Annotated in this window: 55 protein-coding genes and 1 pseudogene (2 of these 56 running past the window's edge); 29 read left to right on the top strand and 27 right to left on the bottom strand. The window is 67.8% G+C overall.

Annotated elements, in window-relative coordinates; all coding sequences use genetic code 11:
* The 3 genes in view from Q0632_RS05220 to Q0632_RS05210 are tightly spaced (at most 32 nt apart) and all read left to right on the top strand, a layout consistent with a single transcriptional unit that may run on beyond the window.
* Nucleotides 1-467: the 3' portion of an LLM class flavin-dependent oxidoreductase gene (locus Q0632_RS05220; protein WP_298925187.1), read on the top strand. Its footprint begins 901 nt before the window's first position; only the last 467 of its 1,368 coding nucleotides appear in the window; its start codon lies beyond the left edge, outside the window; it ends in the stop codon at nucleotides 465-467.
* Nucleotides 468-499: 32 nt separating this feature from the next.
* Nucleotides 500-1,000, top strand: coding sequence for a flavin reductase (locus Q0632_RS05215; protein WP_298925184.1), 501 nt, complete (start codon nucleotides 500-502; stop codon nucleotides 998-1,000).
* A gap of 20 nt (nucleotides 1,001-1,020) precedes the next feature.
* On the top strand, nucleotides 1,021-2,247 hold the full coding sequence (locus Q0632_RS05210) for a nitrate/nitrite transporter (RefSeq protein WP_298925181.1): 1,227 nt from the start codon (nucleotides 1,021-1,023) through the stop codon (nucleotides 2,245-2,247).
* 93 nt (nucleotides 2,248-2,340) lie between these two features.
* On the opposite strand, the gene Q0632_RS05205 is transcribed toward Q0632_RS05210, so the two are convergent.
* The 6 genes from Q0632_RS05205 to Q0632_RS05180 all read right to left on the bottom strand — a co-directional run bounded on the left by Q0632_RS05205 (nucleotide 2,341) and on the right by Q0632_RS05180 (nucleotide 10,477).
* Nucleotides 2,341-3,783, bottom strand: a complete 1,443-nt coding sequence (locus tag Q0632_RS05205) for an amidase (protein ID WP_298925178.1) — start codon at nucleotides 3,781-3,783, stop codon at nucleotides 2,341-2,343.
* Nucleotides 3,784-3,807: 24 nt separating this feature from the next.
* Entirely contained in the window at nucleotides 3,808-5,307 is a 1,500-nt protein-coding gene (locus Q0632_RS05200) for a M81 family metallopeptidase (protein WP_298925175.1), read from the bottom strand.
* Entirely contained in the window at nucleotides 5,304-6,968 is a 1,665-nt protein-coding gene (locus Q0632_RS05195; protein WP_298925171.1) for an ABC transporter ATP-binding protein, read from the bottom strand. The genes Q0632_RS05200 and Q0632_RS05195 overlap by 4 nt, the downstream gene beginning before the upstream one ends.
* Complete coding sequence (locus Q0632_RS05190; RefSeq protein ID WP_298925169.1) at nucleotides 6,965-7,852, bottom strand: ABC transporter permease; 888 nt, start codon at nucleotides 7,850-7,852, stop codon at nucleotides 6,965-6,967. The genes Q0632_RS05195 and Q0632_RS05190 overlap by 4 nt, the downstream gene beginning before the upstream one ends.
* A complete protein-coding gene (locus Q0632_RS05185; protein WP_298925166.1) occupies nucleotides 7,852-8,805 on the bottom strand; it encodes an ABC transporter permease in 954 nt (317 codons plus the stop codon). The genes Q0632_RS05190 and Q0632_RS05185 overlap by 1 nt, the downstream gene beginning before the upstream one ends.
* 88 nt (nucleotides 8,806-8,893) lie before the next feature.
* Entirely contained in the window at nucleotides 8,894-10,477 is a 1,584-nt protein-coding gene (locus Q0632_RS05180) for an ABC transporter substrate-binding protein (RefSeq protein ID WP_298925159.1), read from the bottom strand.
* 965 nt (nucleotides 10,478-11,442) lie between these two features.
* Between Q0632_RS05180 and Q0632_RS05175 the strand changes: the two genes are divergently transcribed.
* The 3 genes from Q0632_RS05175 (at nucleotide 11,443) to Q0632_RS05165 (ending at nucleotide 13,043) form a co-directional block, all read left to right on the top strand.
* Nucleotides 11,443-11,652 (top strand): hypothetical protein, encoded by a 210-nt coding sequence (locus Q0632_RS05175; protein WP_298925156.1) that lies wholly within the window; start codon nucleotides 11,443-11,445, stop codon nucleotides 11,650-11,652.
* Nucleotides 11,653-11,769: 117 nt separating this feature from the next.
* Complete coding sequence (locus Q0632_RS05170) at nucleotides 11,770-12,120, top strand: RNA-binding protein (RefSeq protein ID WP_298925153.1); 351 nt, start codon at nucleotides 11,770-11,772, stop codon at nucleotides 12,118-12,120.
* Nucleotides 12,121-12,482: 362 nt separating this feature from the next.
* Nucleotides 12,483-13,043, top strand: coding sequence for a YSC84-related protein (locus Q0632_RS05165; protein ID WP_298925151.1), 561 nt, complete (start codon nucleotides 12,483-12,485; stop codon nucleotides 13,041-13,043).
* 99 nt (nucleotides 13,044-13,142) lie between these two features.
* Here the strand turns inward: Q0632_RS05165 and Q0632_RS05160 are convergent.
* Nucleotides 13,143-13,439 (bottom strand): annotated as a pseudogene (locus tag Q0632_RS05160) (GNAT family N-acetyltransferase); the annotation flags it as partial.
* Nucleotides 13,440-13,880: 441 nt separating this feature from the next.
* A complete protein-coding gene (locus Q0632_RS05155) occupies nucleotides 13,881-16,430 on the bottom strand; it encodes an FtsX-like permease family protein (RefSeq protein ID WP_298925148.1) in 2,550 nt (849 codons plus the stop codon).
* A 24-nt stretch (nucleotides 16,431-16,454) separates the two neighbouring features.
* Here Q0632_RS05155 and Q0632_RS05150 point away from each other — a divergent pair, with 24 nt between their 5' ends.
* Nucleotides 16,455-17,207: a GNAT family N-acetyltransferase gene (locus tag Q0632_RS05150; protein ID WP_298925146.1), complete on the top strand. Its 753-nt coding sequence runs from the start codon at nucleotides 16,455-16,457 to the stop codon at nucleotides 17,205-17,207.
* A 9-nt stretch (nucleotides 17,208-17,216) separates the two neighbouring features.
* On the opposite strand, the gene Q0632_RS05145 is transcribed toward Q0632_RS05150, so the two are convergent.
* The 5 genes from Q0632_RS05145 to Q0632_RS05125 form a co-directional block, all read right to left on the bottom strand.
* Nucleotides 17,217-17,705, bottom strand: coding sequence for a hemerythrin domain-containing protein (locus tag Q0632_RS05145; protein ID WP_298925143.1), 489 nt, complete (start codon nucleotides 17,703-17,705; stop codon nucleotides 17,217-17,219).
* A gap of 102 nt (nucleotides 17,706-17,807) precedes the next feature.
* On the bottom strand, nucleotides 17,808-18,149 hold the full coding sequence (locus Q0632_RS05140; RefSeq protein WP_298925140.1) for a hypothetical protein: 342 nt from the start codon (nucleotides 18,147-18,149) through the stop codon (nucleotides 17,808-17,810).
* 194 nt (nucleotides 18,150-18,343) lie between these two features.
* Entirely contained in the window at nucleotides 18,344-18,994 is a 651-nt protein-coding gene (locus Q0632_RS05135) for an ABC transporter ATP-binding protein (RefSeq protein WP_298925137.1), read from the bottom strand.
* A complete protein-coding gene (gene miaA / locus Q0632_RS05130) occupies nucleotides 18,991-19,926 on the bottom strand; it encodes a tRNA (adenosine(37)-N6)-dimethylallyltransferase MiaA (protein ID WP_367181168.1) in 936 nt (311 codons plus the stop codon). Before miaA ends, Q0632_RS05135 begins: the two co-directional genes overlap by 4 nt.
* Before the next feature lie 76 nt (nucleotides 19,927-20,002).
* Nucleotides 20,003-21,193 carry a multidrug effflux MFS transporter gene (locus Q0632_RS05125; RefSeq protein ID WP_367181167.1) on the bottom strand — a complete coding sequence of 397 codons (1,191 nt, stop codon included), beginning with the start codon at nucleotides 21,191-21,193 and terminating at the stop codon, nucleotides 20,003-20,005.
* A gap of 167 nt (nucleotides 21,194-21,360) precedes the next feature.
* Here Q0632_RS05125 and Q0632_RS05120 point away from each other — a divergent pair, with 167 nt between their 5' ends.
* A complete protein-coding gene (locus Q0632_RS05120; protein WP_298925128.1) occupies nucleotides 21,361-21,744 on the top strand; it encodes a hypothetical protein in 384 nt (127 codons plus the stop codon).
* Here the strand turns inward: Q0632_RS05120 and Q0632_RS05115 are convergent.
* The gene (locus Q0632_RS05115; protein WP_298925125.1) at nucleotides 21,731-22,576 is read right to left on the bottom strand and encodes an alpha/beta fold hydrolase; all 846 of its coding nucleotides are present in this window, start codon (nucleotides 22,574-22,576) and stop codon (nucleotides 21,731-21,733) included. The genes Q0632_RS05120 and Q0632_RS05115 overlap by 14 nt on opposite strands.
* A gap of 121 nt (nucleotides 22,577-22,697) precedes the next feature.
* Between Q0632_RS05115 and Q0632_RS05110 the strand changes: the two genes are divergently transcribed.
* A complete protein-coding gene (locus Q0632_RS05110) occupies nucleotides 22,698-23,219 on the top strand; it encodes a GNAT family N-acetyltransferase (protein ID WP_298925122.1) in 522 nt (173 codons plus the stop codon).
* 70 nt (nucleotides 23,220-23,289) lie between these two features.
* Nucleotides 23,290-24,450 carry a glycerophosphodiester phosphodiesterase gene (locus tag Q0632_RS05105; protein WP_298925118.1) on the top strand — a complete coding sequence of 387 codons (1,161 nt, stop codon included), beginning with the start codon at nucleotides 23,290-23,292 and terminating at the stop codon, nucleotides 24,448-24,450.
* 1 nt (nucleotide 24,451) lies between these two features.
* On the opposite strand, the gene mutL is transcribed toward Q0632_RS05105, so the two are convergent.
* A complete protein-coding gene (mutL, locus tag Q0632_RS05100) occupies nucleotides 24,452-26,266 on the bottom strand; it encodes a DNA mismatch repair endonuclease MutL (protein ID WP_298925113.1) in 1,815 nt (604 codons plus the stop codon).
* 35 nt (nucleotides 26,267-26,301) lie between these two features.
* Between mutL and Q0632_RS05095 the strand changes: the two genes are divergently transcribed.
* Complete coding sequence (locus Q0632_RS05095; RefSeq protein WP_298925108.1) at nucleotides 26,302-26,949, top strand: DedA family protein; 648 nt, start codon at nucleotides 26,302-26,304, stop codon at nucleotides 26,947-26,949.
* Here the strand turns inward: Q0632_RS05095 and Q0632_RS05090 are convergent.
* The 3 genes from Q0632_RS05090 to Q0632_RS05080 form a co-directional block, all read right to left on the bottom strand.
* A complete protein-coding gene (locus tag Q0632_RS05090; RefSeq protein ID WP_298925106.1) occupies nucleotides 26,944-28,509 on the bottom strand; it encodes a phosphatidylserine/phosphatidylglycerophosphate/cardiolipin synthase family protein in 1,566 nt (521 codons plus the stop codon). The genes Q0632_RS05095 and Q0632_RS05090 overlap by 6 nt on opposite strands.
* A 110-nt stretch (nucleotides 28,510-28,619) precedes the next feature.
* Nucleotides 28,620-29,306, bottom strand: a complete 687-nt coding sequence (locus Q0632_RS05085; protein ID WP_298925103.1) for a response regulator transcription factor — start codon at nucleotides 29,304-29,306, stop codon at nucleotides 28,620-28,622.
* Nucleotides 29,303-29,977: a response regulator transcription factor gene (locus tag Q0632_RS05080; RefSeq protein ID WP_298925100.1), complete on the bottom strand. Its 675-nt coding sequence runs from the start codon at nucleotides 29,975-29,977 to the stop codon at nucleotides 29,303-29,305. The genes Q0632_RS05085 and Q0632_RS05080 overlap by 4 nt, the downstream gene beginning before the upstream one ends.
* A 115-nt stretch (nucleotides 29,978-30,092) precedes the next feature.
* Between Q0632_RS05080 and Q0632_RS05075 the strand changes: the two genes are divergently transcribed.
* Complete coding sequence (locus Q0632_RS05075) at nucleotides 30,093-30,566, top strand: Lrp/AsnC family transcriptional regulator (protein ID WP_298925098.1); 474 nt, start codon at nucleotides 30,093-30,095, stop codon at nucleotides 30,564-30,566.
* 107 nt (nucleotides 30,567-30,673) lie between these two features.
* Nucleotides 30,674-31,042, top strand: coding sequence for a response regulator (locus Q0632_RS05070; protein ID WP_298925096.1), 369 nt, complete (start codon nucleotides 30,674-30,676; stop codon nucleotides 31,040-31,042).
* A 4-nt stretch (nucleotides 31,043-31,046) separates the two neighbouring features.
* Here Q0632_RS05070 and Q0632_RS05065 read toward each other — a convergent pair whose 3' ends face one another.
* Entirely contained in the window at nucleotides 31,047-31,628 is a 582-nt protein-coding gene (locus tag Q0632_RS05065) for a response regulator transcription factor (protein WP_298925095.1), read from the bottom strand.
* Nucleotides 31,629-31,889: 261 nt separating this feature from the next.
* Nucleotides 31,890-32,873 carry an alpha/beta hydrolase gene (locus Q0632_RS05060; protein ID WP_298925093.1) on the bottom strand — a complete coding sequence of 328 codons (984 nt, stop codon included), beginning with the start codon at nucleotides 32,871-32,873 and terminating at the stop codon, nucleotides 31,890-31,892.
* Between the two features lie 166 nt (nucleotides 32,874-33,039).
* Between Q0632_RS05060 and Q0632_RS05055 the strand changes: the two genes are divergently transcribed.
* Together Q0632_RS05055 and Q0632_RS05050 are read left to right on the top strand one after the other, a co-directional pair.
* On the top strand, nucleotides 33,040-33,570 hold the full coding sequence (locus Q0632_RS05055; protein ID WP_298925090.1) for a TlpA disulfide reductase family protein: 531 nt from the start codon (nucleotides 33,040-33,042) through the stop codon (nucleotides 33,568-33,570).
* 34 nt (nucleotides 33,571-33,604) lie between these two features.
* Nucleotides 33,605-34,699 carry a transglutaminase-like domain-containing protein gene (locus Q0632_RS05050; protein ID WP_298925086.1) on the top strand — a complete coding sequence of 365 codons (1,095 nt, stop codon included), beginning with the start codon at nucleotides 33,605-33,607 and terminating at the stop codon, nucleotides 34,697-34,699.
* Between the two features lie 9 nt (nucleotides 34,700-34,708).
* Here the strand turns inward: Q0632_RS05050 and Q0632_RS05045 are convergent, their stop codons facing one another.
* Nucleotides 34,709-35,377 (bottom strand): XRE family transcriptional regulator, encoded by a 669-nt coding sequence (locus Q0632_RS05045; protein WP_298925083.1) that lies wholly within the window; start codon nucleotides 35,375-35,377, stop codon nucleotides 34,709-34,711.
* Between the two features lie 109 nt (nucleotides 35,378-35,486).
* On the opposite strand from Q0632_RS05045, the gene Q0632_RS05040 reads away from it, so the two are divergent.
* The 10 genes from Q0632_RS05040 to Q0632_RS04995 are packed head-to-tail and all read left to right on the top strand — an operon-like array spanning nucleotide 35,487 to nucleotide 45,925.
* On the top strand, nucleotides 35,487-36,647 hold the full coding sequence (locus tag Q0632_RS05040; RefSeq protein WP_298925080.1) for an FAD-binding oxidoreductase: 1,161 nt from the start codon (nucleotides 35,487-35,489) through the stop codon (nucleotides 36,645-36,647).
* Nucleotides 36,648-36,668: 21 nt separating this feature from the next.
* A complete protein-coding gene (locus tag Q0632_RS05035) occupies nucleotides 36,669-38,123 on the top strand; it encodes a M81 family metallopeptidase (RefSeq protein ID WP_298925078.1) in 1,455 nt (484 codons plus the stop codon).
* A 34-nt stretch (nucleotides 38,124-38,157) separates the two neighbouring features.
* A complete protein-coding gene (locus Q0632_RS05030) occupies nucleotides 38,158-39,744 on the top strand; it encodes an ABC transporter substrate-binding protein (protein ID WP_298925075.1) in 1,587 nt (528 codons plus the stop codon).
* A gap of 15 nt (nucleotides 39,745-39,759) precedes the next feature.
* Nucleotides 39,760-40,695, top strand: coding sequence for an ABC transporter permease (locus Q0632_RS05025; protein ID WP_298925072.1), 936 nt, complete (start codon nucleotides 39,760-39,762; stop codon nucleotides 40,693-40,695).
* Nucleotide 40,696: 1 nt separating this feature from the next.
* Nucleotides 40,697-41,584, top strand: coding sequence for an ABC transporter permease (locus tag Q0632_RS05020; protein WP_298925069.1), 888 nt, complete (start codon nucleotides 40,697-40,699; stop codon nucleotides 41,582-41,584).
* Nucleotides 41,581-42,603 (top strand): ABC transporter ATP-binding protein, encoded by a 1,023-nt coding sequence (locus tag Q0632_RS05015; protein WP_298925066.1) that lies wholly within the window; start codon nucleotides 41,581-41,583, stop codon nucleotides 42,601-42,603. Before Q0632_RS05020 ends, Q0632_RS05015 begins: the two co-directional genes overlap by 4 nt.
* On the top strand, nucleotides 42,600-43,574 hold the full coding sequence (locus Q0632_RS05010; protein WP_298925062.1) for an ABC transporter ATP-binding protein: 975 nt from the start codon (nucleotides 42,600-42,602) through the stop codon (nucleotides 43,572-43,574). The genes Q0632_RS05015 and Q0632_RS05010 overlap by 4 nt, the downstream gene beginning before the upstream one ends.
* Nucleotides 43,575-43,590: 16 nt before the next feature.
* Nucleotides 43,591-45,042 carry an amidohydrolase family protein gene (locus Q0632_RS05005; protein WP_298925059.1) on the top strand — a complete coding sequence of 484 codons (1,452 nt, stop codon included), beginning with the start codon at nucleotides 43,591-43,593 and terminating at the stop codon, nucleotides 45,040-45,042.
* An 8-nt stretch (nucleotides 45,043-45,050) separates the two neighbouring features.
* A complete protein-coding gene (locus tag Q0632_RS05000; protein WP_298925056.1) occupies nucleotides 45,051-45,422 on the top strand; it encodes a RidA family protein in 372 nt (123 codons plus the stop codon).
* Between the two features lie 56 nt (nucleotides 45,423-45,478).
* Nucleotides 45,479-45,925 (top strand): SRPBCC family protein, encoded by a 447-nt coding sequence (locus Q0632_RS04995; RefSeq protein WP_298925052.1) that lies wholly within the window; start codon nucleotides 45,479-45,481, stop codon nucleotides 45,923-45,925.
* 21 nt (nucleotides 45,926-45,946) lie between these two features.
* Here the strand turns inward: Q0632_RS04995 and Q0632_RS04990 are convergent, their stop codons facing one another.
* Nucleotides 45,947-47,323, bottom strand: a complete 1,377-nt coding sequence (locus Q0632_RS04990; protein ID WP_298925050.1) for a hypothetical protein — start codon at nucleotides 47,321-47,323, stop codon at nucleotides 45,947-45,949.
* A 136-nt stretch (nucleotides 47,324-47,459) separates the two neighbouring features.
* Between Q0632_RS04990 and Q0632_RS04985 the strand changes: the two genes are divergently transcribed.
* Together Q0632_RS04985 and Q0632_RS04980 are read left to right on the top strand one after the other, a co-directional pair.
* The gene (locus tag Q0632_RS04985) at nucleotides 47,460-48,785 is read left to right on the top strand and encodes an aromatic ring-hydroxylating dioxygenase subunit alpha (protein ID WP_298925047.1); all 1,326 of its coding nucleotides are present in this window, start codon (nucleotides 47,460-47,462) and stop codon (nucleotides 48,783-48,785) included.
* Nucleotides 48,782-49,261: an aromatic-ring-hydroxylating dioxygenase subunit beta gene (locus tag Q0632_RS04980; RefSeq protein WP_298925045.1), complete on the top strand. Its 480-nt coding sequence runs from the start codon at nucleotides 48,782-48,784 to the stop codon at nucleotides 49,259-49,261. The genes Q0632_RS04985 and Q0632_RS04980 overlap by 4 nt, the downstream gene beginning before the upstream one ends.
* A 14-nt stretch (nucleotides 49,262-49,275) precedes the next feature.
* On the opposite strand, the gene Q0632_RS04975 is transcribed toward Q0632_RS04980, so the two are convergent.
* The 3 genes from Q0632_RS04975 to tsaE all read right to left on the bottom strand — a co-directional run bounded on the left by Q0632_RS04975 (nucleotide 49,276) and on the right by tsaE (nucleotide 51,566).
* A complete protein-coding gene (locus Q0632_RS04975; protein WP_298925042.1) occupies nucleotides 49,276-49,479 on the bottom strand; it encodes an osmotically inducible lipoprotein OsmB in 204 nt (67 codons plus the stop codon).
* A 111-nt stretch (nucleotides 49,480-49,590) separates the two neighbouring features.
* On the bottom strand, nucleotides 49,591-51,075 hold the full coding sequence (locus tag Q0632_RS04970) for an N-acetylmuramoyl-L-alanine amidase (protein WP_298925039.1): 1,485 nt from the start codon (nucleotides 51,073-51,075) through the stop codon (nucleotides 49,591-49,593).
* Entirely contained in the window at nucleotides 51,072-51,566 is a 495-nt protein-coding gene (gene tsaE, locus Q0632_RS04965) for a tRNA (adenosine(37)-N6)-threonylcarbamoyltransferase complex ATPase subunit type 1 TsaE (protein WP_298925036.1), read from the bottom strand. The genes Q0632_RS04970 and tsaE overlap by 4 nt, the downstream gene beginning before the upstream one ends.
* 12 nt (nucleotides 51,567-51,578) lie before the next feature.
* Here tsaE and queG point away from each other — a divergent pair, with 12 nt between their 5' ends.
* Nucleotides 51,579-52,631: a tRNA epoxyqueuosine(34) reductase QueG gene (gene queG / locus Q0632_RS04960; RefSeq protein ID WP_298925280.1), complete on the top strand. Its 1,053-nt coding sequence runs from the start codon at nucleotides 51,579-51,581 to the stop codon at nucleotides 52,629-52,631.
* Nucleotides 52,632-52,840: 209 nt separating this feature from the next.
* Here queG and Q0632_RS04955 read toward each other — a convergent pair whose 3' ends face one another.
* Together Q0632_RS04955 and Q0632_RS04950 are read right to left on the bottom strand one after the other, a co-directional pair.
* Nucleotides 52,841-53,326, bottom strand: coding sequence for a GNAT family N-acetyltransferase (locus Q0632_RS04955; RefSeq protein WP_298925033.1), 486 nt, complete (start codon nucleotides 53,324-53,326; stop codon nucleotides 52,841-52,843).
* A gap of 18 nt (nucleotides 53,327-53,344) precedes the next feature.
* Nucleotides 53,345-54,250, bottom strand: coding sequence for an AEC family transporter (locus tag Q0632_RS04950; RefSeq protein ID WP_298925030.1), 906 nt, complete (start codon nucleotides 54,248-54,250; stop codon nucleotides 53,345-53,347).
* A 126-nt stretch (nucleotides 54,251-54,376) separates the two neighbouring features.
* Between Q0632_RS04950 and Q0632_RS04945 the strand changes: the two genes are divergently transcribed.
* A protein-coding gene (locus tag Q0632_RS04945) for a tripartite tricarboxylate transporter substrate binding protein BugE (RefSeq protein WP_298925027.1) crosses the window boundary here: on the top strand, nucleotides 54,377-55,027 show its 5' portion. The gene runs 321 nt beyond the window's last position; only the first 651 of its 972 coding nucleotides appear in the window; the start codon lies at nucleotides 54,377-54,379; its stop codon lies off the right edge, out of view.

The raw sequence follows: 55,027 nt of genomic DNA, 5'->3' as shown, positions 1-55,027 counted from the left end.
GCTACGTGAACTCCGAGGCGGCTTTGGTTCACGCGGCGGCCTCGATGGGCATCGACTTCGCGAAGTACGACATGGACGAGCCGATCGAGACGGGCAAGAGCCAGGCGATCGTGTCCAACGTCGATGCCATGACACGCAGCGCCGGGCCGCAGTGGACCAAGCGCAAGCTGCTCGAGCAGATGGTTCTGGGCAGCCGGCAGCAGCCGCTGGTGGGGTCGGCACAGAGCGTCGCGGACGCGCTGGTTGCCTGGACCACCGAGGCGGATGTCGACGGTTTCAACCTGTCGCGCACTGTGGTGCCGGAATGTTTCGACGATGTCATCTCTCTCGTCATCCCGCTGTTGCAGGAGCGCGGCGTCTACAAGACGCAATACGCGCCCGGCTCGCTGCGCGCCAAGCTGTTCGGCCGCGATCGGCTGCCGCAAAGCCACCCTGCGCAGCAGTACCGCAAGCTCGCCGGCGCGTGACTTCAGTGCGCATCGGCCAAGAGGAACGCAAGATGGTTGACAAGCAGAGCTACAGAGAGGCGATGGCCAAGCTTGGCGCCGCTGTGAACGTTGTCACCGGTAGCGGTCCTGATGGCCGGGTCGGCTGCACGGTCTGCGCCGTGTGCAGCGTCACCGACGAGCCGCCCACATTGCTTGTCTGCATCAACCGCAACAGCCAGAACAATGCGGCCTTCAAGGCGGCCGGCAGCCTGTGCGTCAATGTCCTGTCGGCCGAGCAACGCCTGATCGCGGAGCGCTTCGCAACGAAGAACATCAGCGCCGACGAGCGCTTTGGCCTGGCCCAGTGGGATGTCCTGGCCACCGGAGCGCCGGCGCTGCGCGACGCGCTGGTGTCGCTCGACTGCGAGATCATGTCGACCATGGAGGTCGGGACCCACACGGTGTTCTCGTGTGCGGTCAAGGCGGTGCGGTCCGGGGCGAGCGGCGATGGCCTTGTGTATTTTGGCCGCGGCTACCATCGCCTCAATCAGAGCACGTCCACCCTGGCCTGAAGCTCAAGCCAGCCCAAGCCATGAGTGTTCACGACCCAAGCCGCAAGCGCGCCAAGGCTTTCTCGCTCGCCATCCTGCTGCTGTGCGAAGTGGGCGCCATGACGGTCTGGTTCGCGTCGGCCTCGGTGGTCTCTGCCATTGGGCGCAGCCAATCGGTCAGCGAGCAGTCCGCGGCACTTCTGACGAGCGCGCTGCAAGCCGGCTTCGTGACCGGGACCATCCTGAGCGCCGTTCTCTGCCTGGCCGACCGGTTCGATCCCCGACGGCTTTTCATGGGCTCTGCGCTGGTCGCTGCGGCGGCCACGGCGTCGCTGGCGTTCCTGCCGCCGACCGGGCTGCTCGTCTACGCACTGCGCTTTTTGACCGGCATGTGCATGGCGGGCGTCTATCCGGTGGGGATGCGCCTGGCGGCAACGTGGGCGCATCGCGATATGGGGCTGTTGATCGGCTTGCTCGTGGGGGCATTGACCCTGGGATCCGCCAGCCCGCACCTGTTGGCGGCCAGTGGCGGCGTCGACTGGCGCCTGGTCTATGCGGTTGCCGCAAGCTGTGCGGCGCTATCGGGGCTGGGGGTGCTGCTGTGCGAGGTGGGACCGAACATCACGCGCGCTGTACGGCTCGATCTGTCGAACTTCGTGCAGGCCTGGCGCAATCCTGCCCTGCGGCTGGTCAACCTGGGTTATCTGGGCCACATGTGGGAGCTCTATGCGATGTGGGCTTGGCTGGCCGTGTTCCTGGAGGCCAGCTTCAACCGCAACGGACTCCCCGACGCCGCCCACAGCGCCAGCCTGTGGACCTTTGTGACGATTGCCGCCGGCGTGGTCGGTGCGTGGGGTGGCGGCCTGCTGGCTGATCGCTACGGTCGCACCGCAGTCACCATAGGCTCCATGGCCGTCAGCGCGGCCTGTGCACTGCTCATTGGCTGGATGCTCGGGGCGCCGCCCTGGGCCGTGATTGCCGTTGCTCTGGTCTGGGGTGTGACCGTGATCGCCGACTCTGCCCAGTTTTCCGCCAGCATCGCCGAGCTGGCCGAGCCGTCATCCGTGGGAACCTTGTTGACGGTGCAGACCTGTGCCGGCTTCCTGCTGACGCTGGTCAGCATCCATTTGGTGCCCAAGGTCGTCACAGCGGCCGGATGGCCCGGTGCCTTTGGCATGCTGGCCATCGGCCCGCTGCTGGGCTGCGTTGCGATGTACCGACTGCGTCAGAAGCCACAGGCCCGGCAGCTTGCAGGCGGCATGCGTTAGCGGGCTGCTGCTTTTCGCGGCGTTCGCTCTCGCGCAGAAGCAGACGTCACCCAATGGGAAGCGCTTGGGCAGGATATTTGATGGTTGCAAGGCCTACCGCAGCGGCACCGGCCTCATGAAATCCACGCTGCAGGTGCGCGCAGCCTCATAAGCCCGCGAGGCCCGCAGCACCAGCGCATCGCCGAACATCGGCCCGACGAACTGCACCCCAATGGGCAATCCCGCTTTGCTCAGGCCGCAGGGCACGGTGCTGGCCGGCTGCTGCGTGAGGTTGAAGGGGTAGGAAAACGGCGTCCAGCCGAGCATGGCTTGCGGATCCATGGGCGTGTGGCCGGCAGGCCTGGCATCGAACGCCGGCACGGCGACGCTGGGCGTGACCAGCAGGTCAAAGCGCTGCATGAACTGGCGCATGTGCGAGCCGAGCGCGCCGCGCCGCAGCTGCAGGCGCTGCAGGTCCAGCGCGCTGAATGATTCACCGATCAATGCCTCGGCGCGAAAGTCCGGGTCGGTCAGCGCCTGTTGCGCCGGACTGAGTGTGTTCCAGATGGTCCATGCCCCGGCAAACCACAGGCCGGTGCTGATCTCCAGCGGGTCGTCGAAACCCGGGTCGATCTGCTCCACATGGGCGCCCAGGTCGGCCAGTTGCTCCACCGCGGCCGCAACCGCTTGCGCGACCTCAGGGTCCACGCCCATGGCATAGCCCAGCGTCGGCGACCAGGCGATGCGCAAGCCCCGGATGCCGTCTTCCAGGCCATCGAGGTAATCCGTGGCATCGAAGGGCAGCGACGTCCAGTCGCGCGCGTCGGGCTGCTTGAGCACATTCATCAACACAGCCGCGTCGGCCACGCTGCGGCTGTGTGGCCCCAGGTGGGCGACCGAGCCGAACGGCGACAGCGGATAGGCCGGCACCCGGCCAAAGCTGGGCTTGAGGCCGACGTTGCCGCAAAACGCCGCCGGGATGCGCACCGACCCGGCGCCGTCCGTGCCGATGGCCAGCGGTCCCATGCCGCAGGCCACCGCGCCGGCCGCGCCGCCCGACGAGCCGCCGGGTGTCTTGCGCACGTCCCAGGGATTGCGGGTGATGCCCGTGCGGGGGGAATTGGTTTCGCCCTTGCAGCCGAATTCCGGCGTGCTGGTCTTGCCCAGAATCACCGCGCCGGCTTCCCGCAGACGCGCGGTGGCAGGGGCGTCCACATCCCAGGCCTGGTTCGCATCCACGGTATGGCTACCGCGCAGGGTGGGCATGCCCGCGGTCAGGATCAGGTCCTTGACCGAGACCGGCACGCCCTCGAGCGCACCACAGGCCTGGCCATGGGAGCGAAACTGCTGCCAGCGCGCTTCGCTCTGCTGTGCGGATTCCATCGCGCTTGCATGCGCCACCAGGCAGAAGGCGTTGAGCTGCGGGTTGTGCTTGTCGATGCGCGCCAGCACCGCGCGCGTGGCTTCCACCGGCGAGGCGGCGCCGCTTCGGTACAGCTGCAGCAGCTCGGTGGCCGTGCAATCGGCCAGGTCCTGGGGATGTTCTGCTTGCGCCATCGGGTCCTCCGTCCAGGGAACTGTTCAGGGCCTGCGCCGGGTGGACGCGGGCAAATGCTTCCACGGCAGATCGGCCGGGTCGGCGGCCATCGGCCCGGCTGCCTTGGCAACCAGGATGTCGGTGGCCGCATCGGCCACCAGCGGCGTGAAGTCGGCGCGGAAATGGTTGCTGCTTTTCACCACGATGAGTTTCATCGCCTCGGGCGTGATGCCCACCATGCGGAACAGCTCGCGGTCCAGCATCTGCTTCTTGCCACTGGCCACCGCAACCAGCACGCCATCGATTTCAAGGCAGGCGCAGGGCCCCAGGTGCACGGTGAGCCCGGTCATCATCGGGCCCTTGAGTGTGACCTTGCCGTCGTGCACTGCGCGCACCTTGAACTCGCCGCGCACCGGCGGGTCGCTCAGGTTTCCTGTGAAGGTCGGCACCGCCTTGCCCAGCGTGGTGGAGATGGTGGCGCCTACGCCTGCCGCGGCAGCCATGGCCGCAGCTTCGGAATCGAACAGCAGGCCGAGCGCGACCTGGCCGGGAAAGCGCCGGCCTGCCCCCTGTTGCAGCAGGGCGTGCAGCATGCCCGTGGTGTTGCTGTCGCCGCCCGCGCCCGGGTTGTCCTGGGTGTCCGCCAGCACCACCGGCTGGCTGCGGTTGGTGGCCAGCGCCAGTGCATGGACCACGGCATCGGCCGCGTCCAGCGTCGTCAGGCGCCACTGGGTGGGCTCGGTCACGCGTTCGGCCAGGCGCCGCACCGCTGCCTCGGCCTGCGCGCCATGGCCCCAGACCATGGGCGCGCATTCCGCGAAGTCTGCCGCCGGAAACGCCATGCAAAAACTCAGCACCGAATCGAAATCCCGGTCCAGTTCCAGCAGTTCTTCATAGACACCCTTGGCCGGCTCCATCCAGGTGCTCTGCGCGTTCAGCGGGATGAGGAAGGGCAGACGCTGAAAGTGCAGGGGCTCGCGCCGGCCCAGCTGGAAGCGGCGTGCCAGCAACTGCGCCGCCAGCTCGCCGGTGGCGGCCATGTCGACGTGGGGGTAACTGCGGTAGGCGACCAGCGCATCGGCCTCCTGCAACATGCGGTGGGTGACGTTGGCATGCAGGTCCAGGCTCGCCACGATGGGGATGGCGGCGCCGACGACGCGCCGGATGCGCGCGAGCAGTTCGCCCTCGGTGTCATCCACATGCTCGGCGACGGCCGCGCCGTGCAGGTCGAGGTAGACCGCGTCGAAGCCACCCTTGTGCACATCGGCCAGGATGGACGCGCTGATGCGCTCGAACGCGTCCTCGGTCACATACGACGAGGGGATCGCGCCGCACCAGCTGCTGGGAACCAGCTGCCAGCCCCTGGTGCGCGCGGCATCGATGAAACCGCCGATGGGGATGTTGATGCCCGACAACTTGTCCAGCATGGCCTGGCCGTGGATGAAGGCGGGAAACGAATCGCCCCGGTTGAAGGCCGCCCAGTCGGCCTTGGTCGGCGCGAACGTATTGGTTTCATGCTGGTAACCAGCCACGAGAATCTTCAAGCGATGCCTCCCGGCGCGGCTGCCAGCAGCCGGCGTGTGTAGTCGTGTTGCGGATCGGCGTACAGGCTGCCTGTCAGCCCTTCTTCCACGATCGCCCCATGGTGCATCACGATGACGCGGTCGCACAACTGGGCGGCGACGCGCAGGTCGTGCGTGATGAACAGCAGCCCCAGACCCAGCTCTGCCTGGATCTCGCGCAGCAGTTTCAGGATCTGCGCCTGCACGCTCACGTCCAGGGCGCTCACGGCCTCGTCGGCCACCAGCACGCGCGGCCGGCAAGCCAGAGCGCGCGCGATCGCGATGCGCTGGCGCTGCCCGCCGGAGAACTGGCTGGGGTAGCGCTGCAGCCCATCGACGGGCAGCCTCACTTTTTCCATCAGACTGGCTGCGAGTTCCAGGGCTTGCGCGTGGGTGGCGCCGAAATTGATGGCGCCTTCGATGATCGAATCACCCACCTTGCGGCGCGGGTTGAGCGAGCGATTGGGGTCCTGGAACACCACCTGCACCTGGTTGCGCAAAGGCCGCAGCTGGCCTTCGCTGAAGCGGGCCACGTCCAGCACTGCGCCCAGCGGGTCGTCTGCCTTGTCCTGCCCGGTCCGGCCCCAAAGCACCTCGCCCGCCGTCGGGTCGATCAGCCGGATCAGGCAGCGCGCCAGGGTCGATTTGCCCGAGCCGGATTCGCCGACGATGCCCACGGTCTCACCGCCATGCACCGCAACCGAGGCCGCCTGCAATGCGTTGGTCAGCCGGCTGCGGCCCAGCCAGTCGCGCGCGCGGTAGGTCTTGCCGACCTCCTTGCCGCGCAGCAGCGGCGGGCCCGCTGGGGCAGGGCGCGCCGGCGGCGGCGTCATGCTGGGCACGGCCGCCAGCAGCATCCGGGTGTAGTCGGCCTGGGGTCGCAGCAGCACCTCGTCGCGCGTGCCGTACTCAACGGCGTGACCCTGGTGCATCACCAGCACGTCGTCGGCGATCTCGGCCACCACACCCATGTCGTGTGTGATGAAGAGCACGGCGCAGGCCTGGCGCCGGCCACTGGACCGGTCTTCCTGCAGCTGCGCAATCAGTTTGAGGATCTCTTTCTGGGTGGTGACGTCCAGCGCGGTGGTCGGCTCGTCGCAGATCAGGAGGGCCGGTTCCAGGATCACCGCCATCGCAATCACGATGCGCTGGCGCTGGCCACCCGACAGCTGGTGCGGATAGCTGCGCAGCATGCGCTCGGGCTCGGGCAGCTTGACGCGCCGCAGGATGTCCAGCACCGCCTCGCCGCGGCGTTTCGCGCCCCAGTCGGTGTGCTGGCGCAGCAGTTCGTCGATCTGATCGCCGCAGCGCATCACGGGGTTCAACGCCGTCATCGGTTCTTGGAACACCATGCCCATCGCCTGGCCGCGCAAGGCGCGCAGGCGCTGCGCCGAAGCATCCAGCAGCGATTCGCCGCCCAGCACGATGCGGCCTGGCCCCGGCTTCAGTTCGCGCGCCAGCAAGCCCATGATGGCGGTGGCCATCACCGATTTGCCCGAGCCGGATTCGCCCACCACACACAGCGTCCGGCCTGGGTGGATGGTCAGGCTGACGCCCTGGACCGCAAAGGGGCGGTCGCTGCCCGGCGGCAGCGCCACATGCAGATCGTCCACGACCAGGACGGGTTCGGGCTGTCCGTTCATGGGCTGCGCCTGGCGAATTTCGGGTCCAGCACGTCGCGCAGCCCGTCGCCCAGGAGGTTGATCGCCAGCACCGTGGGCACCAGGAACAGGGCGGGGAACAGGACATTGCCCGGGTACTGGGTGAACTGCACCCGGCCCTCGGCCATGATGTTGCCCCAGGTCGGAATATCGGCCGGCAGGCCCAGGCCAAGGAAGCTCAGGATGGCTTCGGTCAGCACGGCGGACGCTGCGACGAAGGTGCCCTGCACGATCAGCGGCGCCATGGCATTGGGCAGGATGTGCCGCCACAGGATCACCGGCGTCGGCGTGGCCAGCGCCCGCGCTGCTTCGACGAAGGGCTCTTCACGCAGGCTAAGCACCATGGCACGCACCAGGCGCGTGACGCGCGGAATCTCCGGAATGGCGATGGCAACCACAACGGTCCACAGTTGCGCTCCCAGGGCAGCCACCAGCGCGATGGCCAGCAGGATTGCGGGGATGGCCATGAGTCCGTCCATGAAGCGCATCAGCACGGCATCCACCAGCCGGAAATAGCCGGCCAGCATGCCCAGGAGGGCGCCCACGCCGATCGCCAGCGTGGCAGTGAAGGCGGCCACCAGCAAGGAGGTGCGCGTGCCGTACAGCACCCGGCTGAAAATGTCGCGGCCGAAGTTGTCCGCGCCCATCCAGAACGTGTGGGCGACTGCGGTTCCGTCAAGTTGCGCGAACTGGCCGCGTGCACCTGCGGCGGTGTTGATGTGGGCCGAATCCATGGCCGCCGGGTCCACCGTGCCCAGCACCGGCGCCAGCGCGGCCAGCAGCAACAGCACGCCGAGCACCAGCACGCCGAACCGGAAGGCGCTGTTGCGCCAGAGCCGCTGCGTGAGAAGTTGCCTGCGCTGCATCAGTAGCGGATCCTCGGGTCCAGGAACAGGTAGCTCACGTCCACCAGCAGGTTGACCCCCACGTACAGCACGCTGAAGAACAGCACCAGGCCCTGGATCACCGGAAAGTCGCGGTTGAGCACCGCATCCACCGTCAGCGAGCCCAGGCCTGGAATGGCGTACACCGTCTCGGTGACGACCACGCCGCCGATCAGCAATGCGACGCCGATGCCCACCACGGTGACGATGGGCACGGCTGCATTGGCCAGCGCATGGCGCATCAGCACGGCCGATTCGGCCAGGCCCTTGGCCCGGGCGGTGCGGATGTAGTCCTCGGTCAGCGCCTCGGACACGCTGGCACGCGTCACCCGCGCGATCAGCGCCACATAAATCATCGCCAGCGTGATCCAGGGCAACACCAACTGGCGCATCCACGCCCACAGGCCCTGGCCGTCAGTTCCAAACAGGCGCCGGTACCCCTGCACCGGCAACCATTCGAGCTGCACCGCGAACACGTAGATCAGCAGGTAGCCGGTCACGAAGACCGGGATGGAGAACCCTGCCACCGAAAAGCCCGACAGCACGCGGTCGAGCCAGCCTCCCATGCGCCAGGCAGCGATGGTGCCCAGCGGCACCGCCACCAGCACAGCCAGCACCAGGGTACCGACCGCCAGGCTCAGGGTCGGCTCCAGCCGCTGGGCGATCAGCTGCGTGACGGGTTTGTTCAGGTAGAACGAATACCCCAGGTCGCCCTGCAGCACGTTGCCAAACCAGATCCAGAACTGGGCCAGCAGCGGCTTGCTCAGGCCCAGCGTGTCGCGAATCTTCTCGATGTCTTCGTTGGTCGAGTTGTTGCCGGCGATCACTGCCGCCGGGTCGCCCGGCGTGAGCCGCAGGATCAGGAACACGACGACGGCCACGACCAGCAGGACCGGAATGGTCGCCAGCAGCCTCTGCAGCAGGAATCTCAGCATCTGGAGTCAGGTCACGGACACGGCACCGGGCACCGGCGCCCGGGGCGCCGGCCTGGTAGCACAAGCACCGGGCCAATCGGTCAAAGGCCTAGTTTTTCTTGATGTTCCAGTACACCTGCGCGCCACCGGGCACCAGGCCCGAGATGTTGGTGCGCAGGGCCGCCGGGTTGTTGTACTGCCCCAGGTGCACATGCGTCGCGGTTTCGATGGCACGCAACTGCAGCTGTTCGGCGAGCTTCTTCTTCTCGGCCTCGGTGCCCGCCTGTGCGAACTTCACCTTGAGGTCTTCGATCACCTGGTCGTCCTGCCAGCCGAACCAGCCCTTGTCCCCCGTGGCGTTGAGCATGGCCATGGTCAAGGGATTCTGGATGTCGCCCGCGGTCCAGGCGGTCATGAAGGCATGCCAGCCGCCCTTGTCGGGTGCGTCCTTCTTGGCGCGGCGGGCCAGCAGGGTCGCCCAGTCGGACTGCTGCATGTCGACCTTGAAGCCGGCCGCCTCCAGCTGCTGCTTGGCCACCAGCGGCAGCTTGGCGATCGAGGCCAGGTCGGTCGGCCGCATCAGCACGATGGGCTCGCCCTTGTAGCCGGCGTCGGCCAGCATCTGCTTGGCCTTGGCAGGGTTGGCCATGCCGGTGTAGATGCCCGTGTTGTCGCTGGCGTAGGGCGTGCCGCAGGGGAAGATGCTCTTGCAGTACTTGAACATGCCGGGCGCGCCGACCTGCGTCTTCAGGAAGGCCTCCTGCCCCATGGCCACCATCGCGGCCTGCCGGATCTTCACGTTGTCGAACGGCGCATGCAGGTGGTTGAAGCGGAAGATGTACTGCAGGCCGGCGGGCTGGGCGTCGACGATCTGAACGTCCTTGGCCGCTTTCAGCGAGGCGTATTGCTCGAAGGCCGGCTGTTCGATGATGTCGACCTCACCCGCGATCAAGGCATTGAACTGCGTCTGCGGATCGCGGATGACGATCCACTCGACCCTGTCGGTGTAGACGACCTTGCCACCGGTGGTGCCGTTGGGTGCCTCGGTGCGCGGCTTGTATTTGTCGTTCTTGACGTAGACCAGCTTCTCGCCCGGCTTGTAGTCGGCCGTGACGAACTTGTAGGGGCCGGAGCCGATGTACTCCTTGATCTGCTCGCTGCCCGGCGTGGCCGCGATGCGGGCGGGCATGATGAAAGGCACGTTGGACGACGGCTTGCCCAGCGCCTCGAGCATCACGCCGAAGGGCTGCTTGAACTTGATGATGAAGGTCTTGGCGTTGGGCGTCTCGTAGCTGTCGAGGCTCTTGGCCATGACGCCGCCAAAACTGTCGCGACTGGACCAGCGCTTGAGCGATGCCACAACGTCCTCGCTGGTGACGGGCTTGCCGTCGTGGAACTCCAGGCCGTCGCGCAGGGTGAACGTCCAGACCTTGTTGTCCTTGGAGGCGCTGAAGGTCTCGACCATCTGCGGCTTGACGCGGCCTTCGAGATCGGTGCCGAACAGCGTGTCGTAGATCATGTACCCGTGGTTGCGGGTGACGAACGCCGTGGTCCAGACCGGATCGAGGATGGTGATGTTCGCATGCGGAACGACGCGCAGCGTCTTGGTCTGGGCCCAGGCCCCGGGGGTCAGCCCCAGGCCGAGAACAAGGGCAGCGCAGGCGGCCAGGGCAAAAAACGGGCGACGTTGCATTGCGAATTTCCTTTCAGGCGTGAGTGGATCTTCAGAAAGCAGTGACGCTGGGACTGTAATCCTGGCTGCCAATGCTGGCTGACTTTGATGCGCGAACGGATGCAGCCCCCGGTCTTTTGCGGGCCAGTCTGCGATGCTTTGCAAGATCCGGGCCGCCACTGGCCGCATGCGTATCCCGGCATGAGGCTGGCGAGTCGACCGGATGCGCACGCTGCCCACGGGTAAAACTGGTTCTCGAGTGCCACGCCCCAAAACCGCACGCTCCTGCACCATGGCGACGCGCTGCACGTCGAGCGCGTGGAACTCCGTGCCAAGCTGCTGCAGTGGAGCCCGCGCGCCGCTGACTGTCTGCTCGCTGAGCTGCGTGGTGGTCGTTGGACCTTGTGGGACGCAATCATGATGAACAGCAACTAAGTGATCGAATGTCCGCATTGGGGCGGTTGCCGCCGTCGCTCTGCGCGCCAGCTCGAAATTTCTTTTTATTGCGTCGACCGGCCGCCTAAGAAATAAGCAACAGCTGCAGAGCGAGCACCGGCGCGGCTCTCGAAAGAGCTCCACAGCGTTGTCCACAACCTTCTCCACGCCTCGCGTGGACAGCAACGCGAGGCAGGTGTGCTAGGGATGTCTCGCAGGGCGAGCTTCCGGCCAGTAGCGGACCTCACCCAGAGGAAAGCGCGTAGCCATGCGTGGATTGCGGTGGAAAAGATCGCATGCATTGAATGTTGAATGCGTTTTAAATAAGAATTTGTGATATCATTGAAGATGTTGCCGGTTGCTGTTTATTGGACGCGTCCGCAACGCCTGCTCAGGAGCAGTCATACGTTCCTTGCAGGTCGCGTTTTGCGACCCCAGTGTCGCCCTGTTGGTCTGTAGAGCTGCAGCCACCAGAGTTCCTAGATGCTCAGCGCAGGGTGATTCAAGCCCTGCGATCCTGAATGAATTTGATTCCAAACACTGCTATTTCCATGGGCAAGTACGTCGTTTCGCCCGCGACACACCAGACAGACTGTGGCCGCTTTCGCGCCTCCTTCTCGGTCCATCGTTCCCAGGGCAACGGCAGCTACTGCCGAGTATTCAGCTTCGACAAAGCCTTTGCCTCGCGAGAAGCCGCCCGACTCTTTGCAGTCACTCAAGGGTGGCTGCAAACGTGCATGCCGCACCCCCCGGTGTGCTGATGGCCGTAGCCGCCGGCTCTGTCCACCTTTGCCAGTTGCAGCGGACTTCCAATCCGCATGACCGCATTTCAACGGCGCAACATTCGTTGCCCACCTTCTTTTCGAAAGCCCCTCTCTATGAGCACCAAAATCTACGTGGGCAACCTGCCCTATTCCGTGACCGATTCCACTATGGAAAGCAACTTTTCCGAGTTTGGCGCCGTGTCTTCGGCCAAGGTCATGATCGATCGTGAAACCGGTCGTTCCAAAGGCTTCGGCTTTGTGGAAATGGCTTCTGCCGAAGCCGCCCAAGCTGCCATCACTGCGCTGAACGGCATGTCCGTCGATGGCCGCGCGATTGTCGTGAATCTGGCCCGCCCCCGCGAAGCGAACAGCGGCTCGGGTGGTTACAGCTCGGCTGGGTATAGCGCGGGCAAACGGTCGGACGTTGGCTACGGTACTGGCGGCTTCGGCGGTGGTCGGTATTGAGTTGCTGAACTCCTTCGAAAGACCGGCTCCTTGGCCGGTTTTTTTTCGCCTCGACTTTCGCTGGGTCGGCAGCGAGGAACGGGGGCTGGCACATTGAAGCGCGCATGAACCCTTGCCGCCGTTTCAGCTCCAGCAAGCTCGATCCCTACGCCGAGAAGCTGGCCACCTGAGCGGGAATCGAGGCAAAAAAAATCGCGGAAACAGCGGCGCTGTTTGAGGCAGATCTCCCTGGATGGGACTTAGGTCCCATTCTTCCCGGGGACGGCGAGTCCGAATATTGCATCCGCGGATCGCCTGTGCCTTGTCTAACCCTTGCTGTGCGGGCACCGTCCGCTTTCCATGGTCATCAAAGTGGAGGCAGCATGCAACGACGCAAATTCCTCATTGTTGGTCCCACGCTCGTCGCGATGGGGGCGAGTGTCCATGCGCAGGGTGACTCCGGCGCCAAGCGGTCCGAGGTCAGGGAGAAGGCCATGCTGGCTCTCCAGGACTTCTACAAGGCCGACCCCAAACTCAAGGATGCCGTCGCCAAGGCGCCGGGCTACGCCGTGTTCACGACCTACGGCCTGAGCTTCGGCCTCGGTGGGGCGGCGGGCAAGGGTGTCGCGCACGACAAAAAGACTTCGAAAGACACATACATGAGCGTTGCGCAGGCGAGCGTCGGCTTGCAACTTGGCGCTTCCGACACACGCTATCTCTTCATCTTCGAGACTTCGCAGGCACTGGCCTCCTTTATCGACAAGGGCTGGGATGCCACGGCAGGCGCATCCGCAGGCGCCGGGGCCGGTGGCAGCGCTGCCAACGTGGGGGCAGGCGCCGGCAACATCACGGGCGGCAGAATGTTTGCGCTGACCAAGGCAGGCCTGCAGGCGGGAGCTGCTGTCTCCGGCCTGAAGGCCTGGAAGGACAAGGACTTGAACTAGGCAATTGCGGCGCGCCGTTGGGGCATGCCTTTGAGCCGTGCGGCGGAGCAGTCTGCTTCGGGTGGCGGATTCGATCCCCTTGGGCAGGTAGCCGCTGCGCTAAACACCCGGTGCCCGCTTGATGAACCGCACGGGTCCGTCTAACAGGTCGTCCTCCTGCCAACCGAGGTGCCGGTAAAAACCATTTGCGCGAACGCGTTCATCGTCGTCTGTCACCAGCCATATCTCCTCGCACCCTTCGGAGAAAAGCCACTCCTCGGCCTGGCGCATGAGTTGACGGCCCAAACCTTGTTGCTCATGGCCGGGACGCACGAACATGGCCACGATGCGGGCTTCCAGGGAGCTTGCGATCACGAAGGCCATGACCTTGCTGTCCTTTTCGGCGACCCAGGCGCGCGCTCGTCCATCAGCGCGGGAAGGGTTTGGGGCGTGACGCCTTGCGAGGCAAGTTCCTCCATCGACATTTCGTTCTCACGTACGCTGGTACGAATCTCGAAGAAGGAAGGCAAATCGGCTGGGACAGCGGGGCGAATTCGCATGGCGGCATGGATGAGTACCTATGTTCGCGTACGGTATCACGCTGGCCGTTTCAGCGCCTCGCTGGCGTTTTCCCCAATCGCGTTGGGCTGCGGACGCCATGTGCAACACGCAGAAGCGGTCGCTCAACGCAACTTCATTGTTCACCGCATGTCACCTGCGACGGTGATGGATCTGGCAAATCCTAGCTCTTGAAGAACGCCAGCAAATCAGGAGTGACTCTGTTCGAGATCATTCAGATGGAGGAGGTGTGCTTGCGCAAGCCGACGAGAGCAGCGGCTTGATCCGCGCCACTGCGCATCACCAGTCCTCCTTCACCGCCAGCACCGCATCTCGCCCCGCGGCCGCGCGTCCAGCGAGCCATGCCGTCGCTGTGCCGGCAACGATGACGGCAGCGCACAGCGCCAGCAGGCGCAGCCAGGGCACGAGCAGGTCCATGGTCCAGTGGAAGCTCTGCGGGTTGACCACATGGACCAGCACCACGGCCACGGCCAGGCCCAGGGCCAGGCCGGCGATGGCGCCGGCCACGGTCCAGGCCGCGCCTTCACCGGCCACCAGGGCCAGCACCTGGCGCCGCGTGAAGCCCAGATGCGCCAGCAGGCCGAACTCCTTGCGCCGCGCCAGCACCTGGGCGCCAAAGCTGGCGGCCACGCCGAACAGGCCGATGGCGATGGCCACGGCCTGCAGCCAGTAGGTGACGGCGAAGCTGCGGTCGAAGATGCGCAGCGAGCTGGCGCGGATCTCGGCTGCCGAAGCAAACTCCAGCAAACCGGCGGCATGGCCTTCGCGCTGCGCCAGTGCGCGCACCGCCTGCTGGATCTGGGCCGCATCGGCGCCGGGCGCCAGCCACAGCTGCAGGTCGTTGGCGCGCCGGTCGCCTGTCAGGCGCTCGTAGTCGGTCTGGGCCAGCAGCACGGCACCGGACTGGCGGACATAGTCGCGCCACACGCCTGCTACAAAAAAAGGAGCTGCATCGGCGGTGTTCCCGGGGCTTAGAGGCATGAAAGCCTGTTGCAGCGGGGGGAAGATGGCGCCCGGGCGGGCGCCGTACAGGTCGACCATGGCCTCGCTCACATAGACCGGCACCTGGCCTGGCGGCGCGGCATGCAGCACGCCCACCAGCGGCAGCTCGGTGGCCGGGTCGGCCAGCGGCCGGGCCAGCAGGGCCACGGACGGCAGCGCCGGGTCCAGCAGCAGGGCGCGCACGCGCTGCGGCGCAACCCGCTGCACGCCCGGCAGCCGCGCCACATCCTGCACGAACTGCGGCGTGAGAAAGGCGGTCTCCGCGGCGGCGCTGGACTGCGCGGTGCGCAGATAGAGGTCGGCCGGCAGCACCACGTCCAGCCAGCGCGCCACCGATTCGCGAAAGCTGGCCACCATCACGGTCAACGCCACTGCCAGACTGAGCGCGGCCACCACGCCGCTGACGGCCACGGCGGCGCTCTCGCGCACGCGCCGCGCGCGCTCCACGGCCAGCAACGGCAGCAGAGCGTGCGCCAGCAGCGGCGCCAGGCTGTCATAGAGCAGGCCGACGGCCCAGGGCAGGGCGGTGATGCCGCCCACCAGCAGCAGTCCCACCGACAGGTAGGCCGCCAGCGGGATGCCGGCCACCGGCGGCAGCATGGCCAGCGCCACGCCGGCGGTCAGCAAGAGCTGGCTGGTCCAGCCGTGGCGCGCGCTGGGGCCGCTGCTGCCCAGGCCCTTGAGGGTCTGCGCCAGCGGCATGCGCTGGGCCGCGCGCGCCGGCAGCCAGCCGCCCAGGCCGGCGGCCAGCACGCCCAGGGCGCCATAGCCCAGCGCCGCAGCGGCGCTCCATTGCAGCGGGGGCGTGACGCCGGGGAAATAGCCGCCGCCCAGGTCGCCGCCCAGCAGGCGCAGCGCCGCGGCGGCCAGCGCCGAGCCCAGGGCGATGCCGGCGGCGCTGCCCACGCATCCCAGCAGCAGCGACTCGGTCAGCACCAGGCGCCCGCGCTCGCGTTCGGCCAGGCCCAGCACGCCCAGCAGGGCGAACTGCTGGGCCCGCCGCGCCACGCTCAGGGCCAGCACCGAGAACACCAGGAAGGCGCCGGTGAACAGGGCCACCAGGGCCAGCACCGTGAGGTTGACGCGGTAGGCGTGCGACAGGCTGCTCACGCGCTGCGCCGCATCGCCGGGCTCGGCCCCCGCCACGCCGGGCGGCAGTTGCAGCGCGCGCAGCACGGCCGACGGATCGGCGCCGGGCGCCAGCCGCAGATCGATGCGCGTGAGCTGGCCGCCGCGGCCGAACAGGTCCTGCGCCGCGGCGATGTCCATCACCGCCAACGGTCCGCCGCCGGCGCTGACACGGCCGGCGATGCGCGCCTCGCGCAGCTGCAAACCGCTTTGCAGGCGCAGCACTTCGGTGGTCGCGCCGAAGGCCTGGCGTGCGGCAGGGTTGAGAAAGACCTGGCCGGGCGCCAGCACCGCCAGCCGCTCGCTGCCCTCGGCCGGCACGGGCATCAGGGCCGGTGCCAGTGCCGCCACGGCCAGCGCATCGACACCAATGACGCGCAGCGGCTTGCGTTGCCCGTCCGCTGCCAACGCCAGGGTGGACAGCTCCAGCACCGGGCTGGCCAGCGCCACCTGCGGGTGGGCGGCCACGCGCGCGTACAAGGTTTCATCGAAGCCGCCCTGGGCTGCGCGCAGCTCCAGGTCGCTCTGGCCGTTGACCGAGCGCACGGCACTGGAAAACTCCGACAGTGCCGAGGCGTTGATCAGGTGCACCGAGAACGCCAGCGCCACGCCCAGCATCACCGCCGCCACCGCTGTCGCATTGCGCCAGGGATGGTGGCGCAGTTCCTGCCAGGAGAAGGTGCGCAGCAAAGCCAACATGGGGGCATTGTGCAAAATTGCGTGATGCACCTGCCACACGACGACATCGAAGCCATCGAGCGCGCCACCCTGGCCGCCGTGCCGCCCGCCACGCTGGAAGAGGTCCATGGCTGGCTGCTGGGCCTGGACAGCGGCACCGTGGGCCGCGCCCACAGCGCCCTGCCTTTGCGCCACGACCTGCCGCCGGCCGCATCAGCCGTCCAAGCGATCGAGGCGCGTTACGCTGCCAAGGGCCTGCGCTGCGTGCTGCGCCTGCCGCATGTGGCCGCTTTCGACAGCCTGCGCGCTGGCATCGCGCCGCGCTACAGCGACACCTCATCGCCTGTGCTGGTCCAGGTGGGCACGGTACAGGCACTGGCACAGCTGGCCGGCGGCAGTGCGGCGGTGCAGGTGGCGGATGTGCCGGATGCAGGATGGGCCTCGGTCTTCCTGGGCGAAGGCTTCGATCCGGTCGACGGCGCCAGCCGTGTCGCCATCCTGCGCAGAGCCAGAGACTCGGTTTTTGCCAGCGTGCAAATCGATGGCCGTGTCGTGGCCGTGGGTTGCGCGGGTTTCAGCCAGGGCTGGGTCGGCATCCACGGCATGCGCACCGCGCCGGCTTGTCGCGGCCGCGGCTGCGCGGCGAGCATCCTCCAGGCCTTTGCGCGTGAAGCGCAGGTGCGCGGCATCGCGCGCGCCTTCCTGCAGGTGGAGGAGGCGAACACCGGCGCGCAGACGCTTTACCGCCGCGCCGGCTTTTCCACCGCCTGGACCTACAGCTACTGGCGCGCGCGCTGAGCGCGGGCCTCAGGCCAGGGCGCCGGCCTCGGCCAGCAGTTCTTCCTTGCGCGCCGCCAGGTCGTCGCGCATGGCCACCAGGTCGAGCTTGCGGTTGGCGCGGGCCTTGGGGAACATCTCGTTGCGTTCTTCCTTGACGTGGTGGTCGATGTACTCGCCCAGCACCTTGACCTTGGCATCGAACATCTCGTCGGCTTCCTGCAGGGCGTCGAGTTGGGCGATCAGGTCCTTGGCGCCGGCGTGCTCGACCTCGGCCTCGGCGACGATGTCGGTCTCCTTGAAGGCCTCGCGCAGCGCGGGGTAGAGGATCTCTTCCTCGATCTGCGTGTGGACCTTCAGTTCTTTGCAAATTTCGCGAGCGATGTCCAGGCGCTTTTGCGCCGCGCCCCTGGCCTTGGAGCCGGCCAGTTCGTCATAAGCGTTGAAGAGTTTTTTGACGGCCTTGTGGTCGGCGTCGAGCAGGTCGCAGGCGTCTTTTTCGGTACGGGTCGTGGGCATGTCGTTCTCCGGTTGGTATGGTGGGGCGTGGGACAAAGAAAACCGCACTGCACTGGCCTGGCGGGCCAACACAGTGCGGTTGTCGGGCAACCGCGGCGGTGCTTAATTGCGGTCGGCGCGGGCCGGGGCTTCGGCGACCACGACCGGCTCGGCGGGAGCGGCGCCCATGGTGGCTTGCTGGGGCGGCTCAGCAGCGGCGACCGGGGCCGGCTCGACGGCGGCGACCACGGGCTCGGTCACCACGGCGGCCGTCGGAATCAGCTTTTCCCAGGAGGGAACGCCGGTTTCGCCCATGGCCGTGTCCTGCGAGCTTTGCTGGCCGGCGCCGATGGCGGGGTTGGTGATGCGGGCATCGGGCTCGACGCCCTGGGCAACGGCAACGCCGATGACTGCAACGGCGGAGACACCGGCCAGCAGGCCCATGATTTTGGAAGAGGTCGACATGTGGAAGCTCCTTCAGGAAGGTTGGGGTTTGAAACTGCTTGCGGGCCTGATTGCCTGCCTGCTGACTGCAGATTAGTGGCGCACCGCGGCCGCCGCGTCAGGTCGCAGCGCCTCATCGTGTCGGACGGCATCTGCCGGGCACGCGGCCTCATCACCGACACGGCTGTGCCACGCGCACAGCGCGCGCAGCGCAGTCAGGACGCGGTGATGCCCGTGCCGCTCAGGTGCAGCACGCGGTCGGCGCGGGCCGCCGCGGCTTGCGAATGCGTGGCCAGCACCAGAGCCGCGCCATGCTCGCGCGTCTGCGCCACCAGCAGATCCAGCACCCGCGCTGCGGTCGCCGGATCGAGGTTGCCCGTGGGCTCGTCGGCCAGCAGCAGGGCGGGGCGGTGCACCAGGGCGCGCGCGATGGCCACGCGCTGCAACTGGCCCCCACTGAGCTGGGCCGGCAGGCGCGTGCCCAGGCCCTGCAGGCCGACAGCGGCGAGCATGGCCTCGACCCGCGCGTTGTCGGGTCGCTGCAGCAGCATCAGCGGCAGGCCCACGTTCTGCGCCACGTCCAGATGCGGCAGCACATGGAAGGCCTGGAAGACGAAGCCTGTCTTTGCCCGTCGCAGCAGGGCGCGCTGCTGTTCGCCCAGCGTGCCCAGGTCCTGGCCTTCGAGCAGGACGCGGCCGGCATCCCAGTGGTCCAGGCCGGCCATGCAATTGAGCAAGGTGGACTTGCCCACGCCCGACTCGCCGACGATGGCGACAAACTCGCCGGGCGCGACCGTGAGCGACACGTTCTCGAACACAGTCTCATCGCCGTAGCGCTTGGCCAGGCCTTCGACGACGAGGCTCATGCGAGGGGCTCCACCTGGCTGAGCAATTGCGCCAGTGCATCGGGTGCATCGCAGGCAATGACACGCCGGCTCTCCATGCCGCGCAGCCAGGTCAGCTGGCGCTTGGCGAGCTGGCGCGTGGCGGCGATACCCTTGTCGCGCAGCAGCCCGATCGGCCACGTGCCGTCCAGTGCTTCCCATGCCTGGCGGTAGCCTACGCAGCGCATGCTGGGCAACTCCGCGTGCAGGTCGCCGCGCGCGCGCAGGGCTTGCACCTCGTCCAGCAAGCCTTCTGCCAGCATCGCATCAAAGCGTTGCGCGATCCGTCCGTGCAGCCAGGCCCTGTCTGCCGGTTCCAGAGAAAACATGGCTGCAGCCCGCATCCCCTGGCCCTGGTGTGCTCCTGAATCAGGAGCATGGAAGCTGCTCAGCGGCCTGCCGCTGAGTCTGAACACCTCCAGCGCGCGCTGGATGCGCTGGGCATCGCGCGGTGCCAGGCGGGCCGCGGTGACAGGGTCAACGCGCTCCAGTTCGGCATGCAGCGCGGGCCAGCCCTGCAGGGCAGCCTGGGCCTCGAGTTCGGCGCGCACGGCGGGGTCGGCCGGCGGCATGGGGGCCAGGCCCTCGAACAAGGCCTTGAAGTACAGCATGGTGCCGCCCACCAGCAGGGCCAGTTTGCCGCGCGCATTGATCTCGTCCACCAGGCGCTGCGCATCGGCGGCAAACTCGGCCGCGCTATAGGCCTGGGTGGGGTCGCGGATGTCGATCAGGTGATGCGGCACGCCGGCGCGCTCGGCGTGGCTGGGCTTGGCCGTGCCGATGTCCATGCCGCGGTAGACCAGGGCCGAGTCGACGCTGATGATCTCGCAGGGATGGCGCGCCGCGATGGCCAGGGCCGCGCCGGTCTTGCCCGAGGCTGTGGGGCCCGCGAGCGCGATCAAACGGGCCCCCACGCTCGGCACTGGCGTGTCCTCGCTGCCCCCCGAGGGGGCTCTCATGCCTTGGGGCGGCCCAGCGGCATTCGGGCGCTTACCCAATTCTTGGTTCGCCATGGCGTTGCACCAGGGTCCAGGACAGGGCGGCGATGCAGGCGCTCCAGAGCCAGATGCCGTTGCTCAGGGGAAAGACCGTGCCGTCCAGCCGCCAGCCGATCCAGCCGCCGACGGCAAAGGCCACCAGCATCGCCAGAAAGCCGTTGAGCGCGGATGCCGCGCCCGCTGCATGCGGGAAGGGCCCGACCGCGCCGCTCTGGCTGCAGGGCTGGTGCACGCCATGGGCCAGCATGAACAGGCAAAAGGGCAGGAGGATGGCCCAGGTGCTGTGCACGCCGGCCAGCGCCAGGCCGCCCAGCAGCGTGCCTGCCGTCAACGACACCGCGCCGGCAATGGCCACCGTGCGGCGCACGCCGAAGCGCGGCAGCAGCCGCCGGCAAGCAAAGGTTCCCAGGATGTAGATGAAGGCCATGGAGAACATGACCAGGCCGTACTGCGTGCGTGTCAGGCCCAGCACCTGGATGAAGACGAAGGACGAGGAGGCCAGGAAGGTGAACAGGCCTGCATAGGAAGCCGTGGACAGGGCCGACCAGGTCAGGAACGTGGGGTTGCGCAGAATGGCCCACCAGGTGGCGGCCAGCACGGCCGGCCGCAGCGCGTTGGGTTTGGTGGCCGGCGCCGTCTCCTCGAAACGCAGCGCCACCAGGACCAGCGTGGCCGCGCCAAAGCAGGCCAGAGCCGACAGGGCGTAGCGCCAGCCGAGCTGGTCGGCCAGCAGGCCGCCCAGCGGCGCGCTCAGGCAGGCGATCACCCCCAGGCCCGTCAGTCCCTTGGACATCATGCGAGCGCCCAGCTCCGGCGTGTACAGGTCGCGCACGATGGCGCGCGCACCCATCACCGCCGCGCCCATGGCGGCGCCCTGCAGCGTGCGCCAGACGATCAGCTGGGCCATCGAGGGCGCCAGCACGCAGCCGGCCGAGGCCAGGGTGTAGGCGCCCAGGCCGCACAGCAGGATGGGACGCCGGCCGAAGCGGTCGGACAGCGGACCCCAGACCAGCTGTGAGCAGCCGAAGGCCAGCAGCAGGCAGGTCAGGGTCAGCTGGGCCTGGGCCACGGGCGCGCCAAAGCCCGCGGTCAGGCTGGGCAGGGCCGGCAGGTACAGATCGGTGGTGACGGGCTGGATGCCCAGCAGCAGGGCCAGCACCAGCACGACAAGGCCTGGAGCCATGACGGGCCGGGTGGCGGTGGCGCAGGAAACAGCTGGTGGCAGGGAGGACATCGGCTTTGAGGGTAGCAGACGGCCAGCACCTGTTTTTTTCAGCGGCGCGCGTTTCGTGCGTTTCGTGTGACCAAGTTCCATTGCCGCGCGAGCCGGTGCGACGCAATAATCCACACATGCCCGCCGTCCCGCAAAAAGCGCCGCCAACAGCCCAGGCCCCGGCCGCTTTCGACGGCAACTCGACCACGCATTTCCAGGCGAAGATGAAGCGCGCGCCGGTGTGGTTCTGCTCCTTCCTGGCGGGCAACAAGCGCGAGAAGCAGCGTCTGGGCGACGAGCTGCTGCGCATGCGCGGCGCCTGGCCCTTGCTGATGAAGCAGCGCAACGGCGGCAAATGGACGCCGGAAGACAAGGACCAGCTGCGCCTGATGCTGCACTCGGCCTCCTCGGTCAGCCCCTACCTGGCGATCTGGGCCCTGCCCGGTTCCCTGCTGCTGCTGCCTTTCCTGGCCTGGTACCTGGACCGGCGCCGCCGCAAGGGCAAGATCAGCGCAGGCTGAACAGCTGGGTCACGGCCTCGCGGTACCTGGCCTGGCCCACCACCATGGTGCTGTGGTGCGAGCCGCCCTCGACCAGCAGGAACTGCTTCTTGCCCTGGTAGGCGTCGAACAGCTTGCGGCCCAGCGTGCTGTCGATCAGGTTGTCGTTGGCGCCGTGCACCACCAGCAGGGGCGAGCCGATGTGGGCCACCTTCTGGATGGAGTCGAAGCGCTGGGTGATCAGCGGCCCCACTGGCAGCCAGCCCCACTTCATGGAACTGGCCACATCCGGGATGGAGGTGAAGGTGCCCTCGACGATGGTGCCTTCCTCGTCGTTCACCTTGGAGGCCAGGTCGATGGCGATGGCGCCGCCCAGCGAGTGACCGAAGATGTAGCGTGGCTGGCTGGGGTACTTCGCGGCCAGCCAGTCCCAGGCGGCGCGGGCGTCCTCGTAGGCCATGTCTTCCGAGGGCAGGCCGGCCGTGCTCTTGCCAAAACCCCGGTAGTCGATGGCCAGCACCGAAAAGCCAAGCTCCTGCATCCGGCGCACGCGCCCGGCCGAGCCCGCCACGTTCCAGCGCGCGCCGTGCAGGTACAGCAGCACCGGCTGGGCCGCGGCCGGCTGGTCGGCAGCCAGCCACAGCCCATGCAGTTTGGCTTGCTCGCCCGTGACCTTGGAGTCGAACCCGATCCAGACATCGTCCATGCCCTCGGCCTGGCTGGCGCTGCCGCCCCAGGCGCGGTCGCTGGGCTGGAAGATCCAGGCGCGCTGTCTTTCGTCCAGGGTGGCGCAGCCCAGCAAGGCCAGGCAGGTACAGGCCGCGGCGGCGGCAAGGAGGAACCAGCGTTTCATGGAAGAGATGGACAAGGCAGGACTGGAAAGGTTCGCCAAGCTGACCAGCTTTACAGCAGTGTGACACAGGCGTCAGTGCCAGCATGCATGCCAGAATCGGCCGCGTCCTCCCCCCAAAGCCATGCCTTCTTCTGCCCCGCAAGTGCGCATCGAACCCATGCAGGAGGCCGACATGGCCTGCGTGCTGGCGGTCCAGGCCCAGTGCTACACGGCCATCGTGCCGGAGTCGGCCCAGTCTTTGCGCGCCAAGCTGCTGGCGGCGCCGCAATCTTGCTTCGTCGCCCGCCGCGGTGCTGCGATGGTGGGCTACCTGGTGGCCCTGCCCCTGCGCTGGCCCGAGCTGCCGGCCTTGGACAGCCCCGACTGCCTGCTGCCGGCGCAGCCCGACACCCTCTACCTGCACGACCTGGCCCTGGCGGCCCCGGCGCGCGGCAGCGGCGCCGGCCGCGCCCTGGTGGACGCTGCCCTGGCCCAGGCGGCGCTGTGGCGGCTGCCGCAGGCCGCGCTGGTGGCGATCCAGGACTCGGCGCGCTACTGGCAGGCCCTGGGTTTCCGGGCCCTGGCCGCCCAGGGCCAGCCGCTGCAGGCCAAGCTGGCCAGCTACGGCGCCGGCGCCGTGCTGATGCGCAAGGAATTGTTGTAACGCTTGCGTTTTCATGAAGCCGTCATCCTCGGCCGCCACAGTCGCGGCTTTTGACCCGAGGAGAAGCTTCATGACAAGACACCCCAACGCGCTGCTGCTGTGCCTGCTGGCCACCCTGTCCGCCTGCGGCGGCGACGACGGCCCGAACTATCCCACCTTGAACGGCGCTGCGCCCCTGGTCGTGGGCCACCGCGGCACGGCCGGCTACCTGCCCGACCACACGCTGGAAGGCTACAAGAAGGCCATCGAGATGGGCGCCGACTTCATCGAGCCCGATCTGGTGGCGACCAAGGACGGCGAGCTGATTGCCCGCCATGAGCCCAACATCACAGGCACCACCGACGTTGCCAGCCGGCCCGAGTTCGCCGGCCGCAAGACCACCAAGAAGGTGGACGGTGTGGACGAGACCGGCTGGTTCGCCAGCGACTTCACGCTGGCCGAGATCCGCACCCTGCGCGCCATCCAGCCGCTGGCCGACCGCGACCAGTCGCACAACGGCAAGTACGCCATCCCGACGCTGCGCGAGGTGCTGGACCTGGCCAAGTCGGAAGGCACACGCCTGGGCCGCAGCGTGGGCGTCTACCCCGAGACCAAGCACCCCACCTACCACGTGGGCCTGAATCTGGCGCTGGAAGACCGGCTGCTGGCCATCCTGGCCAGCTATGGCTACACCGCCAAGGACTCGCCCGTCATCCTGCAGTCCTTCGAGGTGGCCAACCTCAAGTACCTGCGCAGCAAGACCCAGCTGCGCCTGGTGCAGCTGATCGACGCCGACGGCGTCGACGCCAAGGGTGCCATCACCCTGGCCGCGCCCTACGACAAGCCTTACGACTTCGCCGTGGCCAAGGACCCGCGCACCTTCCCCGACCTGGTGACGGCCGCCGGCCTGCGCGAGATCAAGACCTATGCCGACGGCATCGGTCCCTGGAAGCCGTATCTCATCCCGACGAAGCAGGTCGATGCCAACAACGATGGCAAGGCCGACGACCTCAACGGCGACGGCAAGATCGACGAGCGCGACCGCGTGCTGATGCCGGCCACCGATGTGGTCAGGAACGCCCATGCCGCCGGCCTGTTCGTCCACCCCTTCACCTTCCGCAACGAGGCATTGCGCCTCGCATCGGACTTCAAGGGCGACCCGCAGGCCGAGTACAAGCTGTTTTACGCGCTGGGCGTGGACGGCGTGTTCACCGACTTCACCGACACCGCGGTGGCGGCGCGCCGCAGGTAAGTCAGCGTCCGCGCAGGAAGAGGGCGTCGAGCTCGCGCACCGTGAGCTGGCGCCAGGTGGGCCGGCCGTGGTTGCACTGGTCGGACCGCTCGGTCGCTTCCATCTGGCGCAGCAGGGCGTTCATCTCTTCCAGCGTGAGACGGCGGTTGGCGCGCACCGCACCGTGGCAGGCCATGGTGCCCAGCAGCTCGTTCTGCGCGCGCTGGATCACCGTGCTGGCGTCGTGCTGGGCCAGTTCGGCCAGCACGCTGCGGGCGAGCTCCACCGCGTCGCCCTCGGCCAGGCTGGTGGGCACGGCGCGCACCGCCAGGGTCTTGGCCGAGAAGGGCGTGACCTCCAGGCCCAGGGCCTGCAGCGTGGCGGCGTGGGCCTCGGCGGCCGCCACTTCCTGCGGCGTGGCGGCAAAGGTCGCCGGGATCAGCAGGGGCTGGCTGTGGATCTGGTGTTGGTCCATCTGCAGCTTCAAACGCTCATAGACGATGCGCTCGTGCGCTGCATGCATGTCGACGATGACCAGGCCCTGGGTGTTCTCGGCCAGGATGTAGATGCCCTGCAATTGCGCGATGGCGCGGCCCAGCGGCCACTCGCCGGGTGGCAACTCGCTTGCCGTGGGCGCGGGCCCAGCGATGGCTTGTGCAGGCGGGGTGGACAGCGGGGAGGGCTGCCACAGCGCCCCCAGGTCCGACACCGCCTGGCCTGCTGGCGCTCCGAAATTCATAGCGGGTTGCGCCCACTGCATGCGGGATACGGGCTGATTTTCTTCTGAAACCGAAGCCAGGCCGGGCATCAGCGGCACGGCAGCCTGGCCTGCGCGCGGCGCGGCCAGCGCCTGGTCGACCGCGCGGCGCACGGCCTGGTGGACTTCGCGGCTGTCGCGAAAGCGGACCTCGATCTTGGTGGGGTGGACGTTGACGTCGACCCGCTCCGGCGCGATCTCCACATACAGGGCATAGACCGGCTGGCGGTGCCCGTGCAGCACGTCCTCGTAGGCGCTGCGCGCGGCATGGGTGAGCACCTTGTCGCGCACATAGCGGCCGTTGACGTAGCAGTACTGCTGGTCGGCGCGCGAACGGGCGGCATCGGGGATGCCGGCGCGGCCCGTGATGTGGATGGCGCCGGCGCGATAGTCCACCGCCAAGCCCTGGTCGAGAAAGTCCTGGCCCAGCACGTCGGCCAGCCGCTGCTCGCGCGTGCTGCTGCGCCACTGCTCGACCAGCCGGCCCTCGTGCCAGATGGCAAAGCCCACGTCGGGCCGGGCCAGCGCATGGCGGCGCACCGCCTCGATGCAATGGGCCAGCTCGGTGGCGTCGGTCTTGAGGAACTTGCGGCGCGCCGGCGTGCTGAAAAACAGCTCCTTGACCTCCACCGTGGTGCCAGTGGCGCGGGCCGCCGGCCGCAGCTCGCCGCTGCGCGCGTCCAGCAGGACGGCGTTGGGCTGGCCCTCGGTGCGCGATAGCAGGCTCATCTCCGAGACCGAGGCGATGGCGGCGAGCGCCTCGCCGCGAAAGCCCATGGTGCCCACGGCCTCCAGGTCGGCCAGCGAGGCGATCTTGCTGGTGGCGTGGCGGCGCAGGGCGACGGGCAGTTCCTCGCGCGGGATGCCGCTGCCGTCGTCTTCCACCGAGATCAGGCGCACGCCGCCGGCCAGCAGGCGCACCGTCACCTGGCTGGCCCCTGCGTCCAGCGCGTTGTCGACCAGCTCGCGCACCACCGAAGCGGGCCGCTCGACCACCTCGCCTGCGGCGATCTGGCTGACCAGTTCGTCGGGCAGGTCACGGATGGGGCGGCGCGGGGAGGGCGAGAGGACGGCGTTCACAGGGGGATTCTAGGTGGCAGGGATAATCGCCGCCCATGGACCTCATTGCCTTTCTTCTGGACTTCATCCTGCATGTCGACCAGCACCTGGAAAACTTCGTCACCACTTACGGCGCATGGGTCTATGCCCTGCTGTTCCTGATCGTCTTTGTCGAGACCGGGGTGGTGGTCATGCCCTTTTTGCCGGGCGACTCGCTGCTGTTCGTGGTGGGCGCGCTGTGCGGCGTCGGGTTGCTGAGCTTTCCCATCGCCTGCGTGGTGCTGATCGCCGCCGCCATCCTGGGCGATCAGTGCAACTACGCCATCGGCCGCTACTTCGGCCCCAAGGTCTTCCAGTGGGAGCAGTCGCGCTTTTTCAACAAGAAGGCCTTCGACCAGGCCCATGCCTTCTACGAGAAGTACGGCGGCATCACCATCGTGCTGGCGCGCTTCATGCCCTTCATCCGCACCTTCGCGCCCTTCGTGGCCGGCGTGGCCGCCATGTCGCGCGCCAAGTTCAGCGCCTGGAACGTCGGCGGCGCGCTCATCTGGGTGCTGGGCATCTGCACGGCGGGCTACTTCCTGGGCAGCTTCCCCTGGGTCAAGGCCAACCTGGACAAGATCATCTGGGCCATGATCCTGCTGCCCGGCCTGGTCGTGTTGTTCGGCGCCTGGAAGGCGCGGCGCCGGCCGCAAGCCTCATAGCAGGCTCTCGGGGACCAGCGGCGACAGGAAGATGTTCTGCAGCCACATCAGCGGCGTGGTCTCGGGCTCGCTGGTGAACACGGTCTCCTTGCCGTCGACCGTGGCCAGCCATTCGATGCTGCCCTGCGCATCCAGCCGCAGCTTGTAGGCGCCGGTGCGCTTGTTCATGTCCAGCACCTTGAGCATCTGCGCCGCCAGGGCGGGGCTGTCCACCAGCACGCCCAGCTCGGTGTTCTTGTCGGCCGAGCGCGGGTCCAGGTTCATTGAGCCGATGAAGGTGGTCTGGCGGTCGATCACCAGGTTCTTGGCGTGCAGCCTGCCGATCGACATGCTGGGCACCATGCCCATGGGTGAGCGCGTCGGGCGGCCGCTGCGCGCCGGGCTGAGCTCGTACAGGTCGACGCCGTGGCGCAGCATCTCGGGCCGGTAGCGCGCATAGCCTGTGTGCACGAAGATGGAATCGTTGGCCGCCATCGAATTGGTCAGGATGCTCATCTTCACGCCCTGCTGCGCCAGGCCGCGGATCAGCTCCATGCCCATTTCGCGCGGGATCAGGTAGGGCGAGGACACCACCACTTCCTGGCGCGCCGTCCACATGGCGCCACGCACCTGGGTGGTGACGCTGTTGGCGTGCAGGTGGTCCAGGTCCTTGTTCAGCACCTTGCCGGGCGGGTCGGCAAAGGCATAGGCCGAGCCGCCGGTCAGCGTGAGCCTGCCGGCTGCGAACTCCAGGCCCGGCGCGGTCTGCCCCAGAGCGTCGAGGGCGCTTGGCGGCTCGGGCGCGGCCGGCTCGCCGCTGTCGCCGATCTTGCCATCCCAAGGCAGCTGGCCCAGTGGCCACGCCGGCGGGCTGTCCCAGTAGCGGGCGAACACCGACGCCAACTGCGGCACGATGGCGCCGGCCATCAGCGCGTCCATGTCGACGAACTCGCTGTGCATGTTGCGGGCGAAATACTCGTCGCCCATGTTGCGCCCGCCGGCGACGGCCAGGGCGCCGTCGGCCAGCAGCAGCTTGTTGTGCATGCGGTGGTTCAGGCGCCGCAGGTCGGCCGCGCCGCTGCCAAAGCGGCCGACCACGCTGGTGCGGCCGCAACAGAAGGGGTTGAAGACGCGCACCTCCATCCCGGCCTGGGCCTCCATGTGGCGCAGCATGGGCTCGATGGCGTCGGTCGCCAGGTCGTCCACCAGCAGGCGCACCCGCACGCCGCGGGCGGCGGCCTGCGTCAGGGCGCGCAGAAAGGCCAGGCCCGAGTCGTCGTGGCCGATGTAGTAGTACTGGGCGTCCAGGCTGCGTTCGGCCCGGTCTATCAGTTGCATGCGCGTGTCGAAGGCCTGGCCGCCGTCGGGCAGCAGGCGAAAGCCCGAAGGCTGGTCGGCCGGCAGCGACACTGCGGCAATGCGGCCCAGGGCACTGGCCGGTATCAGGGCCTGGGGCTCACCGGGTGCAGGTGCCATGCGTGCGGGCAGGCTGCTGCAGGCGGCCAGCAGCAGGGGCGCAGCCAGGCACAGGACCAGGCGGCGCCAGAGGGCGGCGGGGGAGGGGAGATGGGAGGAGTCCAAGGCAGTCCTTTGTCGCGCCGCAAGATTACCCCCGTACGGACCGGTGCGCGATCCCTCCAAAGGCCAGGATGGGCCAGGGGCAGCCCGCTTCCGTCTGGGGCAGGTCAGCATCATGGGCAATGAGGCGCTTTCGTGGCCGGGTGCGCCGGCTCTTGCACAAGTCCGCGGTGCAGCGCTGTGGCGACCGCCTCGGTGCGGGTGGACGCGTTCAACTTGTCAAGGATCGCCGCCACGTGGGTCTTGACCGTTCCCGGCGCGACATGCAGCAATTGCGCGATGCTCTTGTTGGCCAGGCCCTGTCCCAGCAGGGCGAGCACCTCCAGTTCACGGGGCGTCAGGGCTTCGTTGTTCAGGCCGTTGGCGACGCACTGTGCCGCCAGCTGCGTCACGTAGCGGCCCCCTTTGGCCACCGTGCGAACGGCAAGCCAGAGTTCTTCCGGATCGCAGCCCTGGTGGACATAGCCATGCGCCCCCGACTCCAGGGCGCTGCGCACCTGCCACTCCCGCTCCAGGGGGCCGACAACGATGATGCGCGGCGCGCCCAAAGCGGCCGTGCGCTGGCGCGTGGGCGCCGCAAGCCAGGCCGCGATGTCTGAAAACTCCACGACGACGATGTCCCAGCTGTTGGCCGCATACGAAGGATCGCCTGCAGGTTTGCCTGCAGCGCCGACTCTCACCGCAAAGTCCGCTTGCTGGGCGCAGATGCTGGCGACTCCCTCTCCCACCACCGGGTCCTCGTGGGCCACCCAGATCCGGATTTTCGATCCGCTGTTGCCGGACGGCAGGCGCGGGCTCACCGGGCGTATCCCGACACCGGCGCAAATGCGTCGCTCGCCTTGACCAGGCCGCGCTCGATGGCGATCGAGGTCGCCTGCGTCCTGGTGGCCGCGCAGAGCTTGGACATGATGGCCCGGACGTGGCCTTTGACCGTCCCCAGGGAGATCTGCAGGTGCTGCGCGATGACCTTGTTGGCCGAGCCCCTGGCCAGGCTCTGCAGAACCGATTGCTCCCTGTTCGTGAATGCGACGTTCGACCAGCTGTCGGCCATCTTCGGCGCCGACACCGGGCAGAAAAAGCGTTGGCCGCGCGCCAGCGCATGGACCGCGTCGCCCAGAAGGTCTGCACGCCCCCCGCCCAGGACGATGTAGCCAGTCGCCCCCATGCGCAGGGCGCTGTGCACCTCGGCTTGCCGGCACTGGTGGCTCAGGACAAGCGTCGGCCGCTCGCATCGCAACCTGGGCTCGTGCCCCGATGCCCTGGCGACAACCGATGGCAGATCTGTGACCAGAACGTTGGCGTTTTCGACCGAATCGGCCAGTTCAATCGCAGACCCGTTGGGCCGCGCGCGGCAAAGAATGGCCATGACGCCGGCAGCCACGATAGGCTCGGTGTGCAGGACATGGCAGCGGATGGTGGACGGGGTGGCCGCCGTGGATCGCGCCGGAAAGGCAGCACTTTGGTGTTGCATAATTGGCTCTGTTGAAGTGAAAAGAAGCATAGGGGTTTGCCCTGATTCTTTGCAGCCAAAGCGACCCATGAATTCGGGATCCAGAAGTGGATTCTTCTAGTGATTCCACTGAACTGTGGCTGAATCCACTCCGTCTCTCGATAAAGTCGATATCAAGATCCTCAAGGTGCTGGCCGAGGATGGGCGCATTTCATGGCGGGACCTGGCCGACCAGGTTGGCCTGTCCGTGACCCCCGTCCTGCGCCGGGTCAAGGCCCTGGAGGATGACGGTCTGATCCGTGGCTACTCCGCCGACCTCGATGAGCCCAGGCTGGGCGGCTCCCTGAGCATCTTTGTGCAGGTCAGCCTGGAAAAGCAGGAAGCCGACGCGCTGGCCCGCTTCGAGGAAGAGATCAGCCTGATCCCACAGGTCATGAGCTGCTTTCTGATGACCGGCGACTATGACTACCAGCTGCGCGTCGTGATGCCCAACCTGCAGGCGTTTCACCTCTTCCTGACGACCAAGCTGGCCACCATCCCCGGCGTCGCCAACGTGAAGTCCAGCTTCGCGCTCAAATCGGTCCTGCTGCGCAAGTCCCCGCTGTTCTGAGCCTGGGAGACAAAAGCACCATACGAAGGTGCAATGGCGCAGGCCCACGCCCGCACCTATGCTGGCGCGTGCCAGAAACTTCAGATCCAGGAAACGGCCGCCACGCCATGTCGGCCGTCAAGCCATTGTTCTGCGTGGTCAGCGACGACGCGCCCTTGCGCTCTTTTGTGCGCTCTGTCCTGTGCTCGATCGGCTTCGATGTTCAGAGCTTCGACGCCGGCAGTGGATTCCTGCTGTCCGGACTGGCACGCCGCTGCGACGGCCTCATCATCGAGACGCAAATGCGGGACATGACGGGCCTGGAATTGCGGCAGGCTTTGCGAGAAGCCGGCGTGCTTGTTGCGGTCATCCATCTGGAGAGAGTCCACAGCGCTGAGGCGCACCCGCAGGAAGCCTGTGTGACACTGACCATCCCGGCGCAGGAAGGCGCGTTGCTCAAGGCGGTGCGCAGTGCCCTGGCAGGGGCCAAGGCCTGACGGCTCAGGCGTTGGCCCGCACGTCCCCGTTGGCTCTGCGAACGGCGGCCGATGCCGGCTGCAAGCCCGATGGCGTCTGGCGCGACACCAGCCCACGCCGGATGGCCACGTGGGCCGCCTCGGTCCGCGAACGCACGCACAGTTTTTCCAGAATGGCTTTCACGTGGGTCTTCACTGTCCCTTCGACCACACCCAGCCTGTTGCCAATCATCTTGTTGCTCCAGCCCGTTGCCACCAGCTCCAGCACTTGGGCTTCGCGCTGCGTCAGGGTGGGGTAGGAGAGCCGCTCCGCGATGCGCTGCCGCGCGATCTCCGAAAGATGGCGTTGGCCGCGTCCCAGCGCCAGCGCGCCCTGCACGATGTCTTCAGCCCTGCAGTCCGTGGGCACATAGCCCAGGATGCCCACAGCCAGCGCGGACTGGACGTCGGACTCGGTCTCGCGCGGCGTGACGACCAGAATGCGCGGCATGCCGGCGCGCCCCCAGTGGGCCGTCGCCAGCGCCGTTGCTGTTTCGTAGTCTGCGACCGTGACCTGCGCGCTGGCCGCTGCCGCCACGGCATCGGCCAGCGTCACGGGGGATGCCACACAATGCCCGACCAGGAACCGGGTGTCTTCGCGCAATGCGGCGCTCACCCCCAGGCGCAGCAGGGGGTCGCGGTGGCAAACCGCCACCCTGATGCGGGGGGAGTCTTCAGGGGATGGGGCTGCAGGTGGCACGATGCTCTCCGGGGATGGCGGCTTGGCGTTGCGAAGTCTGGGGTGGTCCTATTTTTGGGCTTTCGAAGACCCCTGCCCACGGTCCGATGGCATAGACGGATACGGCAAATGGACAGGGGAGGGTGGCGCTCAGCTCTTGAGAAACGCCAGCAGGTCGGCGTTGAGCTTGTCCTTGTGGGTGTCGGTCAGGCCATGGGGCGCGCCGGGATAGACGACCAGCTTGGAGCCGGCAATCTGCGCAGCGGCGGCCTGGGCCGAGGCGGCGATGGGAACGATCTGGTCGTCGTCGCCATGCAGCACCAGGGTGGGCACGTCGAACTTCTTCAGGTCCTCGCTGAAGTCGGTCTCGGAGAAGGCCTTGATGCAGTCGAAGGTCGCCTTGTGGCTGGCCAGCATGCCTTGCATCCAGAACCAATCGACCAGTCCCGGCGACGGCTTGGCGCCGGGCCGGTTGAAGCCGAAGAAGGGGCCGGAGGCGATGTCCTTGTACAGCTGCGCACGGTTGGCGCGCTCGCCGGCGCGCAGGCCGTCGAAGACTTCCATGGGCAGTCCACCCGGGTTCTTCGCGGTTTTCAGCATCTGCGGCGGGACAGCCGAGATCAGGCCGGCCTTGGCGAGCCGCCTGGTTCCGTGCCGGCCGATGTAGCGCGCCACCTCGCCGCCGCCCGTGGAAAAGCCGAACAGGGCCGCGCCCTTGAGGTCCAGCTTCTCGAACAGCGTCGCCAGGTCGTCGGCGTAGGTGTTCATCTCATGGCCACCCCAGGACTGGCTGGAGCGGCCGTGGCCGCGGCGGTCATGGGCGATGACGCGATAGCCGCGTTCCGCGAGGAACAGCATCTGGGATTCCCAGCTGTCGGAGTTCAGGGGCCAGCCGTGGCTGAAGACCACGGGCTGGCCCGTGCCCCAGTCCTTGTAGAAGATCTGGGTGCCGTCTTTGGTGCTGATGTAGCTCATGGAATTTCCTGGTTGAGGGTTGGAAGTGGATGGGACGGCCGATGCAGGGCTTGCAACGGCCGCCAGCGGCAGCGCCAGCGCGGCCGCGATTGCTGCGCCAGTGGCCAAGACGTCCCGACGCGCGGGACACTTTGGATCCTGGTAATTTGCGAGGGACATGGCCCGGCTCCTTGGTTGGCCGGTCTCCGCAGGGGACGGGAGGCCGACCATTCAAGCGTAGGCAGACGGACGGGCGCGCGCACGTGCTGGATGGCGTGCGCCGGACCTTGTCGTTGGAGGTAGAGGCGCCCTTGGGCGATACGCTGACACGCTTAGACTTGCGGCCATGACTGCCTCTCCCTTTCGGCTTTTCCAGCTGGCGCAGTGCCTGCTGGGCCTGGCGCTGCTGCTGGCCGGCGGCTGGCCGGCCCAGGCCGCCAGCGTGGCCGCGGCCGGGCCGCGGGGCCTGGCCACGCCGGCCCTGGCGCTGGCCGATGCCCAGGGCAAGACCTGGAGCCTGGCCGACGCCAGGGGCAAGGTCGTCATCGTCAACTTCTGGGCCAGCTGGTGCGAGCCCTGCCGGGCCGAAATGCCCTCGCTGCAATCGCTGGCCGACCTGTACGGCAACGAGCTCGTGGTGTTGGCGGTGAACTTCAAGGAGCGCGATGCCCGCGCCCTGCAATTCGCCCAGGCTGCCGGCCTGAGCCTGCCCATGCCCATGGACCGCGATGGCGCCGTCGCCGCGCGCTGGGGCGTGAAGGTGTTCCCCAGTTCCTTCATCATCGGCCGGGATGGCCAGGTGCGCTGGCGCGTCAGCGGCGAGGTCGACTGGACCGGCCGCGAGGCCGCGCGCTGGATCGAGCCGCTGCTGAAATAATCCCCCTGCAACAGTTTTCCCCACAGACCTTCCCATGACCACCATTTCCCGCCGCCACCTCCTCGTCACCGCCGGTGCCGCCGCCCTGCCTGCCACCGCCGCGCTTGCCCAGGAACGCCGCTTCGCGCCGCAGCCGGGCAACTGGCGCAGTTTTGAAGTCACCACCCGCGTGGAGATTCCCGTCAGCAGCGGCGTGACGCGCGCCTGGCTGCCTCTGCCCTCGGTGGACGACAGCTGGCAGCGCACCGGTATCAGCGACTTCCGCAGCAACGGCAAGGCCGTGCTGGGCACCGACCCGCATTACGGCGCGCGCTTCCTGCAAGTGGAGTTCGCTGCCTCCCAGGCCGCGCCGTTTGCGGAACTGACCAGCCGCTTCCAGACCCAGGACCGCGCCGTCGACTGGTCGAAAAAGGATGAGCCTGCCCTGTCGCGCGCCGACCTGGCGCCCTGGCTGCAGCCGACCGAGCTGATGCCGCTGGACGGCATCGTGCTGCGCACCGCCAAGCAGGCGACGGCTGGCGCGACGACCGACCTGGAGAAGGTGCGCAAGCTCTACGACTGGACGGTGGCCAACACCTACCGCGAGCCCAAGGTGCGCGGCTGCGGCACGGGCGACATCAAGACCATGCTGGAGACCGGCAACATGGGCGGCAAGTGCGGCGACATCAACGGCCTGTTCGTCGGCCTGTGCCGCGCCGCCGGCATCCCGGCGCGCGACGTCTACGGCATCCGCCTGGTGCCCAGCGCCTTCGGCTACAAGGAACTCAGCGGCAATCCCGCCAGCCTCAAGAGCGCGCAGCACTGCCGCGCCGAGGTCTACCTCACGGGCTACGGCTGGGTGGCGATGGACCCGGCCGACGTGGGCAAGGTCATGCGCCTGGAAACGCCAGAGTGGATCAAGACCACGGCCAACCCCGTGGTGGCCCCGGTGAACAAGGCCTTGTTCGGCGGCTGGGAAGGCAACTGGCTGGCCTTCAACCGCGCCCACGACGTGGCGCTGCCCGGTGCCACCGGCGGCAAGCTGGGCTTTTTCATGTACCCCACGGCCGAAGACGCCAAGGGCCGCTTCGATTCGCTGGCGCCGGACGACTTCAAGTACACCATCACGGGCCGCGAGATCAAGGCCTGAGGCGCACGCTCAGGCCTTGCGCTTGCGGGCATCCTTCATCAGGCTGCTTTCGCTGGTGATCACGCCCAGCACCTTGGCCAGGTGCCGGCTGACCGACACATAGGCGTGGCCGATGCGGCTGTCGAAGTACAGCGAGTCGCCCCGCTTGAGGCGCACCACCTGGCCGGTGTCGAAATGCACGTCGATGCTGCCGCTCAGCACATAGACGAACTCCTCGCCGGGATGGCGCGCATAGTCTTCAGGTCCCGAGACGGCGCGCGAATGCACCGTGCCATGCACCGGGTGCATCTGCTTGCCCACCGCGGTCGTGCCCAGGAATTCGTAGGAGAAGGCAATTCCCCGGTAGACCACGCCCTGGCCGGCACGGGTGAGCACCGGTCCTGCAAACGGCGTGGCTGCCACCCCGGCCTCGGCGAACATGGCGCCCATGTCCATCTTCAAGGCGCGGGCCAAGCCTGAAAAGTTTTCGTAACCCAGGGCCAGCTGGCCGCGCTCGGCGCGCGAGATGGTGGTGATGGACACGCCGGAGCGCTCGGCCAGCTCCGCCAGGGTCCAGCCCAGCTGCTTGCGCGCGGCGTGCAGCCGCCGGCCGAAAGTCACCCGGTCCAGGGTGTGGCCCGAGGCTGGGGGAGGGGCCGCCGCAGGGGGCGCGGCCGATTTCAGCTGGGAGTTGCGCATCCGCAAATTTTGCCCCAGTTGCCCAGCTTGCATTCAGGGAAAACCCCGTGCAAGGAATTTGCGTATCCGCAAAATTGGCCTACACTGCTGCGCAAATCAACGAGATTTCATGTCCTCTTCATCCAGGGCCCGGCGGGCCGACTACCTGATCATCGGCGGCGGCATCGCGGCGGCGTCGGTGGGCCACTGGCTGGCGCCGCATGGGCAGACCATCCTGCTGGAGCGTGAGTCGCAGCCGGGGTACCACTCCACCGGCCGGTCGGCGGCGCTGTTCATGGAAAGCTACGGCACGCCACAGGTGCGCGCGCTGACGCTGGCCAGCCGCGCCTTCTTCGACGCGCCGCCTGCCGGCTTTGCCGACCACCCGCTGCTGACGCCGCGCGGTGCGCTGATGGTGGCCGAGCCTGGCCAGGAATCTGAACTGCAAGAGTGGTGGGAGGTGCTGCGCAGCGTCACGCCGCGCGCGCGCCAGCTCGATGCCGATGGCGCCTGCGCGCTGGTGCCTGCGTTGCGGCGCGAGCGCGTTGCCGGCGCCGTGCTCGAACCCGACGCGGCCGACATGGACGTGCACGCTATCCACCAGGGCTATCTGCGTGGCCTCAAGCGCGCCGGCGGCAGCGTGGTCTGCGATGCCGAGGTCACCGCGTTGCGCCGCGAAGGTGGGCTGTGGCAGGTGCAGGCCGGCGGCCAGCTCTACGAAGCGCCTGTGGTGTTGAACGCAGCCGGGGCCTGGGCCGACGTCATCGCGCAGCGCGCCGGCGTGCCCGCGATAGGGCTGCAGCCGCGGCGCCGCGCGGCCTTCATCTTCGCGCCGCCCCAGGGCGTGGACGCCCACGGCTGGCCGATGGCCATCGGCGTTGGCGAAGACTGGTACATCAAGCCCGACGCCGGCATGCTGCTGGGCTCGCCGGCCAACGCCGACCCTGTGGAGCCGCACGACGTGCAGCCCGAGGAACTCGACATCGCACTGGCCATCCACCGCATCGAGGAGATGACCACGCTGCAGATCCGCCGGCCCACCCGCACCTGGGCGGGCCTGCGCTCCTTCGTTGCCGACGGCGACCTGGTGGGCGGCTTCGATCCCGCCGCGCCCGGCTTCTTCTGGGTCGCGGCCCAGGGCGGCTACGGCATTCAGACCTCGGCTGCCATGGGCGAGACCTGCGCTGCACTGGCGCGCGGCCTGCCCATCCCTGAACGCATCGCCGGCTTCGGCCTGACCGAAGCCATGCTGTCGCCGGCCCGCCTGCGTGCGGCGCCCCTTCCCGCCTGACCCTTCCCAAGAAACCCAGACATGCGCGTCTTCAGCGGCTCCCTCGCCACCGAAACCAACACCTTCGCTCCCATGCCCACGGGACTGGCCTCGTTTCGCGCCCGCGGCTACTACCCCGCTGGCCAGCACCCGGACCACATGACCTTGTTCTCCGGGCCCCTGTGGGCGGCGCGCCAGCGCGGCAAGGACAAGGGCTGGACGCTGATCGAGGGCGTGGTGGCCGGTGCGCAGCCCAGTGGCACCACGACCCGCCACGCCTACGAGACGCTGCGCGCGGAACTGCTGTCCGACCTGAAGAAGGCCATGCCGGTGGACATGGTGTTGCTGGGCCTGCACGGCGCAATGGTGGCCGACGGCTACGACGACTGCGAAGGCGACCTGCTGCAGCAGGTGCGCGCCATCGTAGGCCCCGACGTGGTGGTCGGCGCTGAGCTCGACCCGCACAACCATCTCACGCCGCTGATGACGGCCAGCGCCGACATCCTGATCGCCTTCAAGGAGTACCCCCACACCGACGTGCTGGAGCGCGCCTTCGAGCTGGTGGACCTGTGCGAGGCCATCGCGCAAAAACGCATCCGTCCGGTGGCGGCCGTGGTCGACTGCGAAATGATCGCGCTGTTCCACACCTCGCGCCAGCCCGCCCGCGGCTTCGTCGAGCGGATGCAATCGCTGGAAGGCAAGGACGGCATCCTGTCGGTCTCGCTCACCCACGGATTTCCCTGGGGCGACGTGCCGGAGATGGGCACCAGGGTGCTGGTCTATGCCGATGGCGATGCCGCCAAGGCGCAGGCTCTGGCGCGCCAGCTGGCCAACGAAGTGATCGCCATGCGCGAGCAGCTCTCGCCGCCGTCGCCCGGCATCGACGCCGCGCTCGATGAGGCCCTGGCCTTCGATGGCGGCCCGGTGGTGCTGGCCGACGGCGCCGACAACCCCGGCGGCGGCGCGGCCAGCGATTCGACCTTCATCCTGCGCCGCATGGTGGAGCGCGGCCTCACGAATGTCGCCGTCGGCCCGATCTGGGACCCGGTCGCCGTGCGCATCGCCTCCGAAGCCGGCGTCGGCGCCCGCCTGATGCTGCGCATCGGCGGCAAGGTCAGCGCGCTGTCGGGCGACCCGATCGACCTGGAAGTGACCGTCAAGGCGCTGCACCAGGACCTGGTGCAAACCGGCCTGTCCAACACGCCCACCAGCATGGGCGAGTCGGCCCTGGTGGAGGCCAAGGGCATCGAGATCCTGCTGTGCACGGTGCGCAACCAGGCCATGGGCGCCGATCTGTTCACGCGCGCCGGCTGCGAGCTTGCCAGCAAGAAGATCGTCGTGGTCAAGTCCTCGCAGCATTTCTATGCCTCGTATTCGCAGATCGCCAGACACGTGATCTACGCCGACGCGCCCGGTTCCGTGGCGCGTGACCTCAACACCCTGCCGTACCGCAAGGTCCGGCGGCCGCTGTGGCCGCTCAAGACGGCGGCCCGCTGAAGCTTTCCCCGACCCACTCCTGGAGAACACCAAGATGAATCGACGCTCTCTTTCCGTGCTTGCCTCGGCTGCCCTGGTCGCGGGCGCGCTGTTCGCCGCGCCGGCCATGGCCCAGACCCCGGCCAAGACGCTGCGCATCGTGGCGCACGCCGACCTGAAGATCCTGGACCCGACCTTCACCACGGCCTACATCTCGCGCAACTTCGGCTACATGGTCTACGACACCTTGTTCGCCCAGGACGCCAATGGCAGCCCGAAGCCGCAGATGGTGGACAAGTACAGCAGCTCCAAGGACGGCCTGCAGTGGAGCTTCACGCTGCGCCCCGGACTGAAGTTCTCCGACGGCAGCGCCGTGACGGCCGCCGACGCCGTCGCCTCGCTGCAGCGCTGGGGCGCGCGCGACTCGATCGGCCGCGCCATGGGCGCCGCCGGCGCCGAATGGAAGGCGGTCGACGCCCGCACTTTCGCGTTGTCGCTCAAGGAACCCTTTGGCATGGTGCTCGACGGCCTGGCCAAGCCCTCGGGCTACCCCATGCTGGTGCTGCCCGAGCGCCTGGCCAAGCTGCCGGCCACCTCGCCGATGTCCGAGGTGCTGGGCTCCGGCCCCTTCATCTTCAAGCGTGACGAATGGGTGCCCGGCAACAAGGCCGTGTTCGTGAAGAACCCCCACTATGTGGCCCGCACCGAGCCCGCCAGCGGCCTGGCCGGCAGCAAGAAGTCCAGCTTCGACCGCGTCGAATGGCTGTACCTGCCCGACTCCAACAGCGCGGTGGCCGCGCTCAAGAAGGGCGAGGTCGACATGATCGAGCAGCTGCCGCCCGACTACATCACGCCGTTGCGTTCCGACGCCAACATCAAGATCCGCGCCGCCGGTGCCTGGCAGGGCTTCATCGTGATGAACCAGCTGCACCCGCCCTTTAACAACATGAAGGCGCGCCAGGCGCTGGCGCACGCGGTGAGCCAGGACCGCTTCACGGCGGCCATGGGCTATCCCCTGGACATGCGGGTGACCTACTGCGCCACCTACTTCATCTGCGGCGGCCCCAACGAAACCTCGGCCGGTGCCGAACCCTTCCGCAAGCCCGACCTGGCCAAGGCCAAGCAGCTGCTGGCCGAGTCCGGCTACAAGGGCGAGAAGGTGGTGGTGCTGGTGCCCACCGACGTCACCTACCTGAACGCCGAGGCGTTGATGACTGTGCAGACGCTCAAGAGCATGGGCGTCAATGTCGACGCGCAGAGTTCGGACTGGGCCTCCATCGGCGCGCGCCGCGCCAAGCGCGACGCGCCCGAGGCCGGCGGCTGGAACGTCTACGTCACCGTCGCCGGTGAGTTCGACGTGAACTCGCCCGTCACCAACGCCTACCTCGCGCCGTCCTGCGGCAGCAGCATGCCCGGCTGGCCCTGCGACAAGGAACTGGACGAACTGCGCACCGCCTGGCTCAAGGAAACCGTGCCGGCCAAACGCAAGGAGCGGCTCGACGCTTTCCAGACCCGCGCCTACCAGGCCATCCCCTACGTGAATGCCGGCCAGTATTCGGCCGCCATCGCCGCCCGCACCAGCCTCAAGGGCCTGGACAAGATGTGGGCCGGCATGCCCACGGTATGGATGCTGGACAAGTAAAGGCCGCAAGCACCCATGGCCTACCTGCTGCGCCGGCTGCTCGCCACGCTGCCCGTGATGGCGGTGGTGGCCGTCATCGTCTTCCTGCTGATCCACCTGTCGCCGGGCGATCCGGCGGCACTGATCGCCGGCGACCTGGCCACCGAGGAGGACATCGCCAAGCTGCGCGTGGCGCTGGGCCTGCACCAGCCGCTGTGGCAGCAGTTCGCGATCTGGCTGGGCAAGCTGCTCACCGGCGACCTGGGCACCTCCATCTTCACCCAGGTGCCGGTGTCGCAGCTGCTGGCGCAGCGGCTGGAACCCACGCTGTCGATCGCCGCGCTGACCATGCTGATCACCCTGGTGGTGGCCGTGCCGCTGGGCACCCTGGCGGCCTACCGCGCCGGCAGCTGGGTCGATCGTCTGGTGATGCTGTTTTCGGTGCTCGCGTTCTCGCTGCCGGTGTTCCTGGTCGGCTACCTGCTGATCTACGGCTTCGCGATGCAACTGCAGTGGTTCCCGGTGCAGGGCTACGTCCGCTTCGCCGAGAGCCCGTTCGGCTGGCTGCAAAGCCTGGTCCTGCCCTGCGTGAACCTGGCCCTGGTCTACATTGCGCTGGTCACCCGCATGACGCGCGCCACCGTGCTGGAAGTGCTGCACGAGGACTACATCCGCACGGCCTGGGCCAAGGGCCTGGGCGTGCTGCCGGTGCTGGGCCATGCGCTGCGCAACGCCGCGATCCCGATCGCCACCACCGTCGGCGTCGGCATCGCCTTGCTGATCGGCGGCGTGGTCGTCACCGAAACCGTCTATGCGATCCCTGGCGTCGGCCGGCTGGTGATCGATTCCGTGCAGCGCCACGACTACCCGGTGATCCAGAGCGTGCTGCTGCTGTCCGCCGGCGTCTATGTGCTGATCAACCTGCTGATCGACCTGAGCTACCGCCTGTTCGATCCGCGCATCCGTTACTGAAATGTCCGCCGCACTTCCCGTTGCCGACGCCGACCCGAACGGCGACGCCGCTGCGCCCATCCGCCGCTGGCGCTGGCTGCGCAAGCACCCCACGCTGGTCATCGGCGCGCTGATGCTGTTGCTGGTGGCCGCGATCTCGCTGGCCGCGCCCTGGCTGGCCACCCACGACCCGCAGGACCTGGACCCGCTGGCCCGCATGCAGCCGCCTTCGGCCGAGCACTACCTGGGCACCGATGCGCTGGGCCGCGACGTTTTCAGCCGCGCCGTCTGGGGCGGCCGCGTGTCCCTGGTGGTGGGCATCGCGGTGGCGGTGCTGGCCACCATCGCCGGCGTTGCCATCGGTCTGGTCTCGGGCTTCGTGCGCTGGGCCGATGGTCCCATCATGCGTTTCATGGACGGCCTGATGGCCATTCCCGGCATCCTGCTGGCGATCGCCCTGATGGCCGTCACCCGGGCCAGCCTCACCACGGTGATCGTCGCCATCACCATTCCCGAAATACCGCGGGTGGCGCGGCTGGTGCGCTCGCTGGCGCTGACGCTGCGCGAGCAGCTGTTCGTGGAAGCGGCGCATGCCGTGGGCACCCGGCTGCCCACCATCCTGTGGCGCCACGTGCTGCCCAACATGGTGGCGCCGCTGATCGTGCAGGCCACCTTTGTCGCCGCCTCGGCCGTTCTGATCGAGGCCTCGCTGTCCTTTCTGGGCGTGGGCATCCCGGCCCAGACGCCCAGCTGGGGCAACATGATGGCCGAGGGCCGCAACTTCGTGGCCGTTGCCTTCCACATCATCCTGTACCCCGGCATCTTGCTGGCGCTGACCGTGCTGGCCATCAACCTGCTGGGCGACGGCCTGCGCGACGCGCTGGACCCGCGGCTGGCGCGCCAGCTATGAGCATGAAACCCATTGCCGACGCGCCGCTGCTCGAAGTCGACGGCCTGCGCACTTACTTCGACACCCTGGCCGGCACCGTGCGCTCGGTCGACGGCGTGAGCTACACCGTGCACGCCGGCCAGACCCTGGGCGTGGTCGGCGAGTCCGGCTGCGGCAAGAGCGTGACGGCGCTGTCCATCCTGCGCCTGGTGCCGCGTCCGCCCGGCCGCTTTGCTGGCGGCGCCGTGCGCTACCGCGGCATCGACCTGCTCAAGCTGTCCGAGAAGGAGATGCGCGAGATCCGCGGCAACCGCATCTCCATGATCTTCCAGGAGCCCATGACTTCGCTCAACCCGGTGCTGACGGTGGGCCGGCAGATTGCCGAGACCGTGCAAGTGCACCAGAAGGTGGGCCGGGCCGAGGCGTTGCAGCGCGCCGTGGAGATGCTGCGCGTGGTGCAGATCCCCGAGCCGGAGCGCCGCGCCAACGAATACCCGCACCAGCTGTCGGGCGGCATGCGCCAGCGCGTGATGATCGCACTGGCCCTGGCCTGCAACCCGGAACTTCTGATCGCCGACGAGCCGACCACCGCGCTGGACGTCACCATCCAGGCCCAGATCCTGGACCTGCTCAAGCGCCTGCAAAAGGAGTTCGGCATGGGCGTGGTGCTGATCACGCACGACCTGGGCGTGGTGGCGGAAAGCTGCGACCGCGTGGTGGTGATGTACGCCGGCCGCAAGGTGGAAGAAGCGGATGTGCAAGACCTGTTCGACCGGCCGCTGCATCCCTACACGCGGGCGCTGATGTTGGCGATGCCGGCCATGAACACCAGCAGCCGCCGGCTGGCCGAGATCCCCGGCATGGTGCCTGCGCCGCACGAGCTGGGCCGTGGCTGCGCGTTCGCAGCACGCTGCGGCCATGCCAACGAGCGTTGCCGCACGCAGGCGCCCGCGCTGACCGAACAGGGCGCGGGCCATACGGTGGCCTGCTTCGCGGTGCAGGAAAACCGCCTGCCGGCGCGCGAGGAGGCGGCAGCATGAGCACGCCCCCTTTGCTGCAAGTCAGCAACCTCAAGAAGCACTACATCTCGCCCAAGCGCTGGCTGATGCCGCAGCAGCCGCCCATCCAGGCGGTGGACGATGTCTCGTTCACGGTGGCCAGGGGCGAGACCCTGTCATTGGTGGGCGAGTCGGGCTGCGGCAAGACCACCACCGCCAAGTCGGTGCTGCGGCTGGTGGAGCCCAGTTCCGGCTCGGTCAAGCTCGCCGGCGAGGAACTGCTGGGCCTGTCAGCCGAGCAGTTGCGCCAGCGCCGCCGGCAGATGCAGATCATCTTCCAGGACCCCTATGCCTCGCTGAACCCGCGACTGAGCGCCGGCGAAGCGGTGGCCGAGCCCTTGCGCAACTTCGGCGTCGGCGACCGCAAGGAGCGCGCCGAGCGGGTGCAGTGGCTGTTCTCCAAGGTTGGCCTGCGGCCTGAGGCGGCCAAGAAGTACCCGCACGAATTTTCCGGCGGCCAGCGCCAGCGCCTGGGCATTGCCCGCGCGCTGGCCTTGCAGCCGCAGCTGATCGTCTGCGACGAGCCGGTGTCGGCCCTGGACGTGTCGGTGCAAGCCCAGGTGGTGAACCTGCTGATGGACCTGCAGCAGGAGTTCGGCATCGCCTACCTGTTCGTGGCCCACGACCTGGCCGTGGTGCGCCACATCAGCCACCGCGTGGCCGTGATGTACCTGGGCCACATCGTGGAGGTGGCCGACCGCGACACGCTGTTCGCCGCGCCGCGCCACCCCTATACCGAAATCCTGCTGTCGGCCGTGCCCGTGCCCAACCCGCGCACGCCGGCCAGGCGCATCCTGCTGCAGGGCGACCCGCCCAGCCCGGCCAGCCCGCCCACCGGCTGTCGCTTCCACACCCGCTGCCCGCTGGCGCAGCCGGTCTGCGCCGAGCAAAAGCCCGCGCTGAGTGCGCGCGAGGGCCAGGGCGAGCACCTGGTGGCCTGCCATTTCCGCTGAACCTGGAGAAGACCTAGTGAACGACAAGCAGGTGGACCTGATCATCCGCAACGGCACCGTCATCGACGGCAGCAAGGCGCCGCGCTATGAGGCCGACGTCGCCGTCAAGGACGGGCGCATCGTGGCCATCGGCGAACTCGCCGGCTACACGGCCACGCAGACGCTGGATGCCAAGGGCCGCATCGTCGCGCCCGGTTTCATCGACTCCCACACCCACGACGACACGGCCGTGCTCTCGCATCCCGGCATGGACTTCAAGGTCTCGCAGGGCGTCACCACCGTGATCGCGGGCAATTGCGGCATCTCGGCGGCGCCGCTGCGCCACGACATGGAACTGCCCATGCCGCTGGCCCTGGTGGAAACGACGCCAGCCGCGCGTTTCACCAGCTTCGCCGCCTACCTGGCGGCCATGCGCGCCCAGCCCTCGTCGGTGAACATCGCGGCGATGGTCGGCCACTCGACCCTGCGCGCCGTGGTGATGAGCGAGCTGGACCGCCCGGCCAATGCCCGGGAAATCGCGCAGATGCGCGAGATGGTGGAGGAGGCCATGCAGGCCGGCGCCATCGGCCTGTCGACCGGCACCTTTTATCCGCCGGCGGCGGCCGCCACCACCGAGGAGATCATCGAGGTGGCACGGCCGCTGACCTCGCGCAAGGCGATCTATGCCACGCACATGCGCGACGAAAGTGCCCATGTGATGGATTCGCTGGAGGAGACCTTCCGCATCGGCCGCGAACTGGGGGTCCCGGTGGTTGTCTCGCACCACAAGGTGCAGAACCAGGCCAACTTCGGCCGCTCCCAGGAGACCTTGCCGCTGATCCGCGAGACCATGAAGCACCAGTGCGTGTCGCTGGATTGCTACCCCTACACCGCCGGCTCCACCATGATCCGCACCGACCGCGGCATGCTCGAGGGCCGGGTGCTGATCGCCTCCAGCGATCCCCATCCCGAGATGGCCGGCCGCGACCTCGACGACATCGCCAGGGAATGGGGCGTGGCCAAGGACGCGGCGGCGCGCCGCCTGCAGCCGGGCAGCGCCATCTATTTCATGATGGACGAGAACGACGTGCAGCGCATCCTGGCGTTCGACGAGACCATGGTCGGATCGGACGGCATCCCGGTGGGCGACAAGCCGCACCCGCGCCTGTGGGGTACCTTCCCGCGCGTGCTGGGCCACTACAGCCGCGACGTCGGCCTGTTCCCCCTGGAGACCGCGGTCTGGAAGATGACCGGCCTGACCGCGCGCAACTTCGGCCTGGCCGGTCGCGGCACGCTCAAGGCCGGCAACGCCGCCGACATCGTGGTGTTCGATGCCGCCACGGTGCGCGACGCCGCCAATTACACCAACCCGACCCTGCCCGCCGAAGGCATCCACGCCGTGATCGTCAACGGCGCGCTGACCTGGCGCGACGGCGTCCACCAGGGCGCGCGCCAAGGCCAGGTCCTGACCCGCAGCAATTCCAAGTAAAGGTAGCCATGAGCAATTCCATCGAACGCTTCCCCACGCCCCTGCCCGTGCCCTTTTCCAAGGCGGTCCGCGCCGGCGGCTTCATCTTCCTGTCCGGCCAGCTGGCCATGCAGGCCGATGCGACCATCGTCGCCGGCGACGTCCAGGTGCAGACGAAGTTCGTGCTCGAGCGCATCGCCGCCACCTTGCAGGAAGTCGGCTCCAGCATGGGCGACGTGGTCAAGGCCACCGTCTGGCTGGCCAACCTGGACGACTTTGCCGCTTTCAACGAAGAGTACAAAAAGCATTTCAGCGCCGGCCTGCCGACGCGTTCCACCGTCGAGGCCAAGCTCTACAAGGGCGCGCTGGTGGAAGTCGAGGTGCAGGCGCTGGCCCGCTAAGGCCTGTCGATCCGGCGCGCTCTGGTTCGTCGTGTGTTTTTCAGGAGAATCACGCCATGAGCACACAAACCGTCCGCTTCCACCGCGTGCTGCGCGCCCCGCCAGAACGCATCTACCGCGCTTTCACCGAGCCCGCTGCCTTCGAGCGCTGGCTGCCGCCATTTGGTTTCACCGGCAAGGTTCACGCCATGGACCCGGTGGTCGGTGGCACCTACCGCATGTCGTTCAGCAATTTCGGCTCAGGCCACAGCCACTCGTTTGGCGGGACCTACCGCGAGCTGGTACCGGGCCAGCGCATCGCCTATGACGCCGCCTTCGATGACCCCAATCTGCCGGGCACCATGAAGACGACGGTCACGCTGACAGCCGTCTCCTGCGGCACCGAGATGCAGATCGTGCAGGAGGGCATCCCCAGCGTGATCCCGGCCGAGATGTGCTACCTGGGCTGGCAGGAGTCCCTGGTCGCCCTGGCGCAGCTGGTCGAGCCGCAGATTCCCGACTGAAGCGGCGGGCGCGCTGGTTCTTCAGCGCGGCGCGACCCGGCTGTCCAGGCTGGGCGGCACATAGGCCGGCTGGATGCGGCAGCCCTTGCCGTAGCCGGCTTCATAGCCCTGGCACAGGGCCAGCACTTTTTGCGGCGTGGGCTTGTCGCCCTTGTCGACCCAGTCCAGCAGCGCAGTGAACAGGGCGGGGTACTGGGCGTCGGCCAGGTAGCTGTGCTCGGACTCGTCGCTGAAGGTCTGGACCAGCAGATGGCCGGTGCCGGCGCGCTGCAGGATGCCGCGGTAGGCCGACTCCAGCTCGACGAAGGCCGTGGGATCGTTGAAGGCATGCAGGGTCAACACCGGCACATTGACCTTGCCCTGCGGCTCGCTGTCCTGCGCCAGCAGGGCCACGGCGGCGGGGTCGGCCGCGTAACGCAGCACGCCGGCATTGAGGGCCGCATCGTTGGCCGATCCTTTGTAGGCCACGGCTGTGTTGCCGAAGGCGTTGCGATTGCCCAGGCGCAGCTGGCTCAGGTCCTGCAGCAACCAGGTCGCCCAGTTCAGATGGCCCAGCAGCGAGCGCTCCTGGATCTTGATGACATTCACGATGGCGGCGAGATTGGCCTTCTGCTGCTCGCTGCGCTGGGCGGCCGGCGCTCCGATGCCGGTGCACTCGCGCACCCGGGCGGCCAGCTCAGCGCGCGTGAGCTTGCTGTCCTTGGGCAGGCCCATCCACAGCGGGTAGGCCGGCTCGTCGGCCTTGGGATGGTTCTTGCACACGGCCTGGTAGACCACGCGCAGGTCCAGCCGGAAGCCATAGGCCCGGTTGCCGCCGCCCAGAACCGAGCTGGTCAGCAGCACGCCGTCGTAGGGGCCGCGCTGGCCGTCCACCGTGGCATACAACTCTGCGGCCTTGGAGGCGACGCCGCCGCCGTAGCTCTGGCCGTGCAGCAGGGTGCGGCGCGGCTGGCCGAACTCGCGCACAAAGAGCTTGCGCAGGCGTTCCGTGTCTTCAGCCGCCATGGTCACGCCATAGCCGCCGCGCCGGTAGGTGGAGCCGGCCCAGGCGTAGCCGGCCTTGACGGTGACGGCCCAGCGCTTGAGGTCTTCCTCGCTGCGCTTGAGTTCGGCCGGGCCAGTGTCGGCCGGGCCGCCATGGGCGTGCATCACCAGCACACCGGTGCTGGGTGACCAGTCCTTGGGCAGGGCGATCCAGTAGAAGGCGCCGCTGCCGTCCGCGCCGGTGAAGCAGCGCGCCCCGGCCGGCACTTCGGCCGGGCAGGCCTGGGGCGCAGGCTTGGCCGCCGGGGGCAGGGCGGCAACGGGCGCGTCGAAGGCAGAGGGAGTGGGAGACGGTGTGCTGGCGCAGGCGGCCAGCAGGGCGGCCGTGGCCAGGGCAAGACAGGTGTTTCGCATGCCGAGCATGCTAGGGGAAGGGCCGCAGCCCGTCATTGTGGAGAACACGCAGGGGCAAACCCTGGCGTGGCGCGGGACGGGGGGCGCTTGTGCGAATGCTATGCACGCGTATCATTTCCGGCAGGAGACAGCTGCCATGAACGCCCCGCAATCCCTGGCGCGCTGGGACCAGCCCGGTTCCAGCCGCGTGCCCTTCTGGGCCTATACCGACGCCCAGCTGTACCAGCGCGAGCTGGACAAGATCTTCTACGGCCCGCACTGGAGCTACGTCGGCCTGGAGGTGGAAATCCCGAATGTGGGCGACTTCCGGCTCAGCCACATCGGCGAGCGCCAGGTCATCCTGGTGCGTGACCGTGTTGCACCCAAGGACCGGGCCACGGACCATGGCATCCGCGTGGTCGAGAACCGCTGTGCCCACCGCGGCGTGCGCTTTTGCCAGCAGCCCCATGGCAATGCCCGCAGCTTCGTCTGCCCCTACCACCAGTGGACCTACAAGCTCAACGGCGACCTGGCGGGCCTGCCGTTCAAGGACGGCGTCAAGGCCGTGGGGCCGGACGGCGCCCAATGTACCAACGGCGGCATGCCCGAGGGCTTCGATCTGCAGGCCCATGGCCTGGTCAAGCTGCGTGTGGCCGTGCTGCATGGCCTGGTCTTTGCCACTTTCAGCGACGCAGCCGAGCCGCTGCAGGACTACCTGGGCCCCCAGGTCCTGCCCTGGCTGGAGCGCATCTTCAAGGGCCGCCAGCTGACCCTGCTGGGCTACAACCGCCAGCGCATTCCGGGCAACTGGAAGCTGATGATGGAGAACATCAAGGATCCCTATCATCCGGGCCTGCTGCACACCTGGTTCGTCACCTTCGGCCTGTGGCGGGCCGACCAGAAGAGCCGCATGGTGACCGACGCGCATGGGCGGCACGCGGTGATGATCTCCAGCCGGAACGAGGGCGGACAGAACGCCGCCGTGACGGCGGGCGTCACTTCGTTCAAGGCCAATATGGCCTTGAACGATGACCGCCTGCTGGACGTGGTGCCCGAGCCCTGGTGGAAGGTCGATGACCCGGGCCAGCCGGGCGCGCAGATCATGCCCACGGTGACCATGCTCACGCTGTTCCCCAGTCTCATCATCCAGCAACAGGTCAACTCCCTGTCCACGCGCCACATCGTGCCGCGCGGCGAGGGCGAGTTCGATTTCGTCTGGACCCATTTCGGCTTTGCCGACGACACGCCCGAGATGACGCGCCGGCGCCTGCGCCAGGCCAACCTGTTCGGTCCGGCCGGCTTTGTCAGCGCCGACGACGGCGAGGTGATCGAATTCAGCCAGGACGGTTTCAAGCAATGGGGCGAGGGCGGCAGCACCCTGTGCGAACTCGATGGCACGGGCACCGGGCCGGCCGGCCACATGGTCACCGAGACACTGATCCGCAGCATGTACGCCTACTGGCGCAAGGTGATGGCCGAATGACGATGGAGAGACTGCTGCTGCAGCTGGAGATCGACCAGCTCAATGCCGCCTATGCCGCGGCGCTGGACGAGAAGCGCTTCGACGACTGGCCGGGCTTCTTCCTGGAAGACGGCAACTACACGGTGCAGGCCCGCGAGAACCATGACCGTGGCCTGCCGCTGGCCTTGATCGCGCTGGAAAGCCAGGGCATGCTCAAGGACCGGGTCTACGGCATCACGCAGACCATCTACCACGGGCCCTACTACACGCGCCATGTACTCAGCCCCGCGCAGCTGCTGGGCCAGGAGGGCAACCTGATCCGGGCCCAGACCCACTACGCCGTGTTTCGCACGCGGCCCGGTGATGCCAGCGAGGTCTACAACGTGGGCCGCTACATCGATGCGATGGAAAGAACAACAGCCGGCCTGAAATTCAGGAGCCGGCTGTGTGTCTATGACAGCGAGATGGTGCTCAACTCGCTGATCTACCCGGTCTGACCCGGGCGAAGCTCTTACTTCTTGGTGGCCTGGTTGCCGATCACGGCGCCGGCACCGGCGCCAAGGATGGCCCCACCCGTACCGCCAACGGCACCGCCAGCCACGCCGCCGATGGCAGCGCCGCCCAAGGTGCCAGCGGTCTGGCGGTCCATCGAGGCGCAGCCTGTCAGGGCGATCAGGGAGGCGGCAGCCACGGCCGCATAAATTGTGCTCTTCATAGTGTTCACCTTCTGGTTGGTTCGACCGCAACAAGGCGCGGACTGCCTGTGAACCCAATGTAGGGAGATGCAGAGCCGCAAGGTGTAGGAGAAGCCAGACGACGTCTGTGGTCAGACGGCCCGGTTGCGCGCCAGCGGAGGGTTCTTCGCGAAGTAGCGGTTGATGCCGCGCATGAGGGCGTCGGCCAACTGCTCCTGGTAGGCCTCGCTGCGCAGCTTGGCCTCTTCGTCGGGGTTGCTGATGAAGGCAGTTTCCACCAGCACGCTGGGGATGTCGGGTGCTTTCAACACGGCGAAGCCCGCCTGCTCCACGTTGCGCTTGTGCAGCCGCGCGCCGATGCCTCCGATCTCGGTGAGCAGGGCGCCGCCGAGCTTGAGGCTGTCGTTGATCTGCGCTGTCGTGCTCATGTCCAGCATGGCGCGCGCCACGTGCGCGTCCTGCGTCTTCACATTCAGCCCGCCGACCAGGTCGGCCTTGTTTTCCTTGTCGGCCATCCAGCGCGCGGCCGAACTGGAGGCGCCGCTCTGGCTCAGCGCGAACACGCTGGCGCCGCTGGCCGCGGGCGTGATGAAGGCATCGGCATGGATGCTCACAAACAGGTCGGCCTGCACCCGGCGCGACTTCTGCACCCGGATGTGCAGCGGCACGAAGAAGTCGGCGTCGCGCGTGAGGAAGGCGCGCATGGGGTTGCCGTTGACCACGCTGGCATTGATGCGGTCGCGCAGGCGGTGCGCGATCTGCAGCACGATGTCTTTTTCGCGCGTGCCATTGGGACCGATGGCGCCCGGGTCCTCGCCGCCGTGGCCGGGGTCCAGGGCGATGATGATGAGGCGGTCGGTCTTTTGCGGCGTGGTTGTCGCCTGAGCCGTGGTTTGGGATGGAAGTGGGGCGACAGCCCTCGCCAAATCTTGCTTTGGTGTTATGGAATTGGGAGCGGATGCCGGCTTGCGGGCCTGTTGCGCCATCAGCTCGCCCAGTGGGTCGGACAGCGGTTGCTTTGGGCCTGGCGGCGGGATCGGCCCCACCGAGGGCGGCACCGGCCCCAGCGCCGCCGGATCGCGCATGCGCTCGGCGATCAGGGCCTCCAGCGGGTCGGCGGCCTGCACCGGATACAGGTCCAGCACCAGCCGGTGCTGGTAGGCGGCCACCGGCGGCAGGGTGAAGACCTGGGGCAGGGCCTGCTGCTTGAGGTCGATCACCAGGCGCACCACGCCCGGCGCGTTCTGGCCCACGCGGATGCCGGCAATGAAGGGATCGTCGGCCTTGACCTTGGCCACCAGTTCGCGCAGGGCCGGATTCAGGTCGATGCCTTCGAGGTCCACCGCCAGCCGCGGCGGGCTGGTGACCACCGTCTGGCGCGAACTGAGCAGGCCGTCCGACTCGATGGTCACGCGCGAGTAGTCGGGCGCGGGCCAGATGCGCACCGCCACGATGCTGGCGCCGCGCGCGATCTGCGCCGCGCCCAACAGCAGGACCAGGGAGCCGCCGCGCAGGACGTCGCGCCTTGTGATGGTGCCCCCACGCTCGCCCACTGCGTGTGGCTCGCTGCCCCCCGAGGGGGCGTTCGCGTCTTGGGACGGCCCAGCGACGCTCATTGCAGCAGCTCCCGCCCGATGGCCGTTTGCGCGACCAGGCGGACCTTGCGCGAAGCGTCGTCCAGGGTCTCGATGTGGATGGCCAGATCGGCCGGCGGCAGCAGGGCGGCGGCCTTTTCCGGCCATTCGGCGATCTTCAGGCCCGCGCCGGCGAAGATGTCGCGAAATCCCGCATCCTCCCACTCGCGCGGGTCGCTGAAGCGGTAGAAGTCGAAATGCCAGGCGTTCAGGCCCGCCAGCTCATAGGGCTCGACCACGGCGTAGGTCGGGCTCTTGATGCGGCCCTGCACGCCCAGGGCGCGCAGCAGGTGGCGCACCAGGGTGGTCTTGCCGGCCCCCAGGTCCCCGTGCAGTTCGATGAAGGCGTTGGCCAGCGCGGGATGCTCCGCCAGCCGCTGGGCAAAGGCGCGGGTGTCCTCTTCGCTGGCCCAATCCAGGGTTTCTACAATCGGCGGGTGGCGTTCAGCAGCGGTCAGATCAACGGTCCTCAACTGGTGGCAGACATCGGGCGGTGGGCCCGCGAACTGGGATTTTCCCAAATCGGCGTGGCCGGTGTGGATTTGTCCTCCGCCGAGCCGGGGCTTGCGGCCTGGTTGTCCAACGGTTTCCATGGCGAAATGGACTACATGCAGGCCCATGGCCTCAAGCGCGCCCGGCCGGCGGAGCTGGTGCCCGGCACGGTGAGCGTGCTGACGGTGCGCATGGACTATCTGCCGCGCGCCACGCCACAGGACTGGCAACAGCGCGAATTCGCCCGGCTGCAGCGGCCGCAGGAAGCCATCGTCTCGCTCTATGCGCGGGGCCGCGACTACCACAAGGTGCTGCGCAACCGCCTGCAAAAACTCAGCGAGCGTATCGCAGTGGAGGTGGGGAGCTTCGGCCACCGCGCTTTCACCGACTCGGCGCCGGTGCTGGAGGCGGAACTGGCGGCGCGCAGCGGCCAGGGCTGGCGCGGCAAGCACACGCTGGTGCTCAACCGCGAAGCCGGCTCCATGTTCTTCCTGGGCGAGATCTATGTCGACCTGGCCCTGCCGGCCAGCGCGCCGGTGACGGACCATTGCGGCAGCTGCAGCGCCTGCATCGCCGTCTGCCCCACGCAGGCCATCGTCGCGCCGCAGCGCCTGGATGCGCGCCGCTGCATCTCCTATCTGAGCATCGAGCACGCCGGCCCCATCCCCGAGGAACTGCGGCCGCTGATGGCCAACCGCATCTACGGCTGCGACGACTGCCAGCTGATCTGCCCCTGGAACAAGTTCGCGCAACGCAACGCGCTGCCGGACTTCGACGAGCGCGCTGGCCTGTCCGGCCAAGGCCTGGCCACTCTGTTCGGCTGGAGCGAGGAGGAGTTCTTGCGCCGCACCGAGGGCAGCCCGATCCGCCGCATCGGCCATGCCCGCTGGCTGCGCAATATTGCGGTGGCCATGGGCAACGCGCTGCGGGGGGAGGACAGCGCGGATCTGCGCTCCGCGTTGTCGGCGCGGGCGGAGCACCCGAGCGAGCTGGTTCGGGAGCACGTGGCATGGGCTCTTTCCCAAGGCTTGTCATTGCGGGCTTGACTCACCATCCATGGTGGCGCGCCCCAGCCGCGTGCGGGCGGGCTGCGTGGCGCCAATCCCCATTTGCTCCTGAATCAATAGCACGAGAGGCACATTTGGCGGGGGGTAGAGGCCAATCTGCTTGCTAGAACGCCGCTTTCCGGACCGATCGGTGCAAGCCGCGTTTGCGCCAAATCGATCCCTATTCCCCGTCGAATGGTCGTTGCTTGCTATGGATTCGGGAGCAAGCGAGATGAATACGCCGCGAGTGATTGGCACAGTGCGGACGAGGAAATCTCAAAAAGGACTCGATCATCCAGGGCGCCCACTTGGGAGAAACCAAGCCTGGTGTGCAGCCGGATTGATGCCTGGTTGGACGTGTGGACACGCGTGCGCAGCGTTGCATCGGGCCAGGATCGAAGGCGCAGCGCGGCTTGCGCGAGTAGCGGGCGCAGGACCGATGTGCCTTTGTAGCGCGGGTGAACCTGCAGCGACGGGATGTGGAATTCGCCGTTCAGCGGGGGCACGTACTCAAGATAGGCAACGAGCTTGGCCTCTCGTCTGACTTCCAGGATCTTTGCGCCCGCCGCTATTTCGCGTTGCAACCCCGCCAGCCGGACCGATGGGTCGAACAGGCTGTTGGACGCGATGAAGTGCCCCGCCATGTTCAGGCCATCGAGTTCAACGACCTCTTGCGCCAGGTTTGAGAGCGACATGCGAGCCTGAACGGGTGGTTAACGCAGCAGACCCAGCGCAAACGGCAAGCTCACCACCCCGAGCAGGGTGCTCAGGGTCACCAGACCCGCGACATAGGCCCCGTTGTAGCCCATGCGCGCCGCCAGCACGTAGGCGCTGGAAGCGGTGGGCAGGGCAGAGAAGGCGAGCAGGGCGGCGGTCTGGGCGGGGTCGAGGCGCAACGCCCGGGCCAGGCCCCACGCGATGATGGGCGAGAACAGATGGCGGATCGCCAGCACAGCCACCGCCAGCACCTTGCCCTGCGCCAGCCGGGCGAACTGCATGCCGGCGCCCGCCGCCATCAGGCCCAGCGCCAGTGAGGCGGCGCCGATGCGGCTGACCGTGGGTTCCAGCCAGGGCGGAATGGCAAAACCCAGCAGGTTGGCCGCCAGGCCGCAGGCCGTGCCGATGATCAGCGGATTGCGCAGCAAGGCCTTGCCGAAACCCGTCTTCGCATGGCGGGCCATGGGCCAGACCGCGGCGACGTTGAAGACCGGCACGCAAACGCCGATCAGCACAGCCACCATCAGCGGCCCCTGCGGCCCCGCCACCCGGTCGGCCAGCGCCAGCGCGATGAAGGAGTTGAAGCGGAAAGCCACCTGGGCGCTGGCCGCGTGGTCGCGGCGGTCGATGTGGCGCCCGATCCAGGGCAGGTGGGGCAGGCTGTAGGCCAGGGCGATGCCGACCAGGCCCGTCAGCAGGCCGGCGGCGATCAGGCTGGAGGCCGCGCCCAGGTCCAGCGGGCTGCGCACGATGGACTGGAACAGCAGGACGGGAAAGAGAAAGTAGTAGACCAGGGCCTCGACCTGCTCCCAGACGGTGCGGTTCAGGGCCGTGTAGCGGCACACCAGCCAGCCGCACAGGATGAGGGAGAAGTCGGGAAACAGCAGCTGGGCGAAGTTCATGGCTGGGACCGAGGATAAAGGCTGCTTCGGGTTAGCCCTCATGTGGTATTCCACAAAACACGCGGCGGCCGTCTGCACTTAGGATCCAGGGTTTCCGCCTTTCACGATTCCCAAGGAGAACTCCCCATGCAACGTCGCCACTGGTTTGCCCTTTCCGCCGCCGCGCTGGCCGTGGCCGCCGGCCCGGCCCTGGCCCAGGGCTACCCGAACAAGCCGATCAAGCTGCAGGTGCCGTTCGCGCCCGGCGGCACCACCGACATCATTGCCCGCGTCATCGCCGAGCCGCTGGGCAGGGCCCTGGGCCAGAGCGTGATCGTCGAGAACAAGGCCGGCGGCGGCGGCGTGATCGGCGCCACCGAGACCGCGCGCGCGGCGCCGGACGGCTATTCGCTGGGCGTGGCCACCGTGTCCACCACGGCCGCCAACCCCGCCATCAACCCGAAGATCCCGTACAACCCGACGACGGATTTCACGCCCATCATCAACATCGCGGCGACGCCCAACATCATCGCCGTCCATCCCAGCTTCCCGGCCAAGGACTACAAGGGCTTTGTCGCCGAGCTGAAGAAAGCGCCCGGCAAGTACTCCTATTCGTCCTCAGGCACCGGCGGCATCGGCCACCTGCAGATGGAGCTGTACAAGAGCCTGTCAGGCACCTTCGTCACCCACATCCCCTACCGCGGCGCGGGCCCGGCCCTGAACGACACGGTGGCCGGCCAGGTGCCGATGATCTTCGACAACATGCCCTCGGCCCTGCCCTTCATCAAGGAAAACCGG

The sequence above is a fragment of the uncultured Ramlibacter sp. genome, assembly GCF_936925435.1.
GTDB lineage: Bacteria > Pseudomonadota > Gammaproteobacteria > Burkholderiales > Burkholderiaceae_C > Ramlibacter.
The sequence above is the reverse complement of the archived record's forward strand: the minus strand, read 5'-3'. Positions and strand labels throughout refer to the sequence as shown.

Coding starts and splice junctions, on each gene's coding strand:
- Q0632_RS05215 (WP_298925184.1), top strand. CDS start 500: ATGGTTGACAAGCAGAGCTACAGAGAGGCGATGGCCAAGCTTGGCGCC.
- Q0632_RS05210 (WP_298925181.1), top strand. CDS start 1,021: ATGAGTGTTCACGACCCAAGCCGCAAGCGCGCCAAGGCTTTCTCGCTC.
- Q0632_RS05205 (WP_298925178.1), bottom strand. CDS start 3,783: ATGGCGCAAGCAGAACATCCCCAGGACCTGGCCGATTGCACGGCCACC.
- Q0632_RS05195 (WP_298925171.1), bottom strand. CDS start 6,968: ATGAACGGACAGCCCGAACCCGTCCTGGTCGTGGACGATCTGCATGTG.
- Q0632_RS05190 (WP_298925169.1), bottom strand. CDS start 7,852: ATGCAGCGCAGGCAACTTCTCACGCAGCGGCTCTGGCGCAACAGCGCC.
- Q0632_RS05185 (WP_298925166.1), bottom strand. CDS start 8,805: ATGCTGAGATTCCTGCTGCAGAGGCTGCTGGCGACCATTCCGGTCCTG.
- Q0632_RS05180 (WP_298925159.1), bottom strand. CDS start 10,477: ATGCAACGTCGCCCGTTTTTTGCCCTGGCCGCCTGCGCTGCCCTTGTT.
- Q0632_RS05175 (WP_298925156.1), top strand. CDS start 11,443: ATGGGCAAGTACGTCGTTTCGCCCGCGACACACCAGACAGACTGTGGC.
- Q0632_RS05170 (WP_298925153.1), top strand. CDS start 11,770: ATGAGCACCAAAATCTACGTGGGCAACCTGCCCTATTCCGTGACCGAT.
- Q0632_RS05165 (WP_298925151.1), top strand. CDS start 12,483: ATGCAACGACGCAAATTCCTCATTGTTGGTCCCACGCTCGTCGCGATG.
- Q0632_RS05155 (WP_298925148.1), bottom strand. CDS start 16,430: ATGTTGGCTTTGCTGCGCACCTTCTCCTGGCAGGAACTGCGCCACCAT.
- Q0632_RS05150 (WP_298925146.1), top strand. CDS start 16,455: ATGCACCTGCCACACGACGACATCGAAGCCATCGAGCGCGCCACCCTG.
- Q0632_RS05145 (WP_298925143.1), bottom strand. CDS start 17,705: ATGCCCACGACCCGTACCGAAAAAGACGCCTGCGACCTGCTCGACGCC.
- Q0632_RS05140 (WP_298925140.1), bottom strand. CDS start 18,149: ATGTCGACCTCTTCCAAAATCATGGGCCTGCTGGCCGGTGTCTCCGCC.
- Q0632_RS05135 (WP_298925137.1), bottom strand. CDS start 18,994: ATGAGCCTCGTCGTCGAAGGCCTGGCCAAGCGCTACGGCGATGAGACT.
- Q0632_RS05125 (WP_367181167.1), bottom strand. CDS start 21,193: ATGGCTCCAGGCCTTGTCGTGCTGGTGCTGGCCCTGCTGCTGGGCATC.
- Q0632_RS05120 (WP_298925128.1), top strand. CDS start 21,361: ATGCCCGCCGTCCCGCAAAAAGCGCCGCCAACAGCCCAGGCCCCGGCC.
- Q0632_RS05115 (WP_298925125.1), bottom strand. CDS start 22,576: ATGAAACGCTGGTTCCTCCTTGCCGCCGCCGCGGCCTGTACCTGCCTG.
- Q0632_RS05110 (WP_298925122.1), top strand. CDS start 22,698: ATGCCTTCTTCTGCCCCGCAAGTGCGCATCGAACCCATGCAGGAGGCC.
- Q0632_RS05105 (WP_298925118.1), top strand. CDS start 23,290: ATGACAAGACACCCCAACGCGCTGCTGCTGTGCCTGCTGGCCACCCTG.
- Q0632_RS05095 (WP_298925108.1), top strand. CDS start 26,302: ATGGACCTCATTGCCTTTCTTCTGGACTTCATCCTGCATGTCGACCAG.
- Q0632_RS05080 (WP_298925100.1), bottom strand. CDS start 29,977: ATGCAACACCAAAGTGCTGCCTTTCCGGCGCGATCCACGGCGGCCACC.
- Q0632_RS05070 (WP_298925096.1), top strand. CDS start 30,674: ATGTCGGCCGTCAAGCCATTGTTCTGCGTGGTCAGCGACGACGCGCCC.
- Q0632_RS05060 (WP_298925093.1), bottom strand. CDS start 32,873: ATGTCCCTCGCAAATTACCAGGATCCAAAGTGTCCCGCGCGTCGGGAC.
- Q0632_RS05055 (WP_298925090.1), top strand. CDS start 33,040: ATGACTGCCTCTCCCTTTCGGCTTTTCCAGCTGGCGCAGTGCCTGCTG.
- Q0632_RS05050 (WP_298925086.1), top strand. CDS start 33,605: ATGACCACCATTTCCCGCCGCCACCTCCTCGTCACCGCCGGTGCCGCC.
- Q0632_RS05045 (WP_298925083.1), bottom strand. CDS start 35,377: ATGCGCAACTCCCAGCTGAAATCGGCCGCGCCCCCTGCGGCGGCCCCT.
- Q0632_RS05040 (WP_298925080.1), top strand. CDS start 35,487: ATGTCCTCTTCATCCAGGGCCCGGCGGGCCGACTACCTGATCATCGGC.
- Q0632_RS05035 (WP_298925078.1), top strand. CDS start 36,669: ATGCGCGTCTTCAGCGGCTCCCTCGCCACCGAAACCAACACCTTCGCT.
- Q0632_RS05030 (WP_298925075.1), top strand. CDS start 38,158: ATGAATCGACGCTCTCTTTCCGTGCTTGCCTCGGCTGCCCTGGTCGCG.
- Q0632_RS05025 (WP_298925072.1), top strand. CDS start 39,760: ATGGCCTACCTGCTGCGCCGGCTGCTCGCCACGCTGCCCGTGATGGCG.
- Q0632_RS05020 (WP_298925069.1), top strand. CDS start 40,697: ATGTCCGCCGCACTTCCCGTTGCCGACGCCGACCCGAACGGCGACGCC.
- Q0632_RS05015 (WP_298925066.1), top strand. CDS start 41,581: ATGAGCATGAAACCCATTGCCGACGCGCCGCTGCTCGAAGTCGACGGC.
- Q0632_RS05010 (WP_298925062.1), top strand. CDS start 42,600: ATGAGCACGCCCCCTTTGCTGCAAGTCAGCAACCTCAAGAAGCACTAC.
- Q0632_RS05000 (WP_298925056.1), top strand. CDS start 45,051: ATGAGCAATTCCATCGAACGCTTCCCCACGCCCCTGCCCGTGCCCTTT.
- Q0632_RS04995 (WP_298925052.1), top strand. CDS start 45,479: ATGAGCACACAAACCGTCCGCTTCCACCGCGTGCTGCGCGCCCCGCCA.
- Q0632_RS04990 (WP_298925050.1), bottom strand. CDS start 47,323: ATGCGAAACACCTGTCTTGCCCTGGCCACGGCCGCCCTGCTGGCCGCC.
- Q0632_RS04985 (WP_298925047.1), top strand. CDS start 47,460: ATGAACGCCCCGCAATCCCTGGCGCGCTGGGACCAGCCCGGTTCCAGC.
- Q0632_RS04980 (WP_298925045.1), top strand. CDS start 48,782: ATGACGATGGAGAGACTGCTGCTGCAGCTGGAGATCGACCAGCTCAAT.
- Q0632_RS04975 (WP_298925042.1), bottom strand. CDS start 49,479: ATGAAGAGCACAATTTATGCGGCCGTGGCTGCCGCCTCCCTGATCGCC.
- Q0632_RS04970 (WP_298925039.1), bottom strand. CDS start 51,075: ATGAGCGTCGCTGGGCCGTCCCAAGACGCGAACGCCCCCTCGGGGGGC.
- Q0632_RS04955 (WP_298925033.1), bottom strand. CDS start 53,326: ATGTCGCTCTCAAACCTGGCGCAAGAGGTCGTTGAACTCGATGGCCTG.
- Q0632_RS04950 (WP_298925030.1), bottom strand. CDS start 54,250: ATGAACTTCGCCCAGCTGCTGTTTCCCGACTTCTCCCTCATCCTGTGC.